Below are 41,120 nucleotides of genomic sequence, written 5' to 3'. Positions count from 1 at the left end.
TAAAGAATTATAGAAAAATGTCCGCCAGAAATTTAAATAAAAGTCTCTGGCGGACAGAAATTCCGTCTGATTCCGGGCAAAAAATACCGGATGGTTTTGGACAAAACCGGTCGTCAGTAACAACAAGGCGACTTTGCACTGGCTGGGAAGACGCTGAAAATAATGGATCAGAACTGGCACAGAAGTGAAGAATACTGGATCTGGAAAATCAGATATCTGGCAGCACAGAAAATGGGAAGGGAAATAGAAGAAAGTTTAAAAGCTTTAAAAGAGGAACACATTTATCTTTCCTCAAAGGGAAAGGAGGCACTGGAATTTTGGCTGATTGGATAAAAAAGATGAGAAATTTTCAATTTAAAGGAATTCTGGTGATCCTGGTTTGTTTTTTGCTCATAGGGGCAATTCTGTTTGCGGAACGTTCCGGCTTGTCCTATCAGGAAAGAAAAAAAGAATTAAGTTATCTGGATGCAGAGGAACTGGCTACAGAAAAGGATGCAGTGAAGGCTTTAAAACCCACCTGCCTTGTCCTTATGGACACAAATCAGGAGAACAGTACCATAGCATGGACACAGTTTGAGCAGATCTTTTTGGATATGAAAGTGGGGGTGGATCTGGTAGATATAAGCAGCGGGGAAATGCCAGGGAATCTGTCTGGATATGAGACAGTGGTGGTTCTTTTAAGCGATTTGAACCCTTTGAAAGAAGGTGTTTTAAAAATCACTGACTGGGTAAAAGCAGGCGGCAGTGCCATGTTTGCCCTTACCCTCCAAAAGGATACTTATGTATCGGTTATCGAGCAGAAGCTTGGAATCGCATCTTCAGGCTATACAGATGCTATGGTGAACAGCATTTATTTTGACAAGGATTTTCTTATCGGAGGAGGACAGGCCTATGAGATCACAGATGGCTACGAATCTGCATGGGCTGTGGAATTAACCCAGCGCGCAAAGGTATATGCCTGGGCGGATGACCCTTCAGGAGTTCCCCTGATCTGGGAGAACGATTATGGGAAAGGAAAATTTGTAGTAGATAATTTTGGATTATGTGAAAAGGCCTGCAGAGGATTTTTTGCCGCGTCCTACAGCCTTTTGACTGATGTGGGGGTATATCCGGTGATCAATGGCTCCGTTTTTTATCTGGATGATTTTCCATCCCCTGTCCCCAGCGGAGATGGAACCTATGTAAAAAGGGATTATGGCACCAGCATTGCAGATTTCTATACCAATATCTGGTGGCCGGATATGATCGCCCTTGCAGCAAAGCACAATGTGAAATATACAGGGGTTATGATTGAAAATTATGAGGATGACACGGATGGAGAAACCCAGCGCCAGGAAGATGTACAGCGGTTCCAGTATTTTGGAAATATGATCCTGCATCAGGGGGGAGAGCTGGGCTATCACGGCTATAATCATCAGCCTTTGAGCCTGCCCAACACAGATTATGGAGATTTGCTTCCTTATAATACCTGGACGAGTCTTTCGGCTATGGAAAAAGCAATGAAGGAGCTGATGAACTTTGGAAAGGAAATGTTTCCGGAGACGGAAATGTCTGTTTACGTTCCGCCTTCGAATGTGCTGTCAGAAGAAGGAAGGGCATTGCTTGGTTCCATGTATCCCCAGCTCCGCACCATTGCAAGCAACTATTTCTCAGGTGAATTTGCCTATGTACAGGAATTTGAGGTGGCGGAGGATGGAATTGTGGAACAGCCACGTATTATTTCTGGTGCCATCATTGATGATTATATGCAGATGGCAGCTCTGTCAGAGCTGAATATGCATTTTGTAAATACACATTTTATGCATCCGGATGACCTTCTGGACGAGGACAGGGGTGCAGCCCTTGGCTGGGAAAAGCTGAAACAGCGTCTGGATGAGTATATGACCTGGATGAACGAGGCAGCGCCGGCACTTCGAAATCTTACAGGCTCTGAGCTATCCGGGGCTATTGAAAGATATGGTGCCCTGACAGTGGAGAAAGACATTACAGATAGTGAAGTGCATCTTCATCTGGGAAATTTTTACGATCAGGCATATCTGATGGTGAGAATGAATAAAGGAACTCCGGTGCGTGTGACTGGTGGGGACTTGACGCAGGCTGCGGGGAATCTGTATCTGCTGAGCGCAGACCAGGAAGATGTGTACATTGAATTTAAATAAGTATGATGCCAGCTGTGTCAGAAGGTCTTTTACCACTGGTAACATAAACATATGTATTAAAAATGCAGATAAAAGGAGAAAACAGTGAGAATCTGTCTGGTTTTGGAAGGATGTTATCCTTATGTATTTGGCGGTGTTTCTACGTGGATGCACCAGTATATGAAACAGATGCAGGAGCATGAATTTGTGCTCTGGGTCATTGGGGCAAGTGCAGAAAAAAGAGGGAAATTTGTCTATGAACTTCCGAAAAATGTTGTAGAGGTTCATGAGGTTTTTCTGGATGATGCCCTCCGGGTGAAAGAAAAGGGAAAAATGTCCCATATTTTTTCCGAAAAAGAATTAGAAAGCCTGAGCGAACTGATGCAGATGGGAAGACCGGACTGGGAGACGCTGTTTTCCTTATATCATGATAAACATTTAAATCCCATGGCTTTTTTAAAAAGTGAGACCTTTCTGGATCTTCTTATAAAAATCTGTAAGGAACAGTATCCATACATTGCCTTTGCAGACGCTTTTCATACTATGCGCTCCATGCTTCTGCCAGTATTGTATCTTATGGGAAGCGAAGTACCAGAAGCGGATGTGTATCATGCCATATGTACTGGGTATGGCGGGCTTCTGGCATGCCTGGGTGGTTATGTGTACAAAAAGGATGTTCTTCTTACAGAACATGGAATTTATACAAGGGAGAGAGAAGAGGAAATCATCCGTGCCAGGTGGGTGGTTCCGTCCTTTAAGAAACAGTGGATCGCCTTTTTTTATATGCTGTCAGATATGATCTACCAGAGGGCATTTCGTGTGACCTGTCTTTTTACAAATGCAATGCGCACTCAGATCCAGATGGGCTGTGCACCTGGAAAGTGCCGGGTTATCGAAAATGGGATCGATTATGACAGGCTGTCCGGAATCCCCTTGAAAGAAGAGAATGGCTGGGTGGATATTGGAGCGGTGGTAAGGCTTGCTCCCATCAAAGATATCAAGACCATGATCTACGCTTTTTTTGAACTGTCAGCACATGTAAAAAATGTACGTCTTCACATTATGGGAGGGGTTGATGATGAAGAATATGCACAGGAATGTTATGAGCTGGTGAAACAGCTGAAGCTGGAAAATATTATTTTTACAGGTCGTGTGGATATTGTAAAATATATGGAAAAACTGGATTTTACCATCCTTACCAGTATTTCAGAAGGACAGCCCCTGTCTGTGCTGGAATCCTTTGCTGCAAGACGTCCCTGCGTTACCACAGATGTAGGCTGCTGCCGGGAACTTTTGGAAGGAAAGGAAGAGGATGTGTATGGAAAGGCTGGTTATTATGTGGCACCTATGTACCGGGATGGTCTGGCTCTTGCCATGGAGAAAATGTGTGAATCCAGAAACAGGCGGCTTCGTATGGGCCAAAATGGTCAGGACCGAGTAAAGGCTTATTACAGACAGGAGCGGATGATCCGTCTGTACCGGGAACTATATGAAGAGGTGATACAAAAGAATGGCTGGAATCGGATTTGAACTAAAAAAACTATTTAACAGACAAGGGCTGTTTGCTTCTTTCAGAGCTTACGGATATGCGGGAGTGGTATGTACCGGGCCAATGCTTCTTGGAATCGTGCTGCTTCTTGGCGTCATGTATCTTTGTGATAAAACAGGAGGCAGCAGGCATAGCCGGGAACTTCTGGTGTGTATGATCACGTATACTCTTTTGTTTTCCCTGACAGTTACTAGTTTTCTGTCTATGGTAGTTACCAGGTTTATTGCAGATATGCTGTATGAGGAAGAATATGACAAGGTATTGCCTTCTTTCTGGGGGTCTGCCGGAATTATGCTGGTGGCTGGTGGAATCTTGTACGGGATTTTCCTTATTTTTTCCGGTGCAGGACTTATAGACGGATTGTTGTGTCTGTGGCTATTCGGAGAGCTGATCGTTACCTGGAATGCAATGAGCTATCTTACTGCGATCAAAGACTACAGAGGAATCATGTTATCCTTTACAGCTGCCATTGTGATCACGTTTATATCCGGGTGGGTGCTGCTGATGTTTGGAATTCCACACGTAGAAGCACTTCTGACTGCAGTTGCCATCGGATACGGTGTAATGCTTTTGTGGGACGTGATCCTTTTATACCAGTATTTTCCACAGGGGGAAAAGGGCGCCTTCCTTTTTCTGAGATGGGTGGATCAGTTTCTGCCTCTTGCGTTTACAGGGCTTTTTATCAATATTGGGTTGTTTGCCCATCTGGTGATCATGTGGATCGGTCCGCTTCAGGTACAGGTGCAAGGCTTGTTTGTAGGTGCGCCTTACCACGATGTGCCAGCCCTTGTAGCATTTCTTACGATTTTGGTAACAACGGTAAACTTTGTGGTTTCTGTGGAAGTAAATTTTTATCCCAAATATAAAAATTACTACAGTTTATTCAATGATAAAGGTGCTGTGGGGGACATTACCCAGGCTGGTGAGGAAATGCTAAAGGTATTGAATGTGGAGCTAAAATATACTGCCCTGAAACAGCTTCTTGCTACAGCACTTGCTATTTCCCTGGGGGGAGTGGTTCTGGAGTATCTGCCGCTTGGGTTTAATGACCTTATGGAAGGGTATTTTAGAACGCTCTGTGTGGGATATGGCATTTATGCTGTGGCTAATACAATGCTCCTGCTGCTTTTATATTTTACAGATTACAAGGGGGCAATTGCGGCTTCCGGATGCTTTGCTGGAGGAACTGTGATATTTACAGTGACCTCCCTGTCTTATCCAAAGGTTTATTTTGGCTTTGGATTTCTCGCTGGCAGTGCAATGTTCTTTCTGATCGCAGCCTTTCGGCTGGATTATTACACAAAGCGCCTGCCCTATTACATTTTGAGTGTACAGCCGGTTGTGGCACGGGAAAAAAGAGGGATGTTTTCCAGACTTGGTTATTTCCTCAGTGAAAAACTGGAAAGGAGTCAGAACAGTGAAAAAATATAGAAAGCTTGCAGGTATTCTTGCTGGAAGCATGCTCCTGTCTTTATTCGCAGGCTGTATAGGAGCCAGGGAGAAAGTGCAGGAAGAAAAGAATGAGAGTACAGATGCAGAAGAAAAAGAGACATCTGAAGAATCCCGGAATATAAAAAAGGCAGACACCCAGGATATTGACCAGGTTCATATAAGGGATAAAGACAGCCTTTATGAGAATGATGCGGATACCAGTGTGGTTACCATGTATCTCACTGTTTCAAAGGGAAATTCTTCAGAAAACACAGATCATACATGGGAAGAGATCAACAGCTATTCCGCTTATGATTATGAGGAGATGGGAGTAGAACGGTATCAGGCAGCAGCTCTTTTACAGGTAGGGGATGAGAACGGTCCTACAGAAGGAATGGTAGGGTATGGTGAAAGCGTTCCAAATGCCACGGTACAGATCCGTGGACAGACTTCAAGCCGAAATGCCCAGAAAAACTATAAGATCGAACTGAAGAAAAATAAAGGAACCTGGCGGGGCCAGAGAACGATTAATCTGAACAAGCATATGACAGAAGGAATGCGATTCCGAAACAAGCTTGCGTATGACCTGCTGAAGGGTATTCCGCAGCTGATCAGCATGAGAACCCAGTTTGTACATTTGTATGTAAAAGATACTACAGATGGTTCTGCTGACAGTGAATTTGAGGATTATGGCCTGTATACCCAGGTGGAGCAATTCAATAAAACCGGAATGAAGAACCATGGACTGGATTCCAATGGACAGCTGTATAAAATAAATTATTTTGAATTTTACAGAAATGAAGACGTGATAAAGCTTCAGAGTGATCCAACCTATGACAGTACTGCTTTTGAGGAGCTTTTGGAAACAAAAGGGAATACAGATAACAGCAAGCTGATCCAAATGCTGGATGCGGTGAATGACTATAGTATCCCTATTGATACAATTCTGGAAGACTATTTTGATGAGGAGAATCTCACATACTGGATGGGCTTTCAGATACTGATGGGAAATGTGGATACCCAGAACCGGAATATGTATCTGTACAGTCCTCTGAATTCGGATACCTGGTATTTTATCCCCTGGGATAACGATGGGTGTCTGATGCGGTCAGAATATGATGTGACAGGCTTTAGCGATCACAAAAGCTGGGAATCGGGCATCAGCAACTACTGGGGAAATGTATTATTCCAGAGATGCCTGAAATCAGATCATTTCCGGCAAAAGCTGGATGAAGCAATCCTGGATCTGAAGGAATATCTCAGCGAAGAGAGACTGGGCACCATGATCGAAAATTATAAGACTGTGGTGAAGTCCTATCTTTATGAGATGCCAGATGCGTTTTATGCACCCCTTACCAGCGAACAGTATGATGAAATTGCTGCTGCACTTCCAGAAGAAATAGAACAAAATTATCAGTTGTATGTAGAGAGCCTTAATAAGCCTATGCCGTTTTATATTGGTATTCCTGAGGCTGATGGGGAGGAAATGAAAATAACATGGGATCCTTCGTATTCCTTTGATGCAGAGGATATTACTTATTCAGTGGAGGTAGCAAGGGATTATCTGTTTCAGGATGTGATCGCTTCACAGGAGGGACTTCAGATCCCAGAGACCAGGGTTTCCCTTCCGGAAGCTGGCCAGTATTTTATCCGTGTGTGTGCTGTCAATGAAGAAGGAAATACACAGGATGCCTTTGATTATTATGTTACAGATGAAGGAAAGCATTATGGTATGAAATGTATCTATGTAACAGAAGACGGACAGATCGAGGAAGATATTTATGAGGAATAAAAGCAAGGAAGCATTTCGAAATGAATGGAAGTATCTGATCAGTACCAGTGAAAAAGAAATGCTCACCCTCAGGCTGAAGCCATTTCTGCAGCCAGACCCCCATGCAGGAGAAAGGGGATATTTTATCCGGAGCCTGTATTTCGATGATTACTGGAACAGTGCCTATGAGGAAAAAGAAGCAGGTGTTCTTAAGAGAAAAAAATACAGGATCCGGCTTTATAACAATAATGACAAATTTATAAAGCTGGAACGAAAAAAGAAATTTGGCAGCTATATTTACAAGGAGAGTGCACCGCTAACAAGAGAAGAAGTTGAGAAAATCCTGAAGGGGGACTATGAGTTCCTTTTGCACAGTCCCCACTCCCTGTGCCGGGAATTTTACATAGAATGTACCTGCAATATGATGCGGCCAAGGACCATTGTGGATTACGACCGGATCCCCTGGATCCTGGATGCAGGAACGGTGAGGATCACCTTTGATTCAGATGTGAGAGCGGCCATTGGCAGTTACGATATTTTTGATCCGGCACTGTCTGCGCTGTCCGTGTTGGAACCTGGAAAACTAATTATGGAAGTGAAGTTTACAGAAATGCTTCCCCAGCTTTTGCGTGATGTTCTGCCGCCTCCTGCAGCGGAATTTACAGCGGTTTCCAAATATGTACTCTGTTATGAGAAGACCAGGTATATGAATGGATTCGGGTACTGGTATGAGACATAAGAGGGAATGACCTTTGTGTCAGGAAGAAAAAAATCTGGCACTGGTAATAAAATAGAAAAACAAATGATTCAAACGAAACAAAAGGGAGGAAACAGGCATGAGTGTAAAAGATGTAATAAAGAAGTCTGTATTGGAGTCAGGTGCATTTACCCAATATAATATTCCAGGGATTATAGAGGCTTTAGCTGCAGCCCTATTTCTGGGTGCGCTGATCTATCTGGTATACCGGAAGTTTTACGCAGGAGTTGTTTTTTCAAGGACATTTGCCGTTACCCTGGTGGGAATGACAGTGCTTACCTGTATGGTAACCCTGGCAATTAGTACAAACGTAGTGATTTCCCTTGGTATGGTAGGAGCCCTGTCCATTGTCCGTTTCCGTACAGCGATTAAGGATCCTATGGATCTTTTGTATCTGTTCTGGGCGATCACCACAGGGATCACAGCGGGAGCGGGAATGTATGTCCTGGCACTTCTGGCGGCTGCGATCATGATCCTGATGATCGTATTGTTTTACCACAAACAGCAGAGGGGGAAAATCTATATTGCAGTGATCCATTACACAGGAGATCAAGCTGGAGACGAGGTGATCCGATGCTTTGGAAAAAGAAAATACTTTATCAAATCCAAGACAATGCGAAAAGAAAAAACAGAGATGGCCGTAGAGTTATACTGCAGGCAAAATGACATGGACTTTATGGAAAAAATCCGCAGTATAGAAAATGTAGAGGATGTAACCCTGATTCAGTATAATGGAGAATATCACGGATGAAAAAAGTTCTGGCAGCAATGCTGATGATTCTGATTGTCGTTCTGGCAGCTGGCGCAGGCTACTGGTGGTGGTCTTCCAGAAATGAAAATAAAAAGCAGTTTCAGAAATCCCAGGAGGTTTTTGGAAATCCGCTTATGGGATATGCACCAAGTGCCTGGCACGAGGAAGTGTCAGAAGACATTTCCCTTTTGTATATGGATATTACCTGGGCTGAGTTAGAACCAGAAGAAGGCGTTTATGACTGGAAGGCCATAGAAGAGGAAAACCAGACAAAGAGATGGAGAGAAGAAGGAAAGCATCTGATCCTGCGTTTTGTCTGTGACATTCCTGGTGATGAGAAACATATGGATATCCCCCAGTGGCTGTATGAAAAGACAGGGGAAGACGGAACCTGGTATGACGGTGAATATGGAAAAGGCTATTCCCCGGATTACAACAATGAAATTTTTATAGAAGAGCATGAGAAGGCGGTCAAAGCTCTTGGAGAGCACTTTGGAAAGGATGAACTGATCAGTTATATTGAACTGGGCAGTCTTGGACATTGGGGAGAATGGCATGTAAATTACAGTGAGGGAATGACGAGAATTCCCAGGGAGGCGGTAAGAAACCAGTATGTCATGCCCTGGCTGGAGGCTTTCCCGGGGGCTGCCATGCTTATGAGAAGGCCATTTCGTATTGCAGAAGATTATGGAATGGGGTTGTATAACGATATGGCTGGATACCAGGAGTCCACACAGGAATGGCTGACCTGGATTGAAGAAGGGGGAGATTATGGACAGGCAGAAGAGGAAGATGCGCTGAAGGCGATGCCGGATTTTTGGAAGACAGCTCCTTCAGGAGGTGAGTTTACCAGCTCGGTTTCCATGGAACAGATGCTGGTAACAGATCTGGATCAGACCGTGGAGCTGATCCGGAAATCCCACACCACTTTTTTAGGACCGAAATATGCAGATGTCCAGTATAAAGAGGGATATGAGAAGGTGCTTTCGAATATGGGGTACCGTTTGTGGATTTCAGAGGCTGTCTGGAAAAATGAGGGACAAAAGGATTGTCTGCGGCTGACCTGGAATAATGATGGTGTTGCCCCGTTTTATCAAAACTGGCCGGTATATCTGTATCTGGAGGATCCATCTGGAAAGCTGGAAGAAAAGGCAGCGGTGAATATGCTTCTTTCTTCTGTTTTGCCTGAAACACAGCTTATTACGAAGAACGTATTTGAAACCAAAGATGTCCCGGCACTTTTGGGGAATGGATATACGCTGGCTGTTGGAATTGAAGATCCTATGACAGAAAAACCAGGCGTCAGACTGGCGATGGACTGTATTTACCAGGATGGTAAAAATGTGCTGTGGAAAATTGAAAAATGAAAGAACTGCCAGCTTCTGGCTTTAAAGAAAAATTTACAAAAGAGGTAAAAAATGTCAGAGAAAACAATAAAATACGAATATGAATATGGACTGTGCAAAAGAATGCATTACCGTGGGCTTTGGTGTGTGCGCTATGAAGGTGTGCCTGGACATTTTGAGAAAGCGGGAATGGCCTGTGTCTGTGCAGTGGACGGATGTGATAAAGACTGTGCGGTCCTGGAAACGGCAGATCCGGTGATCGACCCGGAATGGGAGTGGCACATGCTGGATAAGCCGCCGGTGGGATAAACGGTAAAACGGCGATCCTTGTGACAGGAAAAGTGGAAGATACATATTATAAAACAAGGTTTATCAGCTGGTGACGGCATATGTGTGTATCTGAATCCCAGAAGTGTCTGCAAACAGAGAAAAGTCAGGAACAGAAAGTTCTGGAGAAGCTTGTGGATATCCTGGCAGAGGAAAACCAGATCACCCTGGCAGAAGGGGTGGATTTGAAAGAAAGAATAAAGAAATATGGAGGCACTTTAAGATGCGGGCGGTGATCTACTGCCGGTGCAGCACAGAGGAAGAGTGCCAGAGGGACGCCCTGATAAGACAGGCGGCAGAGGCAAGAGAATGCGTCCGCCGCCTGAACTGGTCTTTGGAGGACGAATATATCGAGAGCCGGTCCGGTACCAGCACCAGAGGAAGAGAACAATACCAAAGACTTTTTGCAGATCTTCTTAGAGATAGGTTCGAGATTGTGGTGATAAAATCCCAGGACAGACTGATGCGGAACACCCGGGACTGGTATATTTTTATTGACCGTCTGGTAACAAGTGGAAAGCAGCTGTATCTGTATCTGGAAAACCGTTTTTACAATACGGACGATGCGCTGATCACCGGTATTAAGGCAATTCTGGCAGAAGAATACAGCCGGGAGTTAAGCAGAAAGATCAACAATGCCCACCGGAACCGCCAGAAAACAGGAAGCGCCCTGATGCTTACCTCCAATACCTATGGATTCCGGAAAATGCCGGACAAAAGCCTGGTGCTTGTGGAAGAAGAAGCCGCAGTGAAAAGAAAAATGTATGAGCTTTGTGCTGCTGGATTGGGCAGCAGAAGGATTTCCCGGATTTTGCTGGAAGAAGGAATCCGAAAACGCAATGGAACCCCCTTTTCGGATTCGGACATCCGCCGTATGATCCGGAACCCCATTAACAAGGGGACTGTGGTGATGAACCGGAAACATTATGATTTTGACACCAGAAAGACGGTGAAAAACCCGGAAGAACAGTTTTTTATTTATGAGAAACGCATTCCGGCTATTGTTCCGGAAGAATTGTGGGAAGCCGCAAACCGGGAAATAGATAGAAGAAGGAACATTTCGGAAGAACGGGAAAAGGTGGAATATGGGAGAAACAAAGGAAAGTATACTTTAAGCGGGAAGCTGGTCTGTGGTCTTTGCGGAGCGCCTTTTTATAGGACTACAAGAAGGCGGAAAGAGGATTTTGTCCATGAATGGAAATGCCGGACCTATCTGGAGCAAGGGCGGAAAAAGAAGGGTAGGACAGGGGGATGTGAGAATATGCATTTAAAAGAACAGGTCCTTTTTTCTGCGCTGGAAAATTTGGACCTGGAGGAATGTGTATTTTTTGCAGAAGCAAACAGTTCCCTGCGCTTATCTGCGGAATCAGGATCTGGCCTGTCAGAACCTGCGCTTATAGAAGCTTTTGTGCAAATTATGAAAGAATGTCTGGAAGAACAGGAAAAGAGCGCACGAAAGAATCTGGAACAGACAGAGAAAAAGATCAAGCATCAGCAGCGGCTCCTTCTGGATAAATATCTGGAAGGAATCATAGAAGAGCCGGTTTTCAGGGAAAAACAATATGAATTGCAGCGAAAATTAGAAAAAAGGATCCAGAAACCGGTGGAACGTGCAGAAGAGCAGGGGCGGAATCTGGCACAGAATAACGGTGTGCAGGATCGCCCAGGGCAGATCCGGAAATTCATGGAGCAGGATCATTCCATTTCCAAAGCCTGTACCTTGTGTCTTCTGGAAGAAATAGAAAAGATCCGGGTTTATCCAGACCGCCTGGAACTGGTGCAAAAAGGTGGAAAATCCATTATTGCGGTGAAGATTTCCCATATGCTATACTAAAAAAACATATGGCAGCAAACTGGCCTGTTTATACAGGCTGGATTAAAAATGCCAATAACATATAGAAGCGAATGAAATCATATGAGGAGCATATCTATGAATATTAGAAAATCTACTGTACAGGATCTTCCGCAGATCCTGGAGTTATACAAAATCGCAAGAGAATTTATGAAAAACAATGGCAATCCCAACCAGTGGGAGGACCGTTATCCCGAGGTTTCCACTGTAGAGAATGATGTGAAACAAGGCATTTCCCATGTATGTGAGGAAAACGGGAAGATCGTAGGAACGTTTGTGTTTTTTATTGGGGAAGATCCTACGTACCGTGTGATCGAAAACGGGGCATGGCACAGCCGGCAGAAGCCATACGGAGTTATTCACAGGGTAGCTTCCGATGGAGAAACAAGAGGCGTAACGAAAGCTGCTTTTTCCTATGGTATGGAGAAATGCGGATATCTGCGCATTGACACCCATGAAGATAACAAACCAATGCAGGGAGCACTGAAGAAGTTTGGATTTCGGGAATGCGGCATCATCCATCTGGAAAGAGGGGCTGAGCGGATCGCCTTTGACTGTCTGAAAGAATGGATCTGAAAATTTGTAAATTTTATATCCTTTTTTGAAGACATACAGGAATGCGCTTCGTTATAGTAGAGTGGAAAGAAAAGAGAAAAGCAGTTTACAAAGAATTGCACAGAAACAGAGAATTGGAAAAGCAAAAAATCAGAATGCGTACCTGCTGGAATGTCTGGCTGCCATATATGATCAGGTAGCCAAGTCCCTGTCTGGCTCCGATGAATTCTCCAATGATCACACCCACCAGGCAAAGTCCGATGTTCACCTTCATGTTTGCCAGAATGAGGGGAACTGAGGACGGCAGAACAATTTTTAACAGTTCTTCCTTTTTGCCGCCGCCTAGGGTACGGATCAGTTTTAACTTTTCCTGGCTGATCTCCCCAAAGCCAGTGTAAAGGTTCAAAATGGATCCGAAGATGGCAACGGACATACCAGCCACAATAATGGTGCGCTGGCGTGCCCCAAGCCATACGATCAAAAGCGGTGCCAGAGCGGATTTGGGAAGACTGTTCAGGACCACCAGATAAGGCTCCAGCACTTTTGAAAGCCGGGGACATCCCCACAGCAGGATGGAAATACCAAGTCCAAGTATCACTACGAAGAAGAAACTAAGAAGAGTTTCTTTAAGAGTGGCACCAATGTGGACAAAAAGGGACTGATCTTTTGCCATTTCCAAAAAGGTTTTGAAAATCATGGAAGGACTGCTGAAGATAAAGGAATCGATCCAGCCCATCCTTGCGGTGATCTCCCATTGCGTAAGAAAAATAAGAAAGACCAGAAGCCTTGCACTTATCACCAGGCGACGGTCCCTTTTCTGACGGGCAAGATATGCTTTTTGTGCGTGGGAGGGTTCATGCATTCTGATTCAGCTCCTTCCAGATCAGGTTAAAGTAGGATTTGAAAGCTGGGGCATTTCTTGATGTAAGAGGTGTACGGTCTTTCATATTCAGGTCGATGGGTACGATCTTTACCACAGTGGCTGGACGGCGGGAAAGGATCAGTACCCGGTCAGCCATGCTGATGGCTTCGGAAATATCGTGAGTGACAAGAATTGCCGGCTTCTTTTGCTTTTTCAGGATTTTTCCAATGTCATCACTTACGTTTAGCCTTGTCTGGTAATCAAGGGCTGAGAAGGGCTCGTCAAGAAGCAGAAGATCAGGCTTCAGTGCCAGTGTGCGGATCAGTGCCGCCCGCTGACGCATACCGCCGGAGAGCTGGCTTGGACGCTGGTCGCGGAATTTGTCCAGCTCATAGAGCTTTAACATGTGGTCTACATAGGAAAGATTTTCCTTTGTAAGCTCCCCGCGGATTTCCAGACCAAGGAGAACATTACGGTAGATGCTGCGCCACTCCAGAAGATGGTCCTTCTGGAGCATATAGCCAATGCGGGCGCTGTCCTCGTTTATAGGACTTCCGTTCATGAGAATGGTACCCTGTTCAGCGGTAAGAAGTCCGCAGATCAGATTCAGAAGCGTGGACTTTCCACAGCCGGAAGGCCCCACAACTGCCAGGAACTCTTCTGGCATCAGTTCAAAGGATATATGAGAAAGGGCAGCTGTCTCCCCAGATAGGCTATGGTAAGAAAGACTCACATCCTTCACTTCCAGAAGCGGATTCATAATCAAACCTCCATTTTTGTATAATTTATGATATGCTTTTGGAATAGGGTGTGTTATACTATAGGAGTGTATCTGTGTTGCGTACAGATACGCTGTGATGCGCGGACACAAAAAAGTGGGGTTCGTAATTTTCGTATCGACAATTTTTTAGAAAGAAAATAAGATTATGAGCAAAAAGCAAACGGTTCTTAACCTGTTATTTCTGGTAATCGTTTTCGGGCTTACCATGTACCTGATTTTTCGTGGTAAGGATATCGGGGATATTATCAGCACTGCAAGGGAAGCAGATGAAAGATACCTGCTTCTGAGTCTTGTGTGCGTGGTACTTTTTATCCTGGGCGAATCGGTTATCATTTTTTATATGATGAAAACCCTTGGAGCCAGTGTGAAGATGAGTCACTGTGCATTGTATTCTTTTGTGGGATTTTTCTTCAGCTGCATTACCCCCTCTGCTTCAGGCGGACAGCCAATGCAGATTTTCTATATGAAAAAGGATAAGCTGCCCATTCCGGTCACCACACTGGTCCTGATGATCGTTACCATCACTTATAAAGCAGTGCTGGTTGTGATCGGTATTCTGATCTGTCTTTTTGGCGGAGATTTCCTGAGAGGCTATCTGGGAGATTATATGTGGGTATTTTATCTTGGCGTGGGACTGAATGTGTTCTGCGTGACCTTTATGATGATACTGGTGTTTGCTCCCGGTCTGGCCAAATGGATCATGGTAAAAGGCCTGAAGATCATTGAGCATATCCGGATCCTGAAGCCGAAGAAGACCAGACTGGAAAAGTTGGAGGCTTCCATGGACCAGTATCATGAGACGGCGGCTTTCTGGGCCAGCCATAAACGGATTATACTGAATGTATTTATCATTACATTTGTACAGAGGTGTATTCTGTTCACGGTAACCTACTGGGTATATCGTGCCCTGGGACTTCATGAGTATGGAATCCTGACCATTACTATTTTACAGGCGGTGATTTCCGTATCGGTTGATATGCTTCCGCTTCCGGGAGGTATGGGAATCAGCGAGACATTATATATGGTGATGTTTGTGCCGGTGTTTGGACAGCTTCTGCTGCCATCCATGCTGCTCAGCCGTGGAATTGCCTATTATGGGCAAATGCTGATCAGCGCGCTGATGACGTGTGTGGCGCATCTTACCATTGGAAGGAAAAACCAAGAGATACAAGGAAGTTAACAATTGCTATGAAGGAAGAACGTTTTGAAAAGGAGAAACAGGATATGCTTGGATTTTATGATTATACAGTGGTGCTTACTTACATAAGCCTTGCCATTTCCGTATTTGGAATGACAAGGGCACTTGCAGGAAACTTTAAGGTTGCGATTTTATGTCTGGCGTTGTCCGGACTTTGTGATATGTTCGATGGCAAAATTGCCCGTACCAAGAAGAACCGGACAGAAGATGAGAAGAAATTTGGGATCCAGATCGATTCCCTGTGTGATGTGGTATGCTTCGGCGTATTTCCGGCAATGATCTGCTATTGTCTGGGAATGAACCGGATTCCGGGAATCATCATTCTCTGCCTGTATTGTGTGGCGTCTGTGATCCGCCTTGCTTATTTTAACGTGATGGAAGAGAAAAGACAGAATGAGACTTCCGAGCTGCGCCAGTATTACCAGGGGCTGCCCATCACCTCTATGGCGATCATCCTGCCGTTTCTGTATCTTCTTCGCAGAGGCTGCGGAAATAATTTCCTGCTGGTGATCCATGTAGCGGTGGTGGTAGTGGGCGTGCTGTTTGTTACGGATTTCAAGGTGAAAAAGCCCCAGAATCCAATGGCGATCCTTCTTGTGGCACTTGTGGCACTGGCGCTTTCCATGATGTTCCATCTGCTGTAAATACAGGCAGAAAAGTTATGCCCGGCAGATTGCAAAGGTGGTCAAGGTGCATAGGATCGTTCGCAGCAGGTGAATGGAACAGCAATGGAGATTGCGTGAAGAGCGGCCAGAAAACAGATACATATGATTTGGGGGAGTCCAGGAGGTACTATGAAATATATTGACAGAAAAGGAAATATCACCATAGAAGAGAACGGACAGGATAAGTTTCTGCGCCATTTATATAATGACAGGGGCGGTCGTCTCTGTCTGAAAATCCTGGTGCAGCCATTTGTTACCAGGCTGGGCGGCTGGTTTTTGAACACCAGATTTTCTGCCCGTATGGTCCCTGGCTTTGTGGAGCGGAACAGTATCGACCTTTCTGCTTGTACCACGCAGAAATTTCACTCCTACAACGACTTTTTTACCAGAAGGTTAAAAGAGGGACAGCGTCCGGTTGCAGAGGATGACAGTGTGCTGGTCAGCCCCTGCGATGGGAAGGTTACCGTCAGCCGCATTGGAAGTGACTCCCGCTTTTTCATAAAGGATACCCCCTATACCCTGGAGCGCCTGTTGAAGAACAAAAAGCTGGCAGAACGGTATCTGGGCGGTTATGCGGTGATCCTCAGACTGACTGTGGATGATTACCATCATTACTGTTACGTGGCAGATGGGGAGAAATCTCCAGCTGTAAAGATTCCAGGCGTTTTTCATACGGTAAATCCGGCAGCCAATGATGTGTGCCAGATCTACCATGAGAATACCAGAGAATACTGTCTGTTAAAAACAAAGCAGTTTGGCACCATCACCATGATGGAAGTAGGCGCCATGATGGTAGGGAAGATCACAAACCTGAAGCCGGGTGCCTGTGAAGTGAAAAAAGGCGAAGAAAAAGGTTATTTTGAATTTGGAGGTTCTACGATCGTTGTGCTTTTGCAGCATGGGAAAGTAAGGCTGGATGCCGACTTAATAGAGAACTCTGAGAGTGGATATGAAACAGTTGTAAGAATGGGTGAGAGAATTGGCAAATGTAAATTACCAAAAAGAGCTTGAGAAATTAATTGAACAGCAGCAGAAAGAAGGAAAGGTTCCAAGGCTTTTCCTTCATGCGTGCTGTGCGCCTTGCAGCAGTTATGTCCTGGAATATCTTTCCAGGTTTTTTTCTGTTACAGTGTTTTTTTATAATCCCAATATTTCTCCAAAGGAGGAGTATGAAAAGCGTGTAGCAGAGATCCGCAGGCTGATCAGTGAGATGGAATTTCTACATCCGGTAACACTGGTGGAGGGAGAGTATAAACCAGAGTATTTTTACGCTATGGCAAAAGGCCTGGAGGATGTGCCAGAGGGCGGAGAGCGGTGTTTTAAATGCTATCGTCTTCGGATGGAGGCAGCTGCGAAGCTGGCCAGGGAGGGCGGATACGATTATTATACCACCACTCTTTCCATCAGTCCTTTGAAAAATGCAGGAAAGATCAACGAGATCGGACAGGAGCTTTCCCAGATTTATAAGGTGGAGCATCTGCCCTCTGATTTTAAGAAAAAGAACGGGTATAAGCGCTCCATTGAGCTTTCCCATGAGTATGGGCTGTATCGGCAGAATTATTGCGGATGTGTATTTTCCAAGAGAGAAAGTCTGGAGAGGGAGAGACAGAAACAGGAAAATTGCCAGGAGTGCTAGAGCTTTTATGGGGCATGCTCTGGCAGGATACAGTGAAATTCCTATGGAAAGACTCTTTGCAATTAGGAAAAAGTGTGATAAACTAGCACTTGATTGTAGTAAAGTTAGAAAGAATTTGCAAAGTGCCTGGAAGATGATCAAGTTCTGAATGCGGAATAAAGATTGGACTTCGGAAAGTTCTTTGCAGGAAATGAGGAGAAATATATGGCACAGCTTTGGGGCGGACGTTTCACCAAGGAAACCGACAAACTGGTTTACAATTTCAATGCGTCCATTTCATTTGATCAGAAATTTTATGAGCAGGATATCCGCGGAAGCAAGGCTCATGTAAAAATGCTTGCAAAACAGGGAATCCTGACAGAAGAAGAGAGAGACCAGATCTTAGAAGGCCTGGAGGGAATCCTGGCAGATGTAAAGGCAGGCAAGCTTGCAATCACATCCGAATATGAAGATATTCACAGCTTTGTAGAAGCAAACCTGATCGACCGTATCGGAGATCCTGGTAAGAAGCTTCACACTGGAAGAAGCCGCAATGACCAGGTTGCATTGGACATGAAGCTTTATGTGCGCGACGAGATCGATGCCATTGACCAGGAAGTGAAAGCACTCCTTCTGGCACTTCAGAAGATCATGGAGGAGAATGTACATACCTATATGCCAGGCTTTACCCATCTTCAGAAGGCACAGCCGGTTACTCTGGCCCATCATGTAGGGGCTTATTTTGAAATGTTCCGCCGTGACAGAAGCCGTCTTTTTGATATTCGTAAGAGAATGAATACCTGTCCTCTTGGTGCTGGTGCTCTTGCAGGAACCACCTATCCTCTGGACAGAGAATATACAGCGCAGCTTCTGGATTTTGATGAGCCGACCAGAAACAGCATGGATTCTGTATCTGACAGAGATTACGTGATCGAGCTGTTATCAGCACTTTCTACGATTATGATGCATCTCAGCCGTTTTTCCGAGGAGATCATTCTCTGGAATTCCAATGAGTACCGTTTTGTGGAGATTGATGATGCATACAGCACCGGAAGCAGTATTATGCCTCAGAAAAAGAATCCGGATATTGCTGAACTGGTAAGAGGAAAAACAGGACGTGTTTATGGAGCCCTGACCTCTATGCTGACAACCATGAAGGGGATTCCGCTGGCATACAACAAAGATATGCAGGAAGATAAAGAACTCACATTTGATGCCATTGATACAGTGAAAGGCTGTCTGGCGCTCTTTACCGGTATGGTTTCTACCATGCAGTTTAATAAGGCAAATATGGAGGCAAGTGCGAAGAATGGCTTTACCAATGCCACAGATGCAGCGGATTATCTTGTAAATCATGGAGTGCCTTTCCGTGATGCCCATGGAATCGTGGGACAGCTGGTCTTGAAATGCATTGATAAAGGAATTTCCCTGGATGATCTGTCTCTTGCGGAGTATAAGGAGATCAGCCCTGTATTTGAGCAGGATATTTATGAAGCCATCAGTATGAAGACCTGTGTGGAGAAACGAATGACTCTTGGTGCACCTGGCCCGGATGTGATGGAAAAGGTGATCGCAGGGAATAAAAAATATCTGGAAGAGAACTAAAGGGAAGGAAAATTCTTTGAATAGTTCTGTGTAAAGTAACCAAAGAATCCGGTTTTATGGAATTTTTTTGGTAATTTGAATGAATTTATTGCTTTAACATGATAAAATTCAAGAAAGTACTTGCATTTTCAAAGGACATGGTATAGTATGTCATAGAAATACACATGTACGCAGAGGAAAGAATGAGGAGAGAACGTTATGAGTGAAAAGCTTAGAGTCGGTATTTTAGGTGCTACCGGAATGGTAGGTCAGAGATTTATTTCCCTGTTAGAGAATCATCCGTGGTTTGAGGTTGTAACAGTTGCAGCCAGCCCAAGAAGTGCAGGAAAGACTTACGAGGAAGCTGTAGGCGGCAGATGGAAAATGGATACTCCAATGCCGGAGGCTGTGAAGAAGCTGGTTGTTATGAATGTGAATGAGGTAGAGAAGGTTGCGTCAACAGTTGACTTTGTATTCTCTGCTGTAGATATGTCCAAGGACGAGATCAAAGCCATCGAGGAAGCATATGCCAAGACTGAGACACCGGTTGTTTCCAACAACAGTGCCCACAGATGGACACCGGATGTTCCGATGGTAATTCCGGAAATCAACCCGGAGCATTTTGAGGTGATCAAATATCAGAAAGAGCGTCTTGGAACAAAGAGAGGCTTTATCGCTGTTAAGCCAAACTGCTCCATCCAGAGCTACGCTCCAGCCCTTACTGCATGGAAGGAGTTTGAGCCATATGAAGTAGTTGCGACTACCTACCAGGCAATTTCCGGTGCTGGAAAAACTTTCAAAGACTGGCCGGAAATGGAGCATAACATCATCCCATATATCGGTGGTGAGGAAGAGAAGAGTGAGAAAGAGCCTCTTCGTATCTGGGGTAAAGTTGAGGACGGCGTGATCGTTCCAGCTAAGGAGCCTGTTATCACATGCCAGTGTGTTCGTGTGCCGATCCTGAATGGTCACACAGCAGCTGCATTTGTAAAATTCAGAAAGAAACCTACCAAGGAGCAGCTGGTGAAAGCTCTTGTAGAGTTCAAGGGCGTTCCGCAGGAACTGAATCTTCCAAGTGCACCGAAGCAGTTCATCCAGTATCTTGAGGAGGATAACCGTCCGCAGGTTACTGAGGATGTAAACTTTGAGAATGGAATGGGCGTGTCTATTGGAAGACTTCGTGAGGATACTGTTTATGACTGGAAGTTCATCGGACTTTCCCACAATACAGTAAGAGGTGCTGCAGGCGGTGCTGTACTTTGTGCAGAGACTCTGAAGGCACAGGGATATATCCAGGCGAAATAAGTAGAAGAAAAGAATAAATTGCAAGGGGAATGCTATCGGGAGTGGTGGCGTTCCTCTTTTTTGTTTCCAACTTTCCAGTGGATTCGTCGGATAACCAACCGAATCGGAAAACTGACCGTTTACGGAACCGGGGATTCATGTTAAAATAGATAGCACGTTAGAGAGGGAGGTGAGTCCATGAGTGACAGAGAGCGAATCCGTCTTACCCAGTATTCTCATACATCTGGCTGAGCGGCGAAAGTTGGTCCGGGGACCCTTGCCCAGGTTCTGGGTAAGCTGCCGAAGTTTTATGATTCTAATTTACTCGTTGGAACAGAGTCTTCCGACGATGCTGCTGTATATCGCATATCCGATGAACTGGCGATGATCCAGACGGTGGATTTCTTCACGCCGATCGTGGACGATCCTTATACTTTCGGACAGATTGCAGCGGCCAATGCGTTAAGTGATGTGTATGCCATGGGCGGAGAGCCTAAGCTGGCACTGAATATTGCCGCTTTTCCCAATTGTCTTGATCCGGAGATCCTGGGTGAGATCCTGCGGGGTGGTGCAGATAAGGTATTGGAGGCTGGTGCTTCCCTTGCAGGCGGACACACGATCCAGGATGAGGAACCGAAATATGGCCTGTGCGTTACCGGCTTTGTAAATCCTGCTTTTATGTGGAAAAATATTGGGGCCAGGACGGGGGATGTGCTGATCCTTACGAAGCCGCTTGGAACGGGAATCCTTTCTACAGCGGTGAAAGGAGAGATGGCATCCGAGGAAGAAACTGCCTATGTGGCTTCTGTGATGGCGACGTTGAATAAATATGCCAGGGATAAAGTGACAGACCTTCGGGTTCATGCCTGCACGGATGTGACAGGCTTTGGCCTGGCAGGCCATGCCTTGGAGATGGCGAAGGGAAGTGAGAAGACTCTTTGTATTTCTCTTAGTTCCCTGCCTGTTATGAAAGGTGCGCCTGATTACGCATCTATGGGATTTATCCCGGCAGGTGCATACCGTAACCGTGAATTTGCAGGGGCTGAGTGTGAGTTTGCATGGAAAAATTGTGATGTTGGAAGCAAAGAGAAGCTTTCTGCACGTGAGGACCTCGTCTTCGATCCGCAAACCTCCGGTGGACTGCTCCTGAGTATAGATCCACAGGATGCAGGAAAGGCAATTAGCAGGCTGTCTTCTCTGTCCCTTCCATGCGCAGTAATTGGACGTGTGATTGATTTACAAAAGAAACATCTTGTTTTTGTGAAATAGTTCCTAATTGATAAAATTTTATCAACTTCTATTGTGAAAAATACAACAAAGTGCTATAATTGTAAAAAACAAAACGGAGGTGTTTTTTATGAACTATGAAGATGTGCAAAAACTTTCAAACGCGGCCAAAAACAAAATCGGGCTGCTGAACGGCAATTTTCTGAAGTACTTTCTTCGTGCTGTAATGGCGGGCTTCTTTATCGATGTGGCAGTCATTTACAGTAACGTCATAGGAAGCGTATTCTCAGGATCAGATCCGGCATGGGGCAAGTTCTTAGGAGCTATGGTGTTCTCCATTGCAGTTCTTCTGATCAGCCTGGTGGGCGGTGAGCTGTTTACCGGCAATAACATGGTAATGGCATTTGGCGCCTTCGATAAGAGTGTATCCTGGGGGGATGCAGGCAAGGTATGGCTGGTAAGCTACCTTGGCAATTTTGTTGGATGTGCAATATTGGGACTCCTTTTTGTAGGAGCAGGTGCATCCGGCACAGCTGATTATTTCGCAGGCTTTATCAACAACAAGCTGACAATCCCGATGGGACAGATGTTTATGCGGGCAGTTCTGTGTAACTTCTTCGTATGTCTTGGCGTACTCTGCGGAATCAAGCTGAAAAGTGAAACCGGTAAATTCCTTATGATCGTAATGTGTATCTCCGCATTCGTTTTCAGCGGATTTGAGCACTGCATTGCCAACATGGGAATTTTTGTAGTAAGCCTTGGCCTGGTAGATGGCCTTTCCGTAGGTCTCATGCTGAAGAGCATGCTGATCGTAACCATTGGAAATATGGTGGGAGGTGCTCTTTTACTGGCATGGCCATTAAGAAAGATGAGCGCAGATAAATAATATGTCAAAAGCTTTATACATAGCAGAGAAGCCCAGCGTGGCTCAGGAATTTGCGAAAGCTTTGAAATCTGGCGGCAGAAGACAGGATGGCTATATTGAGTCTGATACTTGCGTGGTGACCTGGTGTGTGGGACATCTGGTCACCATGAGCTATCCTGAGAAATATGATATGAAGTACAAAAGGTGGAGTTTAGATACCCTGCCTTTTTTGCCGCGTGATTTTAAATACGAGGTAATTCCTGGAGTGGAAAAACAGTTCCAGATCGTGAAAGGGCTTTTAAACAGACCGGATATTGATACTATCTATGTGTGTACCGACTCCGGGCGTGAAGGAGAATATATTTACCGTCTGGTAGCACAGATGGCGGGAGTGAAGGACAAGACGCAGAAGCGTGTATGGATCGACTCCCAGACAGAAGAAGAGATTCTTCGTGGAATCCGCGAGGCAAAGGATATTTCCGAATATGACAATCTTGCCGCCGCAGCCTATCTTCGGGCAAAAGAAGATTATCTGATGGGAATTAATTTTTCCCGTGTACTGACCTTGCGCTATGGAAACAGCGTAACCAATTATCTTGGAGGCAAATACCAGGCAATTTCCGTTGGACGTGTTATGACCTGTGTCCTTGGAATGGTAGTCCGTCGGGAGCGGGAGATCCGCGCATTTGTGAAAACACCTTTTTACAGAGTTGTGAGCAGCATTGCTCTTGAAGGAGAAAACTTTGAAGGAGAATGGAAGGCGGTAGAAGGAAGCCGCCATTTCCAGTCCCCTGTTTTATATAAAGAAAACGGCTTTAAGAAAAAAGAAGATGCCGAGAAACTGATCCGTGATTTAAGTGTATGTCAGCCTCTGGCTTGCACAGTAGAGAAAATAGAGAGGAAGAAAGAAAACAAGAATCCGCCTCTTTTATTTAATCTGGCTGAGCTCCAGAATGTCTGTTCCAAGCTGTTCAAGATCAGCCCGGATGAGACTCTTTCTATTGTACAGGATCTATATGAGAAAAAGTTGGTCACTTATCCCAGAACGGATGCCAGGGTTTTATCCACGGCTGTAGCCAAAGAGATTTACAAGAATATTTCCGGTCTCCGGAATTATCCACAGGCTGGGGAAGCTGTTCAGGGCGCATTAGAGCTTGGTGCATACAAAAACATCGCCAAAACACGTTACACCAATGACAAGCAGATAACGGACCATTACGCAATTATTCCCACAGGACAGGGACTTGGCGCACTAAAAGGACTTTCCCTGACTGCCCAGCGGGTGTATGAGACCATTGTGAGACGTTTTTTAAGCATTTTTTATCCGCCGGCTGTTTACCAGAAGGTGAGCCTTGTGACGAAAATGGAGAATGAATCTTTCTTTTCTTCCTTTAAGGTTTTACTGAACGAAGGGTATCTGAAGATTGCCACGAATTCTTTTGCGAAGAAGAGTATGGCAGAACCTTCAGGAAAAGCTCCCGAGGGAGATGGAGAAGAGGAGGTTTCCTGTGACGAAGCTTTGTTAGCTGCATTGCAGAAATTGAAAAAGGGTGATATACTAAACATAAATGGTCTTGGTATCAAGGAGGGAGAGACCTCACCGCCAAAACGATACAATTCAGGTTCTATGATCCTGGCAATGGAGAATGCAGGACAACTAATCGAAGACGAGGATCTTCGTTCCCAGATCAAAGGAAGCGGAATTGGCACCAGTGCTACAAGAGCAGAAATCTTGAAGAAATTGTTTAATATCAAATATCTCTCCCTGAATAAGAAGACGCAGGTGATCACCCCGACTCTTCAGGGCGAGATGATCTACGATGTGGTGAACTGTTCCATTCGCCAGCTTCTGAACCCGGAATTGACGGCCAGCTGGGAGAAGGGGCTTACCTATGTTGCAGAGGGCTCGATCACAGAGCAGGAATATATGGATAAGCTGGAGCACTTTGTAAGACTTCGTACCAAACAGGTGGAGGCCAGTAACTTCCAGTATGCGCTACGGCAGTTTTTTGACACAGCGGCGCAGTACTATAAAAACCAGAACGGGTAGCAGCTGCGAAAAAACGGTAGATTTGAAGGCAGTACAGCCAAGTTATCGTTTAATGGCAGCACTACGTGTCATGCATAACAATGACATGGCTTGATGTGAGTTGTAATGCAAACTTTTGGATGAATGAACCTATTTATAAAATTAGATTTATATGAGGAGGAAATATTATGTTAAAAGATTTTACCATCGCCAATATGCTGGATATGAGCCAGACAATTGCAGGAGAGCTTTTTGCGGGGAAAACTTATCCATGGGAAGTTCTTCCAGAGATTGGAGATTTCATTGTAAAACTGGGAAAAACACTGGATCCGGAAGAGTATGATCATCTGGAGGGTGACATCTGGATCGCAAAATCCGCCAAAATTGCACCAACCGCATGTATTAACGGACCAGCTATCATTGGTAAGAACACAGAAGTGCGCCACTGCGCATTTATCCGCGGCAAAGCGATGGTGGGAGAGGGCTGCGTAGTTGGAAACTCTACAGAGCTTAAGAATGTTGTCCTTTTTAACAATGTTCAGGTTCCGCACTATAATTATGTTGGTGATGCAGTACTGGGATACAAATCCCATATGGGTGCAGGTTCTATCTGTTCCAATGTAAAATCTGATAAGAAGCTGGTTGTGGTAAAAGACGGCGAGGAGAAAATTGAGACAGGCCTTAAGAAATTTGGTGCAATGCTTGCCGATCATGTAGAGGTAGGTTGCGGCTCCGTATTAAATCCAGGAACTGTGATTGGACGAAACACCAATATTTATCCGCTTTCTCCAGTACGCGGATGTGTACCTGCCAACAGCATTTATAAGAATAAAGATGAGGTTGTAACAAAGAAATAAATAGCCAATCGCATGTAAGTGCGGACTTTGGTTTTGAACACGAATCAAACGGCTTGACGGAAAATTAATTCTGTCAAGCCGTTTTGTAGTGCGATGTGTATAGGAAATTGTTTTTGCAATCCATTCACCTAAATTCCGAACCACATCTTTCGGATGATGGTCAGAATTGCAATATGTACCGGATAAAAAGCGTAGAAGAAATATTTGGCCCATCTTCCCTGGATGAAACCACGTTTTCCATTGTACATGTTCAGGGAAAGAAAAGCAAAGCAGGCTTTCCACTCGTAGATCAGCCAGCAGCTTCCGATTACAGCCTGGGCAGGCTTGTAAGAACGCAGCCAGTACATGATCAGAAGAAATACGAATCCCTTATATCCGTAATCAGCCTTTAGAAAATAGGAAACCGTCAGAAGAACCAGCATACTTACCAACTGCATAGCGGCATTTTTTTCAAAATGTTCGATCAGGCAGAAGGCAAGATATCCAAGAAAAAGAGTGAAAAATACATTCTGCTTACCTGGATAGAGCAGTGTGCTGTTTTGTGCAAAATTCCATGGGATTTCCGAGATACAGGCGAAAATCAGAAGATTTCTTCCATATTTTAACCGGTCATGGGTATGAAGAAAGCCTTCCACAAGCAGAAAACAGAAAATTGGAAAAGCTGCCCGACCTACATCACGCATAACACGGTACAGAGAGTATGTGGTGCTGCCTATTTGAATCCAGGGAGCGATTGCAGGCGGATAGTGGCGCAGAAGAAAAGAAGCGGTATGGTCGATCAGCATGATCGCCATAGCTAGTATCTTCAGGCTGCTTCCGCTTAAGATCCTGAGCTTTTCCGGCATAAAAGAAGTTGATGCTTGCGATGGCATATTATATAAGTCCTCCTGTTCTGATTATGGATACAGAGCATTGCCGGATGTTTTTTGAACGGCGTACAGTTCGCTCAGCAGCTATAATCGGAATGTTTTTTTGTAGTTTATCATGAAAATGAAATTCCCACAAGATAAGTCCCATAAATGGTACCAGCAATTTTTTCGTATTTTTTGCAAAATATGACTAGACGAATGGAGAATTTTGTGAGAAAATAACACTAGGTTGTTAGGTCTTTAACAACGATTAAGTAATCAACACTGAAAGGAGTCTTAAAATGATTTACACTACTGAAGTTGAAAACATGTGCCCAGTAGCTAAGGGCGCAAAACATGAGCCAGCTCCGATCCCGGAAGAAGGCCAGTGGGTCCATGCAAAGAAAATTGAAGATATCTCTGGTTTTACACATGGTGTAGGCTGGTGTGCTCCTCAGCAGGGTGCCTGTAAGCTGTCCTTAAATGTTAAGAATGGTGTAATCGAGGAAGCCCTTATTGAAACAATCGGATGCTCCGGTATGACACATTCTGCAGCTATGGCAGCAGAGGTTCTTCAGGGTAAGACAATTCTTGAAGCATTAAATACAGACCTTGTCTGTGATGCAATCAATACAGCAATGAGAGAGCTGTTCCTTCAGATCGTTTATGGCCGTACCCAGAGTGCTTTCTCTGATGATGGTCTTGCTGTAGGTGCAGGTCTTGAGGACCTTGGTAAAGGTCTTCGTTCCCAGGTTGGCACTATGTACGCTACCAAGGAAAAAGGAGTTCGTTATCTGGAGATGGCAGAGGGCTATGTAACAGGTATCGCTCTTGACGAAGACAACGAAGTAATCGGATATCAGTTCGTTTCTCTTGGAAAAATGACTGACTTTATCAAAAAAGGTGATGATCCTAACACTGCATGGGAGAAAGCAAAAGGTCAGTATGGCCGTGTAGCTGATGCTGTTAAGATTATTGACCCAAGAAAAGAGTAAGCCACAAGCGAAAGGAGACGAACAGAAATGGCATTATTTGAAGGATATGAGAGAAGAATTGCTCAGATCAATTCTGTATTAAATAGCTATGGAATCAGCTCTATCGAAGAAGCTGAGAAAATCACAAAAGACGCTGGTCTTGATGTTTATGATCAGGTTAAGAAAATTCAGCCGATCTGCTTTGAGAACGCTGCATGGGCTTACACAGTAGGCGCTGCAATCGCGATCAAAAAAGGCTGCAAGAGAGCTGCTGACGCTGCTGCTGCAATCGGAGAAGGACTTCAGGCTTTCTGTATTCCAGGATCCGTTGCTGACCACAGAAAAGTAGGTCTTGGACATGGTAACCTTGGTAAAATGCTTCTTGAGGAAGAGACAGAGTGCTTCTGCTTCTTAGCAGGCCATGAGTCCTTCGCAGCTGCTGAGGGTGCTATCGGTATCGCTGAGAAAGCAAACAAAGTACGTCAGAAACCATTACGTGTTATCCTGAACGGACTTGGAAAAGATGCTGCTCAGATTATTTCCCGTATCAACGGATTCACATTTGTTGAGACAAAATATGATTACAAAGAAGCTAAATTAAACGTAATCTATGAGAAACCATACTCTAACGGACTTCGTGCTACTGTAAAATGCTACGGTGCAGATGATGTTCAGGAAGGTGTTGCTATCATGCATCACGAGAATGTTGGTGTTTCCATCACAGGTAACTCCACTAACCCGACTCGTTTCCAGCATCCGGTTGCAGGTACATACAAGAAAGAATGTATCGAGCAGGGCAAGAAATATTTCTCCGTTGCTTCCGGCGGTGGTACAGGACGTACTCTTCACCCAGACAACATGGCAGCAGGTCCTGCTTCCTACGGTATGACAGATACTATGGGACGTATGCACTCTGACGCACAGTTTGCTGGATCCTCTTCCGTACCGGCTCACGTTGAGATGATGGGTCTGATCGGTATGGGTAACAACCCGATGGTTGGTGCTACTGTTGCTGTAGCTGTTTCTGTAGAGGAAGCTGCAGAGGCAGGAAAGTTCTAATCAAACCTTTTTAATTAAAGAGTCAACAAACCTTGAAAGTACCGTAGTTCCAAGGGCTGCGGTACTTTTCTTAGTTTAGATCAAAAAAATGAGAAAGCAATTTGAGACACGGTGAGAAGCCCTGAAGATGGCAAGATAGGCAACAGGTAGGTAACAAGTAGGCAACAGAGCGAAGGAAACAAAAAGAAGAACCGTTCACAGGAAAAGAAAAGCCGTAACCACAAGGGTTACGGCATTTTTTCTATCTCGTCTCTGAGCCACTCAATATCACGGATTGTATAGACCGCCTCGGTTACGTCTGTGATCTTGTGACCGGCAAGACGTTTCACAACGTACTCATCTACGCCCGCTTTTTTCGCCATCGTAATGAATGTTGTTCGGGGATCATGCGGTCGATGTTCGGAACGAAGGTGCAGTGCGGCAACGACCTTGTTAAAACGTCCAGCGTATTTATCATAGGTGATTTTCATACCGCCCTTGGTAGCCTCCGGATCATTAAAGAGGCGGTCGCTTCCAAGAGAAACTGCTTCGTCATAATTTCTTTTTACCAAGTCCCGAATACGAGTGTGGATCGGGACGGTACGGTGCCTGCCGGCCTCAGTCTTCATACCGCCGGTAATACACCACTTTTCAAAGTCAACGTCTTTTAATTCCAAGAGTCCCATTTCTTGGGGACGCCATCCCATATAGCACTGTATAAGCAACCAGTCGGCGAATTTAATATTGTCAGCAGCACTCCAAAGGGCTTCCATCTCAGAATCATTGAAGTTAATATGGCCACGCTTTGCGTCCTCTTTTTCTTTGATAATGTCATTTGAAAGTTCAAAGGTACGAGCATAGTTTTTTGAGACAAGATCATATTCCATAGCATAGTCCAGCATGAGGTTAAACATGGATTTTATTCTGGATTTCGTTCCAGGAGATGCAGGCACCTTAGCTCCGGCATCTTTGCCCCGGTTTTGAATTACATATCCGTCTTCCATGATTCCTTTTATGTGGCGGGCACGCAGATCCTTTACACGCATCCCCTGTATGGCGTGGCAATATCTCCAGGCAGCTATTATTGTCCTGGAAGAAGAATCACTTTCTAGGGTAGGGAAGTAAGCTGCTGTCCATCTCTCGTAAAGCTCGGCCAAGGTCATGTTATTGTTCTGAATGTCGTAGGGGTTAGCTCCGTACTCAGCTAATGCCTGCAGAGCATCTTTTTTAGTCTTAAAGGTCCCGATAGGAACTCTGTTCTGTACTGCTTTTCCGGTTTCTTCATTTATGACCCAGCCGAGAGTCACTCTGGCCAGATATGGCTTACGCCGGTTTCCGGATAATTTAGTTACGCTTCCATAGCCATTCGGTAATTTCAATAGATCATCTCCTGTCACAATGCAATGGTTTCGATAATGTTTCCGAGATCCTGGAAATTTGTTTTTATCGGCTCCAGAGAAAGGAGAGAGTTTAAAGCTATACTTTTCTGGTTAGGCTTTTGCTGATCCAGAACAGAAGTAGGCAATACATAAAATTCCCAGAGATCAAGATTTCTTATGGATTGCTCGCGACTTCTGGCAGTATACAGGCAAAAGACGTACAGGTCAGAATGGCGGCTCCGCTCAGGAGAATAACCTGTCTGCGGATTCCATGCTCGCTTTGGTGCGATGTCAAAAATAATGTGTGAAAAGTAGTCCTCGGTCCAAGATTGAAGGTAAGCGGCAGATTTTACCTCAATCCTTCTCCCGGAAGGGCTGGCTAGATCATAAGGCGTCCAGTCAGTCCTCAAAATTTCTCGGGGGGGGGGTAAAAATGAGAATGACTTTTTTACGAGAAATTCTGCCAGCACCCCTCGAAGCGTATTGTTGAGCAGATCAGAATAAGCCCAGCTCCAAAATTCAGAGACAGATATTCCAGTATCATTTCCATCGAGAGTAAATTGCTCATTTCCGTTTAGTAGTTCCATTGTTTTCTCCTCGTTAGGTAAGGACAGCCGGCAACTCTCCACTTAGAGATTGAAGCAGAGAGAGCTGACACGCTTCATCCGAGAGAGGACCGTAAGAGTGAACCATGGCAATTAGGGATTCATCAGGTAAAGAGATACGGGCCTGCAGCCTTTGGATTTTGGCGGTTGTCCTGTACAAAGTTTGGGTGTCACAGCAATTAAGACTTGCGCAGAATGAAGCAAGGTAAAAAAGAATGGCCGGTGCGTCATGCCCGGCCATCTCTTCTGTTCTTGCAAGTGCGAAATACTTGGTTGCGTTATGTTGCATAAAGCATCCTCCTGTCAGTACCGAGTTTTGCGATACCAGCTCAGCCGGATAATCTTTTCCCTTCGTCAACGTATTTCTTTGAGTCCTCGACAGCACGCAAGAAGCCCTTAATTTCTCCCATAAATTCATATTGCTTGCTCATGGGAAGTTCGTGGAATAAATCCAAAAGTTCTTCGTCCATTGCGGAAAGCTTCGGCTCTTGAACCTCTGGCTGTTCAATGACAGCGGGACGTTCTTTACCGGTCAGGAGATAATCCAGCGAAACGCAAAGAAAATTTGCAATGGCCGGCATATAGCGAGCCGGAGGATCTTTCTTCCTGGTTTTCCATGTAGACATAGTAGATGTTTGGATATCGAGAACCTTGCACAATTCTATGGCCGTTTTATCACGCTCTGCGAGTAAATCGGATATGCGTTCAATGATTTCCATTAGACACCTCCAAGTGTAAAAATATACGCAAATACGAGGCAAAATCTTTACAAATACGCAGATTCGTGCTATAATATAACCATGAAACAAATTATTATTCGTGGTTGCGAGCCTATGATTTAAAATCTGTTTCATGGTGATTGCGTGTTCGTAATAACTCGTATTTGTATTATAGCACGCACTCGGAAAAAATGCAAATGCGAATCGCAGATGCAAGAAAGGAGATCGATGCAAATGAGCAATACTACTGTCCCCATTTCTGAATGGTGCAAGGAAATAAGAGTTGCGCTTGCGAGGAAGGAAATGAACCTTCAGAGTGTAGCTGATGAAATCGGCTACAGCTATACAACGATAACAGCCCTTATCAGCGGCCGGATCGTAAAGGATAATTACCTGGATATCGCAAAGAAAATTAACGAAGTTCTGGAAGTGAATGTGCTTCCGGAAAAGCCGCAGCTTCCGTCTGATGAATGGTGTGGAGCAGTGCGAGCGAAACTGTATGTGAAGAAAATGAATATCAGCGAGCTGAGCAAGTCCATCGGATTCAATCGAGACAAGGTATCATTGGTGCTGAACGGCCATGCACTTGATTGGCCAGTGATCGAGAAGATCAATGAACAGTTAAAAGTGGAAGTACCGGCCGTTCCTGTAGGTACTGATTAAATTATAAGTGAAAGTAAGGTAAATGAGAATGGGACGGAACCCTATAAAAGAAAACCAGAATCCGTATTTTAGAGCCAGAAAACAGGCGGCAGAATGGGATGCAAGGCTGGAAAGCAGAGAAAGAGCATCGGAGCTTATAGGAATTGCGGCATATACGCTGGCAGACTACGAGCTGGGAAATGTTAAAAGAGTGCCAGCCGACAAGGTTTTGATAATGGCGGATCTGTACAACGCACCTTGGCTCCTGAGCAATTATTGCAAGAATGAATGTCCGATCTGCGGATTCCTTCCACTTGCAACGGAAGAGAAAAATATATGCAGCGTGACCGTGAGATTATTAAAAGCTTTGAGAGAAGATGAGCTGGAGAATATGAAAAATCAGCTGCTTGAAATATCCCAGGACGGAAAGATAAGGGACGATGAGGTAGAAGCGGTGAGAAAGATATCTGAATATCTTGACGGCATCGCAGAGGTAATAAGTGAATTTAAAATAATGAGCGATAAAGCTTTGAAAGGCAAATAGGAGGATACGATGAGAAAGGTTAGACGGTTACTGAAGGAAAATTGGATACCGATTGTAGTTGGTATTCTTCTCACGAAGTGGGCCGTAGATTATGCATATCGAGTGCGGGGTTATGACGCAATAGGGAGTGAATGGTTAGTATTACCGTTCACCATTTTTATTTTTAACTGGGGAAAAGCCGTATGGGAAGAATTAAGAGGTGAATAGGTATGTGTGCAGTATGTAGAAAAAATCCATGTGACAGCAGATGCCCGAACGCTGAAGAGCCGAAATCTATATATACCTGTGAATGGTGCGAGGAGCCAATTTATGAAGGTGACAAGTATATGGATACTCCAGAAGGCCCGGTTTGTAAAGATTGCATAGAAGGCATGGGCGCAACAGAATTTTGCGAGTTGATTGGAGAATCATTCAAAACAGCAGAGAAGGAGGAAGAATAGAATGGAAGATCAGACAGGAATGCAGCCGGCAGCACCACAAGCGGAACCAGCTGTTCCGGTAGTAAAACAGGTAAAGGAGTTGCTTTCCAAGGACAAAATCAAAGAAAAGTTCGGAGAAGTATTAGGACAGAAAGCTCCTCAGTTTATGGCCTCGATCACCAATACAGTATCAGGAAGTGCACAGTTGAAGAAATGCCCTGCAAATTCAATTATCGGAGCTGCGTTTGTAGCGGCAACATATGACCTTCCGATAGACAGCAACCTTGGATTTGCGGCAATCGTTCCATATAACGAGAGCGTTTGGAACCCCAAGAAGAAAGACTGGGAGAAGGTTCCGAAAGCTCAGTTCCAGATGATGTACAAAGGGTTCATTCAGCTGGCAATCCGGTCGGGATACTACGAGCGAATGAATTATGCAGTTGTATATAAGGACGAGCTGGAATCGTACAACCCAATAACAGGCGAGATTAAGTTTGTGGAAGATTTCAGTAATTGCAAGCAGAGAGATGCAGGAGATGAAGCAAATGTGGCTGGATATTATGCCTGGTTTAGATTGAAGACTGGTTACAGCCAAGAGCTGTATATGTCAAAGAAAGCAGTGGATAATCATGCAAGAAAGTATTCCCAGGCGTACAGATATGATCTGAACAAAGGCAAGAAGTCAAGTAAGTGGACCACAGATTTCGAGGCAATGGCACTGAAAACAGTCATTAAGCTGCTTCTTAGCAAGTGGGGAATTTTATCAGTGGATATGCAGAGAGCCATCCAGGACGATCAGAAGACATATGACGAAGAAGGAAATGGAACCTACGGCGATAACAAGCCAGATTCAGTTCCGGAATTGGAAGCACAAGATCCGTTCGAGGTAGTAGAGGAAGAGCCAGAAGATGTAGATATCGATGCAATGTAGGAGGGATGACACATGGTTTTGACGGCAGAGAATTATTATAGCCAGGAAGCGAATGAAGAATATATGAGCGTGTCGCAGTTCAAGGATTTCTGCGGTACATATGGAAAAATGCCTTGCGAATTTACTGCAATGGAAAAGCTGAAGGGAAGATGGGAAGAGCCGAAATCGAAGGCCCTCATGGTTGGAAGCTATGTAGATTCCTACTTTGAGGGAACGCTTGATAAATTCAAGGCAGAGAATCCGGATCTTTTCAAGAGAGACGGAACGCTGAAAGCTGAGTTTGTGAAGGCAGATGAAATTATCCAGAGAATCGAGAGAGACGATTATTTTATGAAATTCATGTCCGGCAAGAAGCAGGTAATTATGACGGGAGAGCTGTTCGGAACAAAGTGGAAGATTAAGATGGACAGCTACATCCCGGACATTGCGATTGTTGATTTAAAGGTTATGGCATCGATCGCAAAGCTAGAATGGGTAAGAGATATTGGATATCTGGATTTTGTGCGGTACTGGGGATATGACATACAGGGCGCAATTTACCAGGAAATCGTTCGACAGAACACCGGTAAGAAGTTACCGTTTTATATTGCAGGAGCTACGAAGGAAAGCGAACCGGATATCCGGATTATCCACATCACTGACAATTATCTGGCAGAAGCCTTGAATCTGGTAGAAATGAACATGGCGAGAGTCCTGGCGGTGAAGACAGGGAATGCAGAGCCAGATCGGTGTGAATTGTGTGATTGCTGTAGAAAGACAAGAGTTTTAAAAGCCCCTATCTCTATTACGGATTTGACAGCAGGTATCTGACATGGCAGAAAAGAAGTATTACTGGCTGAAAATGACGGATCAGTTCTTCGAGGATAAGGCAATAAAGAAGCTGAGAAAGATAGCAGGGGGCGATACCTACACAATCATTTATCTGAAAATGCTGCTGACGGCAATTAAGCAAGGAAACAAAATGTATTTTGAAGGAATCGAAGATGATTTCATGGAAGAGTTGGCGTTGGAGTTGGATGAAGACACAGATAACGTGAAGGTAACGGTAAGCTATCTGAAAAGCAAGGGCCTGATAGAAGTTCTTGGAGCAGACGAAATATTGCTGACGCAATGCGCTGAGATGGTTGGATCAGAAACGGATGCCGCAAGGAGAAAAAGATTGCAGAGAGACCGGGAACGGAATCGGGCAATAGGATCAGATCCGGTGCCTGCCCTGGAAGAAAAGCCAGAGGTTGCTGCAGAAGAAAAACTGGCCAAGAAAAAGGCTGAGAATACGATCCAGTTATTTCATCGTTTAGTTGAAGATTACAATATCTCTGAGCCTGTCCGAGAAAAGATGGAAGTTTGGTTCCGCTACAAGATGGAGCGAAAGGAATCATACAAGGAGCAGGGAATGAAATCATTGCTCAAGAAGACCGAGAACAATGAAGGAAGCTATGGAGCAAATGAAATCTGCAATCTGATCGAAGACTGCATGGCGAATAACTGGAAAGGAATTATCTGGAAAATCCTGGAGGAAAGAAAGCAGCAGCGACCGGCAACAAGAACTGAGCAGATACAACAGAGGGTTAGCGAGGTAGATAGCTGGTAATGGAAAGAGAACAGTTCAAAGTTTTGGTGAAGGCTATGAAGGCTGTATACGCACAGCCAACCTTCATTCCGGATCAGGATGCGTTTAATGTATGGTTCGCATTGTTGGGAGATCTGCCATATAAACAGGCAGAGCTGGCAGTTCAAAAACATATGGCAACGGAGAAATTCCAACCGACAATAGCAGATATAAGGGAAAAGGCAGAGCAGATTACCTCTGTAAAAGAAACGGAAATGAGTGAGCTGGAAGCCTGGGCGATTGTGCGAAAAGCAATCGGAAGATCAAATTATTATGCAGAAGAGGAATTTGAGAAACTGCCAGAAGCCTGCAAGATGGCAGTAGGAAATCCAAGTAACCTAAGAGAATGGGCGATGATGGATTCAGACCAGGTCGGAACCGTAGAGCAATCTCATTTTGTAAGAAATTACCGGACTGCGATGCAGAGAATTAAAGAAGACCGAAGAGTGCCAGAAAAGGTCAGGATTGCAATAGCAGAGGTAAAAAAACAGCAGATGCAGATCGAAGACAGGCGGGAGAAACCTAAGCTGCCAGCCCAGGAAGAGAAAGAGGAAGAGATACAAGGTGAAATGTCAGAAGAAACCAGGAGAAAACTGTATGAATTGCGAGGAAAGATAGGAAGTAGCAGGAGGTAAGGCAATGGCTTTCAAGAAAGTGGCAGAAATCAGCATTGATAAATTAGAGGACAGAAAAACTGTAACAGCGATCTTACACGCAAACGGATATACAGTTGGTCCAGGAAAGCGTAAGAAGACACCTACAGGGAAGCAGCTGGACTATTATCTGAAAGTTTACAAGGAAGTTGAGGAGGACGGAAAGGATGAATAATCCAGAGGCGTTCAAGGAGGATGAAGTGCGAAGTATAAAATTCGTTGTTCCAGGCCTGCCATTTGGCAAGCAGAGGCCAAAAGTGACCGTCAGGAAGTTTATTGGCAGTGACGGTAAGGAAAAGAAATTTGCAAAGGCATATACGCCGAAAAAAACAGTAAATTATGAAAATTTGGTTAAGATGGCATACCAGGAGAAAGCAAAAGGGAAGAAGTTCAAGGACGAGGATATGCTAGATGTTCGCATCATTGCCTATTACAATATCCCGCCGTCAACCAGCAAAAAGAGAAGAACGCTGATGTTGGAGCATAAGATCCGACCAACCAAAAAGCCAGATTGGGATAATGTCGGAAAGATTATCTGCGATAGTTTGAATAATATTGCGTATCACGATGATAACCAGGTTGTAGATGCACAGGTAAGAAAGTTCTTCTCAGAGAATCCAAGAGTAGAAGTGACTATAAGAAAGGTGGAAGGGTAATGGCAACAGAAGAAAAACAGGTAGTAGAGGAAACTGCGGTAGTTCCGGGCAAAATGGAGTTTAGATTGATTAGCCCGACAGAGAGCAATTTTTTGAAACATATCGAATGGAACAAAGAAGAGCTGCTGGCTGCGGTCAGAAGCAAGGTTGCATCGTATGAAGGGATTGTATATACCGAAGAAACCGTTAAATCAGCAAAGAATGACAGAGCAGAGTTGAACAATCTTGTTAAGGCAATCGATGAACGTAGGAAAAAGGTGAAAGAGGTTATCAACCAGCCATACACAGAGTTTGAGAAAGAGCTGAAGGAAATCACAGATCTTATCAAGAAGCAGTCGGCAGAGATTGATGAACAGGTAAAAGCGTTTGAGACTGCAGAGAAGGAAGAAAAGAAAGCAAAGATTATGGAGGCTTACAAAAAAGCCATTGGAAATCTTGCAGAAATCTTGCCGTTTAGCAAAGTGTTCGATCAGCGGTATCTGAACAAGACCTGCAAGCTGGAATCCGCTATCGCAGATGTGCAGAAGAAAATTGAGCAGGTAAAGACCGATCTTGAAACTATCGAAAGCGTATGCGGAAAGTATAAGTTAAATGCCAAGGACGTGTATGTCCGTACCCTGGACTTGTCAAAAGCTATGGCAGAAGAAAAGCGTCTGAAAGATCTGGAAGAAAAGCTGGAAGCAGAACGTATCCAGAAAGAAAAGGCTGCAGAAGAAAGAAGAAAGGCAGAGGAAGCCAGAAAAGCAGAGGCAGAGCGTATCCGTAAGGAAGAAGAGCAGAAGGAAATCGAGAGACAGAGAAAAGCGGAGGAGGAACGTATTGCCGCAGAGAAAGCTGAAGCGGAGAAAAAGCAGAGCGTTCCGGAAATGCCGCAGGATGTTCCGGCAGAGCAGGTTTCTGTTCCGGAAAAAGAGGAAAATGTTCCGGTACAGGAACCAGAACCGGTAGTTGATCCGTTTGCTCAGACACGGCCTGTTCCGGAAAAGAAGTGCAGAGCTAAGTTCTATGCAATCGGAACCAAAGAGCAGCTGAAGGCGTTAGTTGGATACATGAAGGAAAATGGAATCAAATACGGAAAGGTGGAGTAAGGAATGGATAAATTTATGAAAGCACTGGATTTTGACAGTGATACACTGGGAAACGTAAAGCGAGATATGAATTTTGTTCTGCAGAGATTGATTGGAAACATGATGGAGAAAGGAAGCACGAATGGAAGTTTGACATTGAAAATTGATGTCAGTTTCACTCAGGAATATATTCCGAATTACGATCCTAAAGTAGAAGGCGAAAGCAGGAAAATCAATAAGCCAAGTTTCAAGCATAAAGTTACATCTACTGTGCAGATTACGGACAAAAAGGACGGCAATATGGACACAGAAATGGAGCTGGCGTTTGATGAAGATAGCGGCGAGTATGTTTTGCAGCCGGTAGCCAATACAACGCAGAAGAGTATTTTCGACAGCGATTACAAGGAAAATCTGAAACCGGATGATGAGGAAAAACCGGAAAAAGAAGAACCGAAGGGAATTCCTCAGTTACCTGGCCCGACAGAAGCGGAAGACGAGGACGTAATCGATGCGGAATATACAGAGACGGAGATTGACCAGGAGACAGATGCAGAACCGGAAGAGGATATTACGGATGAAATCCTGGGAGACGCAGAAGATCCGGACGATGCGGATGGCTACGATTACGAAGATCCGGAGGATGAACTATGAGAATAAAAGAGAAGAGAATGAAGAGTTTTGCCAGCAGAGCAAACGTCCTTACACAGGCCAAAAAGCAGACAGAAGCTGCCAAAGCGGTGAGCGATGGCCTGCAGTATTATTCAAATAATGTGATCAAAGCGATTTCTCCGTATGCTGCAGCTGATGCAGGGATGATCGTTGTGGTTCTTCGCCATTTGGCAGATGAAATGGAATCAAAGAACGTAGGAGCAAAAGAATTTGCTGAGTGGCTGGATAAACACACCAAGAAGCCCCCACTTACGGAAACACAGGTTGCAAAAAAACCGAATATGCAGTAGGAGGAAATATGGAAATAAAGGGAATGGGTGGAGCGTTGTATACGCAGAATGGTCGAAAATTAGCTGATGTTGAAGAGGTTTCCGCAATGACGGTAGATGAACTATACAAACAGAGAACGGCAACTGCTGTGGCTGATATTGGAAGAACCCATAGTATCACTTGCCAGTTAGCTCCGTATGATATGCGGATGATATATAGCCTCATGTATGGCATGAAGATTACAAATAATTTCTTAAAGATGCATGGTGGAATTATGGTAAGAAATGTTGCCGGAAGAAAGCATAAAAGGAAGTGAAGCAAATGTCAAATAGGGTGAGAGAGCTTTTCGGACTGGACCCTGAGTATAATAAACAGATGGAAGAAAGCATACGAGAAGCGCAAGAGAAAGCAGTGAGAGAAAAATGGTGCTGCACCTGCGAATATTACATACCGGTTGATCCTTGGCTTCCAGGGTTTGTGACTGCATATCCAGAGTGTGAAAAAGGCAGAAATCCGGTACAAACTTGCGAGGACTACAGAACAGCAGGGTGTGCAATCCGTAATAGTCCATGGGCTGACCGAATACGAGAGAGATTTATGAGAAAGGAGTAGAAGATGATACTGGTTACTATATGCGTTACGGCAATAGCAACGCTTATAATTGAGCGTGTTGCCAGAAAAGTTTATTCGGAGGTTAAGGAAAGATACAGAGTCAGAACAGAAGACCGAAGAAATGGGTTTGCATATGGGAAATATCTGAACAATATAGCCTATGCGTATGGAATGAAACGCAGATTTTTTGAATCAGACAAAGAATTTAGAGTGAGAATCTTGGAGCAGATAAGGAGATCATAAAGTGGCAACGAGATATTTTATGACATACGAGGCAATCCGACAGGAAGAGGCCAGGCTGCAGGAAAGAGTTAGATCATATCCGGTGAATGGAAGGAAGACCAGCACAGGGACGATAAAGATGATCCGGAAAGAAATCGGTGATATGACGTTCAGAATTGCCAGAAAGTGCAATGTGAGTGTGAATTATCCGAGATGGAGCATCCAGGGGAAGAAAGTAGTCCTGGGCGAGCCTACAATTTTACTTCCGACATTGAGATATGTGAGCTTTGAGGAACTGAAGGCAATAGAAGTAGGCTACGAAGGAGGTGCGTAATGATACCGAGATGCAAAGAGTGCCAAAATGCAAAGATGCAAGATATGAATGGAAGGCCCAACCGATGGTTTTGCGAACGCCCAAAAGCAAGGGATTACGTCAGCTGTCCTGCAGATACAATGATTTGCAAAGGAGAAAGGCACTCAACAGAGATAACGATTAAGACAAGCCCTAAATGGTGTCCAAGGAGGAAGAAAAAATAATGAAGCAGAATAGCGCAGGACAATTCAGCCAGTGCAATAGATGCGGGGCAAGAATAATGTGGGTGAAAACAAAGGCAGGAAAGAATATGCCGGTAGATCCCCAGTTCGTAGATTTTAAGAAGATTAAGGGCGGCAAGGAAAGATTGGTACTTCCTAATGGAGAAGTTGTAGCCGGAGAAAGATGCAAGGCGAAAGAAGCGGATGACTACGGTTACATTTCTCATTTTGCGACATGCCCTGGATACAGGAGGTAGAGGATGTTACATGAGCTGAAGACATATCCAAAATATTTCCAGGAAACAATCGAAGGCAATAAGCTATTTGAAATCCGGAAGAATGATCGCAATTTCCAGGTTGGAGATGTGCTGCTTCTGAAAGAGTGGGACAACATCAAATATACTGGAAGAGAAGTCGGTGCGATGGTTAGATATATTTTGGATGATAAGTTCATAGGGTTGGCAGAAGGGTATGTTGCCCTGGGACTGCAGATCCTGACATAAAAGAAGAGGCCGCCTCCCTGACGAAAGACGACCACACACGATACCGGAATTATAACCCGGAAAGATGGAAAAAGTCAAGGAGGTGGCAGCATGGCTGTAGAAGAAAATGTAAAAGAAAATACGCCGAAGGCTGAGGGTGAAGTGCAGGGAGTGAAATACATTTCCCTGACAGAAGAAGAATTGGAAAGGCTCATAAAGGCCGCAGGCCGGGAGGGAGCTAAGAAAGGAGTAGAAGCCTACGAGAGAAGAAAAGAGAAAGACAAAGAGGAACTGGCAGATAAGGTAAAGAATAGTGCCAAGACGATCATCATTCACTACAGGCAGTTAAAGAAAATGAAGAATACATCGGTAACAGGGACAGATACGGTGACAGATCCTACGCTGAAAGAAATCCTGGACGGAATCCTGGAGCAGGTAAGGAAAGAGGAATTTAATCTTACCAGCACGAATAAGAACCGGATAGTAACCGGTATGCTTCTGAACCATGTAGATGTGCAGCTGGAAAATTACAAGAAGGAATGTAGAAAGTCAAAGATCCAGGATATTCAGCGGAGATACCGGGTAGTGGAAAGGATGTTCCTGCAGGCGGAGCCGGTGCGGGCAGAAGATGTGGCCGAAGAGGAGCAGATTGATAAGAGTACAGTGTACCGCACGTTGGAAAAGGCATACGATGATCTGGCGGTTTTATTCTTTGGGATAGAAGGAGTAAAAAGTATAGAGGTGAACCGTAAACCAAAGAAATCCGGTAAGAAGACTATGCGAAATGCAGATACGAGAAATCT

52 protein-coding genes (1 of these 52 only partly in view) are annotated in these 41,120 nt (G+C 44.6%); 45 read left to right on the top strand and 7 right to left on the bottom strand.

The window, feature by feature from the left end; all coding sequences use genetic code 11:
- The 13 genes from ACTQ50_RS09485 to ACTQ50_RS09425 form a co-directional block, all read left to right on the top strand.
- Positions 1–188, top strand: a 188-nt coding sequence (locus ACTQ50_RS09485; protein ID WP_441483984.1) for a hypothetical protein, incomplete at its 5' end; no start/stop codon positions are given.
- Positions 163–333 (top strand): hypothetical protein, encoded by a 171-nt coding sequence (locus ACTQ50_RS09480; protein ID WP_441483983.1) that lies wholly within the window; start codon positions 163–165, stop codon positions 331–333. The genes ACTQ50_RS09485 and ACTQ50_RS09480, both read left to right, overlap by 26 nt.
- On the top strand, positions 318–2,159 hold the full coding sequence (locus tag ACTQ50_RS09475; RefSeq protein WP_441483982.1) for a DUF2194 domain-containing protein: 1,842 nt from the start codon (positions 318–320) through the stop codon (positions 2,157–2,159). The genes ACTQ50_RS09480 and ACTQ50_RS09475 overlap by 16 nt, the downstream gene beginning before the upstream one ends.
- An 84-nt stretch (positions 2,160–2,243) precedes the next feature.
- Positions 2,244–3,668, top strand: a complete 1,425-nt coding sequence (gene pelF / locus ACTQ50_RS09470; RefSeq protein ID WP_441483981.1) for a GT4 family glycosyltransferase PelF — start codon at positions 2,244–2,246, stop codon at positions 3,666–3,668.
- Positions 3,649–5,118 carry an exopolysaccharide Pel transporter PelG gene (gene pelG / locus ACTQ50_RS09465; RefSeq protein ID WP_441483980.1) on the top strand — a complete coding sequence of 490 codons (1,470 nt, stop codon included), beginning with the start codon at positions 3,649–3,651 and terminating at the stop codon, positions 5,116–5,118. The genes pelF and pelG overlap by 20 nt, the downstream gene beginning before the upstream one ends.
- A complete protein-coding gene (locus ACTQ50_RS09460; protein ID WP_441483979.1) occupies positions 5,105–6,910 on the top strand; it encodes a CotH kinase family protein in 1,806 nt (601 codons plus the stop codon). Before pelG ends, ACTQ50_RS09460 begins: the two co-directional genes overlap by 14 nt.
- Positions 6,900–7,628: a polyphosphate polymerase domain-containing protein gene (locus tag ACTQ50_RS09455; RefSeq protein ID WP_441483978.1), complete on the top strand. Its 729-nt coding sequence runs from the start codon at positions 6,900–6,902 to the stop codon at positions 7,626–7,628. Before ACTQ50_RS09460 ends, ACTQ50_RS09455 begins: the two co-directional genes overlap by 11 nt.
- 97 nt (positions 7,629–7,725) lie before the next feature.
- Complete coding sequence (locus tag ACTQ50_RS09450) at positions 7,726–8,397, top strand: DUF4956 domain-containing protein (protein ID WP_441483977.1); 672 nt, start codon at positions 7,726–7,728, stop codon at positions 8,395–8,397.
- Positions 8,394–9,764 carry a DUF4832 domain-containing protein gene (locus tag ACTQ50_RS09445; protein WP_441483976.1) on the top strand — a complete coding sequence of 457 codons (1,371 nt, stop codon included), beginning with the start codon at positions 8,394–8,396 and terminating at the stop codon, positions 9,762–9,764. Before ACTQ50_RS09450 ends, ACTQ50_RS09445 begins: the two co-directional genes overlap by 4 nt.
- A 51-nt stretch (positions 9,765–9,815) precedes the next feature.
- Entirely contained in the window at positions 9,816–10,052 is a 237-nt protein-coding gene (locus ACTQ50_RS09440; RefSeq protein ID WP_441483975.1) for a hypothetical protein, read from the top strand.
- A gap of 80 nt (positions 10,053–10,132) precedes the next feature.
- Entirely contained in the window at positions 10,133–10,306 is a 174-nt protein-coding gene (locus ACTQ50_RS09435) for a hypothetical protein (RefSeq protein WP_441483974.1), read from the top strand.
- Positions 10,294–11,904, top strand: coding sequence for a recombinase family protein (locus ACTQ50_RS09430; RefSeq protein ID WP_441483973.1), 1,611 nt, complete (start codon positions 10,294–10,296; stop codon positions 11,902–11,904). The genes ACTQ50_RS09435 and ACTQ50_RS09430 overlap by 13 nt, the downstream gene beginning before the upstream one ends.
- A gap of 96 nt (positions 11,905–12,000) precedes the next feature.
- The gene (locus ACTQ50_RS09425; protein ID WP_226821520.1) at positions 12,001–12,498 is read left to right on the top strand and encodes a GNAT family N-acetyltransferase; all 498 of its coding nucleotides are present in this window, start codon (positions 12,001–12,003) and stop codon (positions 12,496–12,498) included.
- A gap of 85 nt (positions 12,499–12,583) precedes the next feature.
- Here the strand turns inward: ACTQ50_RS09425 and ACTQ50_RS09420 are convergent, their stop codons facing one another.
- Positions 12,584–13,339 (bottom strand): ABC transporter permease, encoded by a 756-nt coding sequence (locus ACTQ50_RS09420; protein ID WP_441483972.1) that lies wholly within the window; start codon positions 13,337–13,339, stop codon positions 12,584–12,586.
- The gene (locus tag ACTQ50_RS09415; RefSeq protein WP_441483971.1) at positions 13,332–14,099 is read right to left on the bottom strand and encodes an ABC transporter ATP-binding protein; all 768 of its coding nucleotides are present in this window, start codon (positions 14,097–14,099) and stop codon (positions 13,332–13,334) included. Before ACTQ50_RS09415 ends, ACTQ50_RS09420 begins: the two co-directional genes overlap by 8 nt.
- Before the next feature lie 163 nt (positions 14,100–14,262).
- Between ACTQ50_RS09415 and ACTQ50_RS09410 the strand changes: the two genes are divergently transcribed.
- The 10 genes from ACTQ50_RS09410 to ACTQ50_RS09365 all read left to right on the top strand — a co-directional run bounded on the left by ACTQ50_RS09410 (position 14,263) and on the right by ACTQ50_RS09365 (position 25,444).
- Positions 14,263–15,300, top strand: coding sequence for a lysylphosphatidylglycerol synthase transmembrane domain-containing protein (locus ACTQ50_RS09410; protein WP_441483986.1), 1,038 nt, complete (start codon positions 14,263–14,265; stop codon positions 15,298–15,300).
- 44 nt (positions 15,301–15,344) lie between these two features.
- A complete protein-coding gene (locus ACTQ50_RS09405) occupies positions 15,345–15,962 on the top strand; it encodes a CDP-alcohol phosphatidyltransferase family protein (RefSeq protein ID WP_441483985.1) in 618 nt (205 codons plus the stop codon).
- Between the two features lie 150 nt (positions 15,963–16,112).
- Positions 16,113–16,994, top strand: coding sequence for a phosphatidylserine decarboxylase (locus ACTQ50_RS09400; RefSeq protein WP_441483970.1), 882 nt, complete (start codon positions 16,113–16,115; stop codon positions 16,992–16,994).
- Complete coding sequence (locus ACTQ50_RS09395) at positions 16,963–17,619, top strand: epoxyqueuosine reductase QueH (RefSeq protein WP_441483969.1); 657 nt, start codon at positions 16,963–16,965, stop codon at positions 17,617–17,619. Before ACTQ50_RS09400 ends, ACTQ50_RS09395 begins: the two co-directional genes overlap by 32 nt.
- Positions 17,620–17,823: 204 nt before the next feature.
- On the top strand, positions 17,824–19,203 hold the full coding sequence (gene argH / locus ACTQ50_RS09390; protein ID WP_441483968.1) for an argininosuccinate lyase: 1,380 nt from the start codon (positions 17,824–17,826) through the stop codon (positions 19,201–19,203).
- 198 nt (positions 19,204–19,401) lie between these two features.
- Positions 19,402–20,487, top strand: a complete 1,086-nt coding sequence (asd, locus tag ACTQ50_RS09385) for an aspartate-semialdehyde dehydrogenase (protein ID WP_226821534.1) — start codon at positions 19,402–19,404, stop codon at positions 20,485–20,487.
- Positions 20,488–20,664: 177 nt separating this feature from the next.
- Complete coding sequence (gene selD / locus ACTQ50_RS09380; RefSeq protein ID WP_441483967.1) at positions 20,665–21,735, top strand: selenide, water dikinase SelD; 1,071 nt, start codon at positions 20,665–20,667, stop codon at positions 21,733–21,735.
- 88 nt (positions 21,736–21,823) lie between these two features.
- Complete coding sequence (locus ACTQ50_RS09375; protein WP_226821538.1) at positions 21,824–22,579, top strand: formate/nitrite transporter family protein; 756 nt, start codon at positions 21,824–21,826, stop codon at positions 22,577–22,579.
- Between the two features lies 1 nt (position 22,580).
- A complete protein-coding gene (locus ACTQ50_RS09370; protein WP_441483966.1) occupies positions 22,581–24,608 on the top strand; it encodes a DNA topoisomerase in 2,028 nt (675 codons plus the stop codon).
- A 167-nt stretch (positions 24,609–24,775) separates the two neighbouring features.
- Positions 24,776–25,444, top strand: coding sequence for an acyltransferase (locus tag ACTQ50_RS09365; protein WP_226821542.1), 669 nt, complete (start codon positions 24,776–24,778; stop codon positions 25,442–25,444).
- 128 nt (positions 25,445–25,572) lie between these two features.
- On the opposite strand, the gene ACTQ50_RS09360 is transcribed toward ACTQ50_RS09365, so the two are convergent.
- Positions 25,573–26,316, bottom strand: coding sequence for a TraX family protein (locus ACTQ50_RS09360; RefSeq protein ID WP_441483965.1), 744 nt, complete (start codon positions 26,314–26,316; stop codon positions 25,573–25,575).
- A gap of 278 nt (positions 26,317–26,594) precedes the next feature.
- Here ACTQ50_RS09360 and ACTQ50_RS09355 point away from each other — a divergent pair, with 278 nt between their 5' ends.
- Both ACTQ50_RS09355 and ACTQ50_RS09350 read left to right on the top strand, forming a co-directional pair.
- On the top strand, positions 26,595–27,287 hold the full coding sequence (locus tag ACTQ50_RS09355; RefSeq protein WP_118581434.1) for an iron-sulfur cluster assembly scaffold protein: 693 nt from the start codon (positions 26,595–26,597) through the stop codon (positions 27,285–27,287).
- A 27-nt stretch (positions 27,288–27,314) separates the two neighbouring features.
- Positions 27,315–28,325: a GGGtGRT protein gene (locus tag ACTQ50_RS09350; protein WP_173716231.1), complete on the top strand. Its 1,011-nt coding sequence runs from the start codon at positions 27,315–27,317 to the stop codon at positions 28,323–28,325.
- A gap of 227 nt (positions 28,326–28,552) precedes the next feature.
- Here ACTQ50_RS09350 and ACTQ50_RS09345 read toward each other — a convergent pair whose 3' ends face one another.
- Genes ACTQ50_RS09345 through ACTQ50_RS09330 form a run of 4 tightly spaced genes read right to left on the bottom strand, consistent with a single transcriptional unit; the run spans position 28,553 to position 31,007 of the window.
- Positions 28,553–29,683: a tyrosine-type recombinase/integrase gene (locus tag ACTQ50_RS09345; RefSeq protein ID WP_418721223.1), complete on the bottom strand. Its 1,131-nt coding sequence runs from the start codon at positions 29,681–29,683 to the stop codon at positions 28,553–28,555.
- Positions 29,684–29,697: 14 nt separating this feature from the next.
- Complete coding sequence (locus ACTQ50_RS09340) at positions 29,698–30,270, bottom strand: hypothetical protein (RefSeq protein WP_441483964.1); 573 nt, start codon at positions 30,268–30,270, stop codon at positions 29,698–29,700.
- A 13-nt stretch (positions 30,271–30,283) separates the two neighbouring features.
- Positions 30,284–30,577: a hypothetical protein gene (locus tag ACTQ50_RS09335; protein WP_195588832.1), complete on the bottom strand. Its 294-nt coding sequence runs from the start codon at positions 30,575–30,577 to the stop codon at positions 30,284–30,286.
- A gap of 40 nt (positions 30,578–30,617) precedes the next feature.
- On the bottom strand, positions 30,618–31,007 hold the full coding sequence (locus ACTQ50_RS09330; RefSeq protein ID WP_173716227.1) for a helix-turn-helix domain-containing protein: 390 nt from the start codon (positions 31,005–31,007) through the stop codon (positions 30,618–30,620).
- 234 nt (positions 31,008–31,241) lie between these two features.
- Between ACTQ50_RS09330 and ACTQ50_RS09325 the strand changes: the two genes are divergently transcribed.
- The 20 genes from ACTQ50_RS09325 to ACTQ50_RS09230 form a co-directional block, all read left to right on the top strand.
- The gene (locus tag ACTQ50_RS09325; protein WP_171030222.1) at positions 31,242–31,670 is read left to right on the top strand and encodes a helix-turn-helix domain-containing protein; all 429 of its coding nucleotides are present in this window, start codon (positions 31,242–31,244) and stop codon (positions 31,668–31,670) included.
- A 22-nt stretch (positions 31,671–31,692) separates the two neighbouring features.
- Complete coding sequence (locus tag ACTQ50_RS09320; RefSeq protein WP_226834064.1) at positions 31,693–32,193, top strand: helix-turn-helix domain-containing protein; 501 nt, start codon at positions 31,693–31,695, stop codon at positions 32,191–32,193.
- Positions 32,194–32,202: 9 nt separating this feature from the next.
- A complete protein-coding gene (locus ACTQ50_RS09315) occupies positions 32,203–32,400 on the top strand; it encodes a hypothetical protein (RefSeq protein WP_227588286.1) in 198 nt (65 codons plus the stop codon).
- A 2-nt stretch (positions 32,401–32,402) separates the two neighbouring features.
- Entirely contained in the window at positions 32,403–32,633 is a 231-nt protein-coding gene (locus tag ACTQ50_RS09310) for a hypothetical protein (protein ID WP_441483963.1), read from the top strand.
- Between the two features lies 1 nt (position 32,634).
- Positions 32,635–33,543: a recombinase RecT gene (locus ACTQ50_RS09305; protein ID WP_441483962.1), complete on the top strand. Its 909-nt coding sequence runs from the start codon at positions 32,635–32,637 to the stop codon at positions 33,541–33,543.
- Positions 33,544–33,555: 12 nt separating this feature from the next.
- Entirely contained in the window at positions 33,556–34,353 is a 798-nt protein-coding gene (locus tag ACTQ50_RS09300; RefSeq protein WP_441483961.1) for a PD-(D/E)XK nuclease-like domain-containing protein, read from the top strand.
- Position 34,354: 1 nt separating this feature from the next.
- Positions 34,355–35,134 (top strand): phage replisome organizer N-terminal domain-containing protein, encoded by a 780-nt coding sequence (locus ACTQ50_RS09295; RefSeq protein WP_441483960.1) that lies wholly within the window; start codon positions 34,355–34,357, stop codon positions 35,132–35,134.
- Positions 35,134–35,787, top strand: coding sequence for a hypothetical protein (locus tag ACTQ50_RS09290; protein ID WP_441483959.1), 654 nt, complete (start codon positions 35,134–35,136; stop codon positions 35,785–35,787). The genes ACTQ50_RS09295 and ACTQ50_RS09290 overlap by 1 nt, the downstream gene beginning before the upstream one ends.
- Positions 35,788–35,791: 4 nt before the next feature.
- Entirely contained in the window at positions 35,792–35,980 is a 189-nt protein-coding gene (locus ACTQ50_RS09285; RefSeq protein WP_173716218.1) for a hypothetical protein, read from the top strand.
- On the top strand, positions 35,973–36,461 hold the full coding sequence (locus ACTQ50_RS09280; protein WP_441483958.1) for a RusA family crossover junction endodeoxyribonuclease: 489 nt from the start codon (positions 35,973–35,975) through the stop codon (positions 36,459–36,461). The genes ACTQ50_RS09285 and ACTQ50_RS09280 overlap by 8 nt, the downstream gene beginning before the upstream one ends.
- Complete coding sequence (locus ACTQ50_RS09275) at positions 36,461–37,549, top strand: DUF1351 domain-containing protein (RefSeq protein ID WP_441483957.1); 1,089 nt, start codon at positions 36,461–36,463, stop codon at positions 37,547–37,549. Before ACTQ50_RS09280 ends, ACTQ50_RS09275 begins: the two co-directional genes overlap by 1 nt.
- A 3-nt stretch (positions 37,550–37,552) precedes the next feature.
- A complete protein-coding gene (locus ACTQ50_RS09270; RefSeq protein WP_441483956.1) occupies positions 37,553–38,179 on the top strand; it encodes a hypothetical protein in 627 nt (208 codons plus the stop codon).
- Positions 38,176–38,487 (top strand): hypothetical protein, encoded by a 312-nt coding sequence (locus ACTQ50_RS09265; protein WP_441483955.1) that lies wholly within the window; start codon positions 38,176–38,178, stop codon positions 38,485–38,487. Before ACTQ50_RS09270 ends, ACTQ50_RS09265 begins: the two co-directional genes overlap by 4 nt.
- A gap of 8 nt (positions 38,488–38,495) precedes the next feature.
- The gene (locus tag ACTQ50_RS09260; protein ID WP_441483954.1) at positions 38,496–38,783 is read left to right on the top strand and encodes a hypothetical protein; all 288 of its coding nucleotides are present in this window, start codon (positions 38,496–38,498) and stop codon (positions 38,781–38,783) included.
- A gap of 5 nt (positions 38,784–38,788) precedes the next feature.
- The gene (locus ACTQ50_RS09255) at positions 38,789–39,079 is read left to right on the top strand and encodes a hypothetical protein (RefSeq protein ID WP_441483953.1); all 291 of its coding nucleotides are present in this window, start codon (positions 38,789–38,791) and stop codon (positions 39,077–39,079) included.
- A 3-nt stretch (positions 39,080–39,082) separates the two neighbouring features.
- Positions 39,083–39,322 (top strand): hypothetical protein, encoded by a 240-nt coding sequence (locus tag ACTQ50_RS09250; protein ID WP_441483952.1) that lies wholly within the window; start codon positions 39,083–39,085, stop codon positions 39,320–39,322.
- Position 39,323: 1 nt separating this feature from the next.
- Positions 39,324–39,635: a hypothetical protein gene (locus ACTQ50_RS09245; protein WP_441483951.1), complete on the top strand. Its 312-nt coding sequence runs from the start codon at positions 39,324–39,326 to the stop codon at positions 39,633–39,635.
- Between the two features lie 202 nt (positions 39,636–39,837).
- On the top strand, positions 39,838–40,092 hold the full coding sequence (locus ACTQ50_RS09240) for a hypothetical protein (protein WP_226814938.1): 255 nt from the start codon (positions 39,838–39,840) through the stop codon (positions 40,090–40,092).
- Positions 40,093–40,095: 3 nt separating this feature from the next.
- Positions 40,096–40,338, top strand: coding sequence for a DUF3850 domain-containing protein (locus tag ACTQ50_RS09235; RefSeq protein WP_173735136.1), 243 nt, complete (start codon positions 40,096–40,098; stop codon positions 40,336–40,338).
- Positions 40,339–40,428: 90 nt separating this feature from the next.
- Positions 40,429–41,120 carry the 5' portion of a hypothetical protein gene (locus ACTQ50_RS09230; RefSeq protein WP_195588871.1) on the top strand. It continues 25 nt past the right edge of the window, so only the first 692 of its 717 coding nucleotides appear in the window; the start codon lies at positions 40,429–40,431; its stop codon lies beyond the right edge, outside the window.

It is taken from the genome of Blautia sp. Sow4_E7 (assembly GCF_052116245.1).
Lineage (GTDB): Bacteria > Bacillota > Clostridia > Lachnospirales > Lachnospiraceae > Blautia_A.
Note: the sequence above shows the minus strand (reverse complement) of the source record. Positions and strands in the feature narration are given on the sequence as shown.

Coding starts and splice junctions, on each gene's coding strand:
- ACTQ50_RS09315 (WP_227588286.1), top strand. CDS start 32,203: ATGAGAAAGGTTAGACGGTTACTGAAGGAAAATTGGATACCGATTGTA.
- ACTQ50_RS09365 (WP_226821542.1), top strand. CDS start 24,776: ATGTTAAAAGATTTTACCATCGCCAATATGCTGGATATGAGCCAGACA.
- ACTQ50_RS09295 (WP_441483960.1), top strand. CDS start 34,355: ATGGCAGAAAAGAAGTATTACTGGCTGAAAATGACGGATCAGTTCTTC.
- ACTQ50_RS09240 (WP_226814938.1), top strand. CDS start 39,838: ATGAAGCAGAATAGCGCAGGACAATTCAGCCAGTGCAATAGATGCGGG.
- ACTQ50_RS09285 (WP_173716218.1), top strand. CDS start 35,792: ATGGCTTTCAAGAAAGTGGCAGAAATCAGCATTGATAAATTAGAGGAC.
- ACTQ50_RS09480 (WP_441483983.1), top strand. CDS start 163: ATGGATCAGAACTGGCACAGAAGTGAAGAATACTGGATCTGGAAAATC.
- ACTQ50_RS09440 (WP_441483975.1), top strand. CDS start 9,816: ATGTCAGAGAAAACAATAAAATACGAATATGAATATGGACTGTGCAAA.
- ACTQ50_RS09435 (WP_441483974.1), top strand. CDS start 10,133: ATGTGTGTATCTGAATCCCAGAAGTGTCTGCAAACAGAGAAAAGTCAG.
- ACTQ50_RS09265 (WP_441483955.1), top strand. CDS start 38,176: ATGAGAATAAAAGAGAAGAGAATGAAGAGTTTTGCCAGCAGAGCAAAC.
- ACTQ50_RS09445 (WP_441483976.1), top strand. CDS start 8,394: ATGAAAAAAGTTCTGGCAGCAATGCTGATGATTCTGATTGTCGTTCTG.
- ACTQ50_RS09405 (WP_441483985.1), top strand. CDS start 15,345: ATGCTTGGATTTTATGATTATACAGTGGTGCTTACTTACATAAGCCTT.
- ACTQ50_RS09450 (WP_441483977.1), top strand. CDS start 7,726: ATGAGTGTAAAAGATGTAATAAAGAAGTCTGTATTGGAGTCAGGTGCA.
- ACTQ50_RS09280 (WP_441483958.1), top strand. CDS start 35,973: ATGAATAATCCAGAGGCGTTCAAGGAGGATGAAGTGCGAAGTATAAAA.
- ACTQ50_RS09290 (WP_441483959.1), top strand. CDS start 35,134: ATGGAAAGAGAACAGTTCAAAGTTTTGGTGAAGGCTATGAAGGCTGTA.
- ACTQ50_RS09350 (WP_173716231.1), top strand. CDS start 27,315: ATGGCATTATTTGAAGGATATGAGAGAAGAATTGCTCAGATCAATTCT.
- pelG (WP_441483980.1), top strand. CDS start 3,649: ATGGCTGGAATCGGATTTGAACTAAAAAAACTATTTAACAGACAAGGG.
- ACTQ50_RS09320 (WP_226834064.1), top strand. CDS start 31,693: ATGAGAATGGGACGGAACCCTATAAAAGAAAACCAGAATCCGTATTTT.
- ACTQ50_RS09305 (WP_441483962.1), top strand. CDS start 32,635: ATGGAAGATCAGACAGGAATGCAGCCGGCAGCACCACAAGCGGAACCA.
- ACTQ50_RS09415 (WP_441483971.1), bottom strand. CDS start 14,099: ATGAATCCGCTTCTGGAAGTGAAGGATGTGAGTCTTTCTTACCATAGC.
- ACTQ50_RS09270 (WP_441483956.1), top strand. CDS start 37,553: ATGGATAAATTTATGAAAGCACTGGATTTTGACAGTGATACACTGGGA.
- ACTQ50_RS09370 (WP_441483966.1), top strand. CDS start 22,581: ATGTCAAAAGCTTTATACATAGCAGAGAAGCCCAGCGTGGCTCAGGAA.
- ACTQ50_RS09430 (WP_441483973.1), top strand. CDS start 10,294: ATGCGGGCGGTGATCTACTGCCGGTGCAGCACAGAGGAAGAGTGCCAG.
- ACTQ50_RS09325 (WP_171030222.1), top strand. CDS start 31,242: ATGAGCAATACTACTGTCCCCATTTCTGAATGGTGCAAGGAAATAAGA.
- argH (WP_441483968.1), top strand. CDS start 17,824: ATGGCACAGCTTTGGGGCGGACGTTTCACCAAGGAAACCGACAAACTG.
- ACTQ50_RS09335 (WP_195588832.1), bottom strand. CDS start 30,577: ATGCAACATAACGCAACCAAGTATTTCGCACTTGCAAGAACAGAAGAG.
- ACTQ50_RS09260 (WP_441483954.1), top strand. CDS start 38,496: ATGGAAATAAAGGGAATGGGTGGAGCGTTGTATACGCAGAATGGTCGA.
- ACTQ50_RS09330 (WP_173716227.1), bottom strand. CDS start 31,007: ATGGAAATCATTGAACGCATATCCGATTTACTCGCAGAGCGTGATAAA.
- ACTQ50_RS09455 (WP_441483978.1), top strand. CDS start 6,900: ATGAGGAATAAAAGCAAGGAAGCATTTCGAAATGAATGGAAGTATCTG.
- ACTQ50_RS09255 (WP_441483953.1), top strand. CDS start 38,789: ATGTCAAATAGGGTGAGAGAGCTTTTCGGACTGGACCCTGAGTATAAT.
- ACTQ50_RS09360 (WP_441483965.1), bottom strand. CDS start 26,316: ATGCCATCGCAAGCATCAACTTCTTTTATGCCGGAAAAGCTCAGGATC.
- ACTQ50_RS09310 (WP_441483963.1), top strand. CDS start 32,403: ATGTGTGCAGTATGTAGAAAAAATCCATGTGACAGCAGATGCCCGAAC.
- ACTQ50_RS09355 (WP_118581434.1), top strand. CDS start 26,595: ATGATTTACACTACTGAAGTTGAAAACATGTGCCCAGTAGCTAAGGGC.
- ACTQ50_RS09425 (WP_226821520.1), top strand. CDS start 12,001: ATGAATATTAGAAAATCTACTGTACAGGATCTTCCGCAGATCCTGGAG.
- ACTQ50_RS09235 (WP_173735136.1), top strand. CDS start 40,096: ATGTTACATGAGCTGAAGACATATCCAAAATATTTCCAGGAAACAATC.
- ACTQ50_RS09375 (WP_226821538.1), top strand. CDS start 21,824: ATGAACTATGAAGATGTGCAAAAACTTTCAAACGCGGCCAAAAACAAA.
- ACTQ50_RS09420 (WP_441483972.1), bottom strand. CDS start 13,339: ATGCATGAACCCTCCCACGCACAAAAAGCATATCTTGCCCGTCAGAAA.
- ACTQ50_RS09340 (WP_441483964.1), bottom strand. CDS start 30,270: ATGGAACTACTAAACGGAAATGAGCAATTTACTCTCGATGGAAATGAT.
- asd (WP_226821534.1), top strand. CDS start 19,402: ATGAGTGAAAAGCTTAGAGTCGGTATTTTAGGTGCTACCGGAATGGTA.
- ACTQ50_RS09275 (WP_441483957.1), top strand. CDS start 36,461: ATGGCAACAGAAGAAAAACAGGTAGTAGAGGAAACTGCGGTAGTTCCG.
- ACTQ50_RS09250 (WP_441483952.1), top strand. CDS start 39,083: ATGATACTGGTTACTATATGCGTTACGGCAATAGCAACGCTTATAATT.
- ACTQ50_RS09400 (WP_441483970.1), top strand. CDS start 16,113: ATGAAATATATTGACAGAAAAGGAAATATCACCATAGAAGAGAACGGA.
- ACTQ50_RS09300 (WP_441483961.1), top strand. CDS start 33,556: ATGGTTTTGACGGCAGAGAATTATTATAGCCAGGAAGCGAATGAAGAA.